Origin of the sequence: Mycobacterium sp., assembly GCF_052144515.1 — a bacterium.
In the GTDB taxonomy this organism is placed as follows: domain Bacteria; phylum Actinomycetota; class Actinomycetes; order Mycobacteriales; family Mycobacteriaceae; genus Mycobacterium.
In genome coordinates, this window is sequence record NZ_JBKQQD010000518.1 from 1 (window position 1) to 48,963 (window position 48,963).

A 48,963-nucleotide genomic window follows, 5' to 3' on the forward strand; every position below is an offset into this window, starting at 1 on the left:
CGACAACTCTCTGGGCGCGCCGACCCGACACCCTCGAGCCGTTCGCCGACACGGCGGCGAAGGTCGCCAAGTCCCCGGCCGAACTGGGCGCCGCCAGTGATCTGGTCTGCCTGTGCGTCGTCGGCGACGCCGACATCGATGAGATCACCGGCGGCGAGCACGGTCTGCTGGCGGGGCTCAAGCCCGGCAGCGTGATCGCGGTGCACAGCACGGTGCATCCCGACACCTGTAGAGAGCTCGCGAAGAACGCGGGCGCCCAAGGGGTTTCGGTCATCGACGCGCCGGTGAGCGGCGGTGGTCCGGCGGCGGCCGACGGTCGTCTGCTAGTGATGGTTGGCGGTGATGCCGATGTTGTCGAGCGCTGCCGTCCGGTCTTTGCCACCTATGCCGATCCGGTCGTCCATCTCGGCGAGCTGGGCTCCGGGCAAACCACCAAGCTGCTCAACAACCTGCTGTTCACCGCAAACCTGGGAACGGCGGCCGCGGCCCTTTCGCTGGGCAAATCCCTCGGCGTCGCGCCCGACCGTCTCAGCGAGGTCGTTTCCCGCAGCAGCGGAAACAGCTTCGCGCTCAACGTGATCGGCGGCGACGAAGGCCTGGGGCGAATGGCCGAGCTTGCGGGAACACTGCTGCGCAAGGATGTCCGGCTGGTCGCCGCCCTCGCCGCCCACGCCGAAACCCGCGGCGGTGCCGTACTCGATGCGGCCGACGCCGCGCTGGCACAGATGGGCTATCTCCGATGAAGGCCCTGCGAGTCGGGTTCATCGGACCTGGGCGGATGGGGTCGCCGATGGCGGCCTTCTTACGGCGGAGGGACTCGGCAGCGACCTGGAGGTGCTGGACGGAGCCATCGACGTCATCGGCGTGGCGGGGAAGGTCTGAAATGAGGCGCTTCCCCCCTATTCGGTGCGCCACGGAACCACTACCGTTAGCATTACAGTCCAGCCTTCCGCTGTAACGATTTCAGCCCGCAACTCGTCAGCCAGGAGTATGTAATGACCAAATCGAAGATCGTTTTCGATCCGTTCTCCCAAGAATTCTGGAACGGCGCCTGGGACACGTACCGGCGAATGCAGGAGGAAGCGCCGGTCTACTACAACGAGCAGTACGACTTCTATGCGCTGACTCGTCACGCCGATGTGGCCGCGGGGCTCAAGGATTTCGAAACGTATTCATCGGCCTACGGCATCGACCTGTCGATGGTGCGCTCCGGGCAACGGCCGCCGCAGTCAATCATCTTCATGGATCCCCCCGACCATCGCCACATGCGCAGCCTGCTCAACAAGGTCTTCACACCGCGCGCCATCCAGTCTCAGCGGGAGATGGTCATCGAGAAGATCGACAAGTACCTCGGCAAGGTCGACCCCGATGGATTCGACGCCGTGCAGGACTTCTCCGGCCCGTTCCCGGTCGAGGTGATCACGACGATGCTGGGGGTGCCGGAGGAGCACGCGCAGCAGGTCCGCCACTGGATCGACGTGTCGTTGACTCGCGAGCCCGGGCAGGTCGAAGTCGGCGAGGAGGGCATGCTGGCCAACATCAACACCGCGATGTTGTACTACGAGCTGGTCAAGCAACGCCGCGAGGAGCCGCGCGATGACCTGTTCAGTAAGATGATCGACGCCGAGATCGAACGCGAAGACGGCGAAATGACGAATCTGGACGACATCGAAATCTCAGGTTTTGCAACATTATTGGGCGGCGCCGGCGCCGAGACCGTCACCAAACTGGTCGGCAATGCGCCGGTGGTGTTCGGCCGCAATCCCGAGCAGTGGCAGAAGTTGCTCGACGACCGCAGCAAGATTCCGGCCGCGGTCGAAGAACTCCTGCGCTATGAGGCGCCGTCGCAATATCAGGTTCGCCGGTCGATGAAAGACGTCCACCTGCACGGCGTCACGATTCCGGCCGGAAAGCCGGTGTTCCTCATCAACGGAGCGGCCAACCGCGATCCCGAGGCCTGGACCGATCCCGACAAATTCGACGTCGATCGCGACCGGACCGAAGCGCAGAACATGGGATTCGGCTACGGAATTCACAGCTGCCTTGGTGCAGCGCTGGCCCGCATGGAAAGCGCGATCGCCCTGGAGAAGCTGCTGGACTTCATGCCTCGCTTCGAGGTGGATTGGGCGGGCTGCAAACGCGTGCAGATGCAAAACGTGATGGGCTGGCAGAACGTACCGGTGAAGGTGCTGCGATGAGAATCGAAGTCGATTGGGATCTCTGCGAAAGCAATGGGGTGTGCATGGGCATCATCCCGGAGGTCTTCCAGCTCGGGGATGACGACATGCTGACCGTCCTGCAGCCAGAAGTGACGCCGGAGAATGAATCCCTAGTGCGCGAGGCCGTGCGTCAATGCCCCCGGCAGGCGATCTCGATCGAGGAGTAACACCGCTTCAACCCGTATCAGCCGGGTGGGCCGTCCGGTCCCTGCTTCCCGTTGGTGCCCAATGGCCCGGCGAACCCTGGGTCACCCCCTTCCCACCGGGCCCGCCCTGCGTGGTCGCGGGTACGCCGGCCCCACCGGCGCCTCCGGCGCCACCGTTCCTGCCGTTACCGATGAAGCTGGCGGTGGCGCCGTCACCGCCCTCACCGACCGTCCCACCGGTGGCCGGGGGGCTGGAGGCCAAGTTGGCGCCACCGGCGCCGCCGTTTTATCGCCATCCAGCAGCCGTCAACTTTGGTGGATTAACGCTCGGCTATTGACCTCGGGAAGTCAGAAGCCGGAGAGGATGACCGCGTTGCAGTCGGCTGCCGCCTGCCGCAGTTTCGCCGCCTTTTGGTAGCCCTCGGACTCGTACCACGCGCGGGCCGCATCCACCGATTCGAATTCCAGCACAACGGTCTGATCGCCGTGCCAACTGCCTTCGAGTACTTTGGGGGCGGTATCCACGGCGAGGATGTTGGCACCGCTCATCGCTGATCCCGCCGCTTGGGCGTAGGCCTTCATGCTCTCCGGATCTTTGATGGCCTCGGTCAGGATGACATATCCTTTTGGCCCCTTGGTCATTCAAGACTCCTTGCTTTCCAGCTTATTTCATCAGGTCTCGCTGATGGCCTGCTCGGGACAGCATTGGATGGCCTCGTGGGTATCGGCCTCCAATTCCGTTGGCACATCGGAGTCTATGGCTACCGCGTATCCGTCGTCGGTCAGGCTGAACACATCGGCGCAGAGCGTGACGCAGACGCCATGACCGCGACAACGCGAATCATCAACCCAGACTTTCATGCCGGCGTGAACTCCAGGTGCAATTCGGTCAGGCCGCGCAGGATGTAGGTCGGAACATATTGGTAGCGACGGTCATTCGCCAGACCGTGGATGCGCTCGTTGACCCTGATGTCAGACGTCCGGTCGAGCAGCCGCTCGATCGCCACCCGCGTCTCGGCGCGCGCCAGCGGCGCGCCTGGGCAGCTGTGGATCCCGCGTCCGAACGAGATGTGCTGGCGCGCGTTTTTGCGGACCGGATCGAATGTGGTGGGGTCTTCGAACCGGCGCGGATCACGGTTGGCGGCCGCCTGCACGACCATCACGGTGGTGCCCGCGGGCAGGTCTACGCCACCGATATTGACGGGCACCCGGTTCATCCGGAAGTCGCCCTTGACCGGGCTCTCGATGCGCAGCGCCTCTTCGATGAAGTTGGGGATCAGGCTGCGGTCCTTACGCAATTGCGCCTGGATGTCCGGGCGCTCCCCGATGGTCTGCAGCGCCGCGCCCAGCAGCCGCACGGTGGTCTCCTGGCCCGCCGAGAAGACGTTGCTGGCGACGCGGGCCACGTCTTCGACCTCGGGAATCGAGCCGTCGGGGTAGGTGGCGGTCGCGAGGCCAGTCAGCACGTCGTCGCGGGGCTCGTTGCGACGGTCGGCGACATAGTCAGAGAACAGACCGTAGAGGAATTCCAGCGGGCTGTGCGCCAGCGCTTCCTTGCCGGTGCCCCCGATGCCGCCACCCGAGTGCTGGCGGATGCCCTTGACGAACTTGTCGCGATCTTCCATGGGCACACCCAGCAGGTCGGCGATGACCAGCAGCGTGAAGGGGCTGGCGAAGCCCTTGATGAACTCGCCCTCGCCGGACGCCAAGAAATCGTCGAGCACCCGGTCGGCGAGCACCCACATGGCGTCCTCGTTCTCCTTGAGGCGCTTGGGGGTGATCAGCCGCATCAGCAGGGCGCGGTGGTTCGTGTGTGTCGGCGGGTCGAGGGTGGGCAGCTGGTCGCTGAACGGCAGCTCGTCGCGATGCTGCTCGATCAGGTCGGTGATGTCAGAATTCCCCAGACCCTCGAGGGATACCGGAAAGCCGGGGAATGGACCCGTCACCGAAATGCACGACGACCATGTCTCAGCGTCGTTCAGCACGGCGCAGGCCTCGTCCCAGCCGGTCACCATGGTCACGCCGTGGTGGTCTTCCCGGGTGACGGGGCACTGCTGGCGCAGAGCCTCGTAATAGGGGTAGGGGTTCTCGACGAGACGGCTGTCGCGGAAGAAATCCATCTCGGCGAAGTCGTTCGTCATCGATTGCTCCGTTCGAATCTCGGTTAGTGAGAACGCGCCTCTCAGAAGCGAGTATTACATTTCCATAGGACGTGTGAGGCGTCAACGGCCCGCGCCTGGCGCAGATCGCGGACAGCGATTCAGCTGGCGGAAACGAGGTCGGCGGCCACCGAAGGGCAGGTGAGCAGCCCACTTCGGAAGGTTTCGGTGTGACCGATCGAGCTCGGCGGGGCCTCCGCGATATTCATCGCCGCGGCCAGCGCCTGCGCCTTGAAGGTCCGGGCGGCCATGCTCAGCCGATGGTGCACCCCACCAACGCTGTCATCGAGCTCGGCGGGCCAAGTCTCCCCCCACAGCGTGACCTCGGTGACGCCTTGATCCAAGGCTTGCAGCACGCCCTGCCGGATTCGCTCGTCGCAACCAAAGAGGTCCGCCGCCACCGCAACGGCCTGAGGATTCGGACGAGTTCCAACCGTAGCCAGCGCGTATTCGAGGTCGAGTGCCTGAGCACCCAGGATCTGCAGTGGGCGATCGTCAGACTGGTCACCCCCGTGGTCGGCGACCAGGACGGTGACATCCCAGCCGGCCATCGCTCGGTCGAAGAGCCAACCGCCGGCGAAGCGCACCACGTCGGCCACGCTGGCAGCGACGACGTCGAGCCGGTACCTCATGTCTTGCAGGTCTTTCACCTCGTCGTCGGCGGCGCGAAGTCCCGCGCCAGAGCCTCGGCGTACTCCTTGAACACCTCGGTCAGGGGTATCGACGGATCGAGCAACCATATTGTTTCCATTCCGTGGACGAACGCGAGAATTTCGACCGCTTTGACGGCGGGGTTCAGGTCCGTGCGGTACTGCCCAGCTGCCTGACCGCGGCGGATGGCCTCGGCGACGATGTCGATCGCATCCCGGTGCCTGGCCAACAGGCGATCGTGCAACGGAGCATCCGGAAGGATGTTCTCCGCCAGCAGCACGGTGAACGTGCCGATCAGTTCGGGAGATCGGGCGAAGCGGTCGGCGACTTGAGCGATCTCGCCGAAGAGATCGCCGCCCCGGTCGGCGTGGGTCTCGTCGTCGAAGTCACGCGCGTCGAGCACCGCGTGCAGTAACTGCTCCTTGGATTCGAAGTGATGCAGCAATCCCGCCGGAGTCACCCCGGCTTCGCCGGCGATCTGGGCCAGCGTGGTGTTGCGCCAGCCGTTTCGCGTCAGGAGCCGCTGCGCAACTTCGAGGATCCGCTGCTTGCGGTCCTCGCCCTTGGCGAGCAGCGCGTCATACGGCCGTGCGGCAGGCACCGGACTCCCTCGAAGCGGTCGGGCAAAACCAACTAACTGAACACACAGTAGGTTGGTTTGCCGGCCGTGGCAAGGGGTCCGGTCGCCACGCGGATTGATGCGCGGGTCAGGTGACGAGTTCGACCAAGGTGGCGTTGGCGGTGCCGCCGCCTTCGCACATGGTCTGCAGCCCGTAACGAATGCCGTTGTCGCGCATGTGATGGGCCATCCGCGTCATCAGCACCGCGCCGGAAGCACCCAGCGGGTGGCCCAGCGCGATTGCGCCGCCGAGCGGGTTGACCCGGTCCGGGTCGGCACCGGTCTCAGCAATCCAGGCCAGCGGCACCGGCGCGAAGGCTTCGTTCACCTCGAAGACGCCGATTTCGGATAACGGGACACCGGCCTTGGTGAGCACCTTCTCGGTCGCCGGGATCGGTCCGGTGAGCATGAGCACCGGATCCGCGCCGGTGACCGCGCCGGCCCGATAGCGCACCAGCGGCGTCAGCCCGAGCTGCAACGCCATCTCCGACGTGGTCACCAACATCGCGGCTGCCCCGTCGGAGATTTGCGAGGAGTTGCCCGCGTGGATCACCCCGTCCTCGGCGAACGCCGGCTTCAGCCCCGCCAGCTTCTCGACGCTGGTTCCGCGCCGTACACCCTCGTCGGCGACGACCACCTCTTCATCGGTGAACACCGGGACGATCTGGTCGGTGAAGGCGCCGCGGTCCTGGGCCGCGGCAGCCCGCTCGTGCGACAACGCGGAGAATTCGTCGAGCTGGGTCCGCGAGAAACCCCACTTCTTGGCGATCATCTCCGCCGACAGCCCCTGGTTGAAGGAGAAATCGTCATAGCGGGCAAGGACTTTCGGACCGTAGGGCATCCCCGTCGCCCGGGCCGCACCGAGCGGCACGCGACTCATGACTTCAACGCCGCCGGCCACGACGACATCTTGCTGGCCCGACATCACCGCCTGTACCGCGAAGTCGAGGGCTTGCTGACTGGAGCCGCACGCCCGGTTGACGGTGGTCCCCGGGATGCTTTCGGGCCAGCCGGCAGCCAGGACCGCGTAGCGGCCGATGTTGCTGGACTGGTCGCCGACCTGGGAGACGCAGCCCCAGATCACGTCGTCGACGACCTCCAGATCGACACCGGTGCGTTCCGCCAGTTCGTTCAGGACGACGGCGGACAGGTCGGCGGCGTGCATGCCGGACAGCCCGCCGTTTCGCTTCCCGACCGGCGTCCGCACCGCCTCGACGATGACTGTTTCTCGCATATGTCTACTCCGACTGCTCCGAATCGCTGGATTTTGATAACGCCCACCGACCAGTAAACGACGGCTCCCGCCGCTGCGCGAAGGCGGCATAGGCGGCTTGGGCATCTGCGGTCGCGAAATTGCCGACCTGTGCGCGGGCCTCGTTGGCCAGCGCGTCGCGCATAGTACGGTCGGCACCCTCGTTCAGCAGCGCCTTGCTCTGAGCGAGCGCGACGGGCGGACCCGCTGCCAACCGGTCGGTGAGGTTGTCGACGAAGGCGTCGATCTCCGCCGCCGACATCACCCACGTCACCAGATTCAGTGCGCGGGCTTCGGTGGCGTCGATCGTTTCGGCCAGCAGTGTGAGCCGCTTAGCCTGTTGCAAGCCAACGAGTTTCGGCAGCAGCCAGGAGCCGCCGAGGTCGATCGACAGCCCCCGTTTGGAAAAGATCTGGGAGAACGTGGATTCGGGCGTCGCGACCACCAAATCGCAACCCAGCGCCAAGTTCCAGCCGGCGCCGACGGCGACCCCGGTGACTTTGGCAACCGTCGGAATCGGAAGCTCGTGCAACGCCAGCGCCACGTCGGTCAGGCGCTGCAGCTTGTATTTCGGATGAATATCCTCGGGGACCGAGATGTCGGCACCCGAGCAAAAGCTCCCGCTGGCGCCGGTGATCACGAGTGCGCGCACGCCGCCGTCGCGACCGGCGGCGTTGAGCGCGTCGCGCAACGCGATCCACAGCTCCGGGTTGATCGCGTTCTTGCGGTGCGGACGGTTGAGGGTCAGCGTCCGCACTCCATCGCGGTCATCCGACAGCAGCACGGGCGCGTCGGTCACGGTCGGCGAAGGCCGAACAGCGGACCGGCCATCAATAGCTCCTCGGCAATTTCAGGACGTTGGCTCCCAGGAAATTCAGGATCATCTCCTGGCTGACCGGTGCGATCTTCATCAGCCGGGCCTCACGGAAATAGCGCGTGATGTGGTATTCCTCCGCGTAACCCATGCCGCCGTGTGTTTGCAATGCCCGATCGGCGGCAGTGAAGCCGGCGTCGGCGCACAGGTATTTTGCGGTATTCGCCTCGCGGCCACAGGATTTCCCGTTGTCGTACAGCCACGTGGCCTTGCGCAATATCAGCTCGGCGGCGTCCAGCCGGGCCAGCGAATCCGCCAGCGGAAACTGGATGCCCTGGTTCATCCCGATCGGCCGGCCGAACACCTCGCGCTCGTTTCCATACTTCACGGCTTTTTCCAGCGCCACCCGGCCGATGCCCAGCGCCTCGGCGGCGATCAGCATCCGCTCCGGGTTCAGGCCATCCAGGATGTACTGAAAACCCTTGCCCTCCTCGCCAACTCGATCTTCGGCGGGGATCTCCAGGTTGTCGATGAACAACTCGTTGGAGCTCACGGCGTTGCGGCCCATCTTGCGGATCGGGCGGATGTCGATGCGGCTGCGGTCGAGATCGGTGAGGAACAGCGTCATCCCGTCGGTCTTCTTGGTCACCTCGTCGTAGCTCCTGGTGCGGGTCAGCAACAGGATCTTGTCGGACTCCATCGCCTTGGAGATCCACACCTTGCGGCCGTTGACGACATAGCGATCACCGTCGCGTTTGGCAAACGTGGTGATCCGCGAGGTGTCAAGTCCGGCACCGGGTTCGGTGACTCCGAAGCAGATGTGCACCTCGCCGGTCGCGACGGAGGGCAACGTGCGGGCCTTGAGTTCGTCGGAGCCGTGCACGACCACCGGTTGCATGCCGAAGATCGACAGGTGAATCGAGCTGGCGGCGTTCATGGCGCCGCCGGATTTGGCGACTTCCTCGAGCAACAGCGTGGCTTCGGTGATGCCGAGGCCGTGGCCACCGTACTCGGTCGGGATCGTCATACCGAGCCAGCCGCCGTCGGCTATGGCCTTATAGAACTCGGCCGGAAACTCGTGCGCCAGGTCCTTTTCCATCCAGTACTGGTCGTCGAACTTCCGCGCCAATTCCGCGACCGACTTGCGGATCAGCTCCTGGTCGTCGGTCAGCTCGAAATTCATTCCACCCACAGGCGGAGCCTTCCTTTCAGCGCGAGCACACGCAAAATCGCATGATCGCCACCCTGAAAATGCGGTTTTGTGTCTGTTCGTCGGGCACCAGCGGCGCCTCAGTCTCTGTTGCCGGTGAGTTCTTTCGCGTTGGCGGCAAAGTCCGCGAACGACGAACCCGCCCTGGTGTCCTTGTGGTGGCTGAGTGCCCGGATGGACACGTCGTGCCCCTCGGCGGCCTTGCGCAGCGCGCCGACGGTTGCCTGCTCCGGCGTCATGTGGGTGAACGGGTCGAACGAGTACCAGCGCATCGCGTTCTGGTAGGTCATCTTCTTGATCTCGTCGTCCGGAACGTTGTTGACCGACAGCACGTCCCACAGCTCTTCGGGTGCGCCCGGCCACATCGAGTCGCTGTGCGGGTAGTCCGCCTCCCAGCAGATGTTGTCGACGCCGATCATGTTGCGCAGCGCCACGCCCACCTTGTCGCTGATGAAGCAGGTCAGGAAGTGGTCACGGAACACGTCGGACGGCAGCTTGTCGCCGAAGTTCTGATGCGTCCACGTGGAGTGCATCTCATAGGTCCGGTCCGCACGCTCGAGGAAGTAGGGGATCCACCCGGTACCACCCTCGGACAACGCGACCTTGAGGTCGGGGTACTCCTTGATCGGCCGCGACCACAGCAGGTCCGCGGCGGCTTGCACGATGTTCATCGGCTGCAGCGTGATCATCACGTCCATCGGCGCGTCGGGCGCGGTGATCGCCAGCCGGCCCGAGGACCCGATGTGGACGTTCATCACGGTGTCGGTGTCACACAACGCCTTCCACAACGGGTTCCAGTACTCGTTGTGGAAGCTTGGGTAGCCCATCGCGGCCGGGTTCTCGGTGAAGGTCAGCGCGTGCACACCCTTCTTCGCGACTCGGCGCACCTCCGCGGCGCACGCCTCGGCATCCCAGATCACCGGTATCGCCATCGGGATGAACCGAGCCGGGTACGCGCCACACCACTCGTCGATGTGCCAGTCGTTGTAGGCCTGCACCAGGGCGACCGAAAAGTCCTGGTCTTCGGTGGCGAACAGCCGGCCGGCAAAGCCCGGGAAAGACGGGAAGCAGATCGACGCCAGGATGCCGCCGGCGTTCATGTCCTTGATTCGCTCGTCGACGTTGTAGCAACCCGGCCGGATCTCATCCAAGCCCTGCGGCTCCAGGCCGTACTCCTCCTTTGGCCGGCCGGCGACCGCGTTGAGCGCCACGTTCGGGATAACCGTGTCGCGGAACTTCCACATGTCTGAGCCGTCGGCGTTGTGCACTAGCCGGGGTGCGTCGTCGATGTACTTCTTCGACAGGTGGTTCTGGAACATGTTCGGAGGCTCGACGGTGTGGTCGTCAACGCTGATCAGGATCATGTCTTCTTTGTTCATAACCGTTCCTTCTCGATCGAAGTCGTCGGGCGCGCTGCTCCCATACAGCCTCGGCGAAACCACCGCCTAGCGCAAAGATCACTATTTTGAAAACTATCTTCTCGCGAAGTGAGAATCAACATCCAGCGTAGCCGCGCGGTATGCGCCCGGTGTTCTCACGTCACGGGACAACCGGGCGAATTGCCCGCCTCCGAGCGGCAGATGTGGGCTAAGAATTCACCTTTTGACTGCCCGCGTCCGGGAGGACCCGGACGCTGTCGCGCGAACGTGGGCACAGCGCACACGAGAGCGGGCCGGAGCCCCGCCCCAGTGGCAGAGAGCTGCGGATCGGTAGGCGCCAGGATTGACCAAAAGACCGAATCATGCAAGTCTATTAGTTGGAAATGAGAATATGATTCTCTTAGACCGAGAGGAACCCAGCGCAATGCGCCTGCCGCCCCTGCCCGCCGAACAGTGGGACGAGGCTGTCCAGCGGTCACTCGCTCCGATGCTGCCCGCGGAGGGCCCGCAGGACGCCAACAACGCGCTTGCCACTTTCGCCCACCACCCGGCGCTGGCCAAGGCGTTTCTCCGATTCAACGTCCACCTCTTGTATTCGTCCACGCTGCCGGATCGCATCCGTGAATTGGCCATCCTGCGGGTCGCGCATCGTCGCGACTGTGAATACGAGTGGACACACCACGTCGAGCTGGCCAAGAACGAGGGGATCAGCGATGACGAGATAGCCGCGGTTCGGCGCTTCGGCGATGGTGTCGCCGAAGACTTCGGGGCGTTCGAGCGCGCGGTGCTCACCGGCGTCGACGAACTCGACGAGAAATCGCAGTTGTCCGACCAGACCTGGGCGGCACTCGGCGAGCGTCTCAACGACCAGCAACGCATGGATTTCGTCTTCACGGTCGGCTGCTACACCCTGCTGGCCATGGCCTTCAACACTTTTGGCGTGCAGCTCGAGAACGCCGCCTCAGCCGGTAACAAGGTCGAATAAGAGAGGTAAGAACGTTGCCCCACTTCCCTAAACCAGCCGCTGGCAGCTGGACGGAAAACTATCCCGAATTGGGCACCGCACCGGTCGATTACACCGACTCCATCGATCCGGCGTTCTTCGAAGCCGAACGCAACGCGATCTTCAAGAAGACGTGGCTCAACGTCGGTCGAGTCGAGCGGCTGCCGCGCACCGGCAGCTACTTCACCAAGGAGCTGCCATCGGCGGGCCCAGGCATGTCGGTAATCGTCGTCAAGACCAAGGACGGGGCGATCAAGGCGTACCACAACGTCTGCCGTCACCGCGGAAACAAGTTGGTGTGGAACGACTATCCCCACGAAGAGACCTCGGGCACCTGCCGGCAGTTCACCTGCAAATACCACGCGTGGCGCTACAGCCTCGACGGCGACCTGACCTTCATCCAGCAGGAGGATGAGTTCTTCGACGTCGACAAGAGCCAGTTCGGGCTGGTTCCGGTGCGCTGCGAGTTGTGGGAAGGGTTCATCTTCATCAACTTCGACGAACACGCCAAGCCGCTCACCGACTACCTCGGACCGCTGGCCAAGGGCATCGAGGGCTATCCCTTCCACGAGATGACCGAGACTTACTCCTACCGGGCCGAGGTCGGCAGCAACTGGAAGCTGTTCATCGATGCGTTCGCCGAGTTCTACCACGCGCCCGTGCTGCACCAGGGGCAGTACACCAAGGAAGAAGCCGCCAAGATCATCAAGTACGGCTTTGAGGCGCTGTACTACGAGCTGGCGAGCCCGCACGGGATGATTTCGACCTGGGGTGGTCAGGCTCCGCCCGCGGACATGTCCATGGTGAAGCCCATGGATCAGGTGCTGCGCAGCGGGCTGTTCGGCCCGTGGGACAAACCGGAGGTCATAGAGAAACTCGATCAGCTGCCGCCGGGCGTCAACCCGAAGAGGGTGCCGCAGTGGGGCATCGACTCGTGGCATTTCTACCCGAACTTCATGCTGTTGATCTGGGAACCCGGCTGGTTTCTGACCTATCACTACTGGCCGACGGCCGTCGACAAGCACATCTTCGAGTGCACGCTGTATTTCGTTCCGCCGCGCAATGCCCGGGAACGCTTGGCCCACGAATTGGCGGCGGTGACGTTCAAGGAGTACGCCCTTCAGGACGCCAACACCCTGGAGGCGACCCAGACCATGATCGGCACCAAGGTCGTCAAAGACTTCCCGCTGTGCGATCAGGAAATCCTGCTCCGCCATCTGCACAAGGTGACCGGCGACTACGTGAAGGAGTACCAGAACAATGGCGCTACCGTCTGAATTCGCTGACCTGGAGCCCTTTTTGGATTGGGACCTGGCCACCGAACCCGAGCGCTACGCCAAGCGGCTGGCCTCGACGATGACCGAGATGCAGGCGTTCTACGACGTCGCCTTCCCGCGCCTGAACGATGTGATCGCCTACTGCGACAAGTACCCCCTGGACGACCTGCCCGAGGACGCGCGAACCCTTATGCACCTGATGCAGTCACTGGTCATGGTGTCGTTTCCGATAGAAGCGTGGAAGCAGCCGCGTGTTCCCGACAGCGGCGCCGCCTGGGTCGAGCTGACCAGGGAGCCGGTGATCTAGAAGGTGTTGACGCTCAAGGCCTCCGGGCTCCTCGACGTCGACACCGGCGAGATCGTCTCGCCCGGCATCCTGCGCGTCGACGGCGACCGGATCGTCGGAGTGGGTGGCGACGTCGAGGGAGAGCTGATCGACCTCGGCGACCACATTCTGCTGCCCGGTCTGATGGACATGGAGGTCAACCTGCTGATGGGCGGGCGGGGCGAGAAGCCCGGGCTCTCCCAGGTCCAGGACGACCCCCCGACGCGGGTGTTGCGCGCGGTCGGCAACGCCCGCCGCACGCTGCGCGCCGGATTCACCACGGTGCGCAATCTCGGGCTGTTCGTCAAAACCGGCGGCTATCTGCTCGACGTGGCGCTGAGCAAGGCCATCGACGCGGGCTGGATCGACGGGCCGCGGGTGGTGCCGGCCGGGCATGCGATCACCCCGACCGGCGGGCATCTGGATCCGACGATGTTCGCGGCGTTCGCCCCGCACGCTTTAGAGCTGACGGTCGAAGAAGGCATCGCCAACGGGATCGACGAGATCCGCAAGGCGGTGCGCTACCAGATCAAGCACGGCGCCGAGCTGATCAAGGTCTGCTGCTCGGGCGGGGTGATGTCGTTGACGGGACCACCCGGTGCGCAACACTATTCGGACGAAGAGCTGTGCGCGATCGTCGACGAGGCACACCGGCGCGGGCTGCGCGTCGCCGCACACACGCATGGCGCCGAAGCGGTCAAGCACGCGGTCGCGGCCGGTATCGACTGCATCGAACACGGCTTCCTGATCGACGACGACGCGATCGCGATGATGGTCGAGCACGGCACATTCCTGGTGAGCACCCGCCGCCTGGCCGAGGGGATGGACGTCTCGCACGCTCCGCCCGAGCTGCAGGCCAAGGCCGCCGAGATGTTCCCGAAGTCACGCACCTCGATCCTGGCCGCCTACAAAGCCGGGGTGAAGATCGCGGTAGGCACCGACGCGCCGGCGATACCGCACGGCAAGAACGCCGACGAGCTTGTCACCCTTGTGGATTGGGGCCTGCCGCCGTTGGCGGTGCTGCAGGCCGCCACGTTGACGGCCGCCGAGCTGATCAACGCCGAAGATCGAGGCCGGCTCGCGCCGGGCTTGCTCGCCGATATCATCGCGGTGCCGGGAAACCCGTTGGAAGACATCACCGTCACGCAGAACGTCGGCTTCGTCATGAAAGGCGGCAAGGTTTATGCCAACAAGAACTGAGGACCTGGTCGAGATTCAGCAGCTGCTCGCCCGCTACGCCGTCACCATCACCCAAGAGGACATCGACGGGCTGGTCAAGGTCTTCACGCCCGACGGCACCTACAGTGCGTTCGGTGACACCTACACCCTGGACAGGTTCCCCGACCTGGTGGCTGCCGCGCCAAAGGGCTTGTTTCTCACCGGAACAGCAGTGGTGGAGTTGGACGGCGACTCGGCGAGCGGGACACAACCGCTGTGCTTCATCGACCACGCCACCCACGACATGCGGATCGGCTACTACCGCGACACCTACCTGCGCACCGCCGACGGCTGGCGGCTCAAGACCCGGGCCATGACGTTCATTCGCCGCAGCGGCGTGCACGACTCGGGGCGCCCGCACGCCATCGGCCGTCCCACCCCGTGAATGTCGAGGAGTTCCGGAGCGGTCTGCGCGCGTGGCTCGACGAGCACGACCTGACCCCCGGATCCGACCACTCGCTGCAGGGCCATATGCAGCAATTCGCCCGGGTCAGCCGGGCGCTCTACGACGCAGATTGGATGCGATACGGCTGGCCCGTCGAAGTCGGCGGATTAGGTGGTCCCGCACTGCTTCGCGCGATCGTCGGCGAGGAAGTGGTCGGCCGGCGCCTCGCCGAACCCGGGCCGTACTCGATGCTCGAAGTGCTCGCGCCCACCATGATCGATTACGCCCCAACCGAACTCGCCGCCGAGATGGTGCCGCGGCTGCTCAGCGGCCGCGAGCAGTGGTGTCAGGGCTTCTCCGAGCCGGGCTCGGGCAGCGACCTGGCTTCGTTGACCACCCGCGCCACCCAGCAGGGGGACAACTGGATCGTCAACGGGCAGAAGGTGTGGACCAGCTTCGCGCAGTTCTCCACGCGATGCGTGCTGCTAACCCGCACCGCACCCGGCTACGATGGGATCACCGCCTTCTTCGTCGACCTGGACACCCCGGGCATCACCATCCGGCCGCTGCGCACCATGCACGGCGTCGACGAATTCTGCGAGGTCTACTTCGACGACGTGGTCATCCCGGCGAGCCGGATGCTCGGCAAGCCGGGCGACGGCTGGCAGCTCGCGATGGACCTGCTGCCCTATGAGCGCTCCAGCTGCTTTTGGCAGCGGATCGCCTACCTCTACGCCCGATTCGACGAGCTGATCAAAGAGACTGCCGGCAATTCCACGTTCGACGGCCACGACGAATACGAGTTGGGCGCGGCCTATCTCGGCCTGCACACGTTGCGCTGCCGCTCGCGGATCACTCAGCACCGGTTGCGCGACGGTGCCCGGCTCGGACCCGACACTTCCATCGACAAGGTGCTACTCGCCAGCGCCGAGCAACGGCTCTACGACACCGTCCGCGACCTGCTGCCCGGAACCCTCGAACTTGAGGACACGCCGTGGCGCTCCGAGTACTTGTATTCGCGCGCGGCGACCATCTACGGCGGCACGGCCGAGATTCAGCGCAACATCATCGCCCGCCGGCTGCTTGACCTCGGGAAGGAGTGAGCCATGGATCCCGAGGCGCTGCAGATGCTGGCCGACTCGCTGCGCACGACGATGAGCGCGGCCTCAGGAGCCAAGCTCGACGCGGCGCTGTCCGACGTCGGCTGGCTGGACATGCTCGACGAAATCCCCGATGTGGCAGTTCCTCTGGTGTTCCGGCTGCTCGGCGAGACTGGCGCGCACGCACCCGTGCTCAACGACGTCGTACTGCGTGCGGGCGGGCGCGCGCCCGGCGGTACGGCGCCGCTGCCGTTCGCGGGCGGCTCCTGGGTGACCTGGGAACGAGGCGGTGTTGGCGAAGGCCCCACTTCGGCGATCGACAGCGAGCTGCCGATACACTCTGTGCGCGAAGGAGATCCGCTGCCGATGGCAGCGCTGGCCGCGGGCCGGCAAGCCGTCGGCTGGTGGCTGCTGGGCGCCAGCCGAGCCATGCTTGCATTGGCGCGCCAGCATGCCCTGGACCGCGTTCAATTCGGCCGGCACATCGGCTCGTTCCAGGCGATCCGGCACCGGTTGGCCGAAACGCTCGTCGCGATCGAGGGCGCCGAAGCAACGCTACATACCGCGAGCGCCGAACCGGACGAGCTGGCCAGTTTGCTGGCCAAGGCCGCGGCCGGCCAGGCGGCGCTGACCACCGCGCGGCATTGCCAGCAGGTGCTCGGCGGGATCGGATTCACCGCCGAACACCAGCTGCACCGCCACATCAAGCGGTCGTTGATCTTGGATGGATTGCTCGGCAGCGCGCGCGAGTTGACAAAGGAGGCCGGAGTGGCGTTGCGGGCCAAAGGTTTTGCGCCACGGCTGGCACAACTTTAACGTCTGCGCGCCGACGGCTCCCGCTGATACCGAAGTAGCGTCATCAACACGTGTCGCTCGCGACGGGTCTAACATGGGCACACATGAGCAGACCGGTTCTTCGTCGGCAGACCCCGGAAGCACCTCGAAACGAGTTCGGTGTCGCATCGCTGATCTTGGGCTTGGTCGCACTCATCACCTGCTGGTTGCTGATCGGGGTCCCCTTTGGCATCGCAGCTGTCATCACTGGCGATATCGGCCGGGGACGAGTCAAGCGCGGCGAAGCAGATAACCCCCGTACCGCGATGGCCGGCATCGTGTTAGGAGCGGTAGCCATCGTGGCAGGGCTCGTGGCCATCGGCTATTGGGCCTGGTTGGACTCCCACTAGACCATTCGCCGTCGCCAAATGACCACTCGCAGCGCCTAGTTGCGCGGCAGCCCAAGTATTCGCTCGGCGATGATGTTGCGCTGGATTTCCGACGTCCCGCCGGCGATGGTCGCCGCGAAGGTGCGCACATACCGGTCGAACCAGCTGCCGTAGTGACTGTCCAGGTTCAGTGGGGCGTATCGGGCGGTGACCGCGCGGAGCACGAGCCCGTCCGGCCCCTTGGCACTCAGCGCGTCCTCGCAGGCACGTTGCATTGCCTCCGAGCCCAGCAGTTTGAGCACCGACTGAGCCGGTACATCCTCTTCACCGCGAGCGGCCTTGGCCAAAGTCGCCGACCCCAGTAGTTGCAGCGCGTGGCGATCCATGACCAGGGTCGCGTAGCGGTCGCGCTGCAGCGCCCCGGATGGACCGAATTCGACTGTCAGCGCGTGCAACATGTCGGCATAGTCCATCCACAACATGGCGCGTTCGTGGCCCAGCGAACCGGTCGCCACCCGCCATCCGGCATTCAGCTCCCCCACCAGATTCTCGGCCGGCACCCACGCGTCAGTGAAAAATACTTCGTTGAAGTCCACGTCCTCATGGTCTGACACCGAACCGAACGGACGGCGCACCACACCGGGGGTGTCGGTCGGAATGAGTAATGCGCTGATGCCCTTGTGCTTTGGCGCCTCGGGGTCCGTACGCACGAACGTTAGAAGCACATCCGCGTGGTGGGCGCCGGACGTCCACACCTTCTGCCCGTTGACCACAAAGTGGTCGCCGTCAAGTACCGCCCGCGTTTTCAGCGACGCCAGGTCCGATCCCGCGCCGGGTTCGCTCATGCCGAGCGATGCGGTCATCTCGGCCCGCAGAATCGGCACTGCCCAGCGCTGCTTTTGGGCCGGCGTTCCAAACGACAACAACGAGGCGGCGATGATGCCCAAGCCCTGCGGATTGAAGCTTTGATACATCCGCCGCCGGGCCAGCTCTTCCATGTACACGTATTGCTGCAACAAGGTGGCGTTGCGTCCACCGAACTCCGGTGGGTTGCCGGGCAGCAGCCAGCCGTTGTCGAACAGCAGTCGTTGCCAGCGGCGGGCCCACTCCGGGATGTGCGAACTCGACCGCGGCCGCTCCAGCGTGTCCGCTTCGGCGGGCAGGTGCGTATCCAAGAAGGCCACGAATTCGGCCCGGAACGCCTCGACCTCGGCGTCAAAGGTCAGCTGCACAGCAATTCTCCGGTCGGTTTCGGCTGGACAACCATTGGCAGATCAAGATTTCCACGTTCTCTGCAACGGCGCGTTCTATTCTTGCGATTCCGCTTCCATACACACCTGCAAGAGAATAGTATTCTCGTCGTGAGAAAGTTACACTCTCCAACACGTCGTCCGTGAGGGGGTCGAGCGCAGCGATGGCACGGCGTTCTCCGGTAGAGTCCAATCATGTTCTCCAATCGCGGCAATCCTCCGAGCCGCCGGTGACCAGCCCTAGCGAGGAGCCTGCCTGGAAGCAGCGCGCAGTCGAGCGGTCCATCAAGACCGCGAAATTGCGGGCGGCACAGCGCGTTCAGCGCTTCCTCGATGCTGCGCAGGCCATCATCATCGAAAAGGGCAGCACGGACTTTACCGTCCAGGAGGTCGTGGACCGTTCCCGCCAGTCGCTGCGGAGCTTCTACCTGCAGTTCGACGGCAAGCATGAGCTGCTGCTCGCACTGTTCGAAGACGCCCTGAGCCGCTCCGCCGACCAGATCCGCGCCGCGAGCGAAAGCCAGTCCGATCCGCTCGAGCGGCTCAAGGTCGCCGTCGAGCTGCTCTACGAGGCCTCACGTCCGGATCCAACGGCGAAGCGGCCCCTGTTCACCGACTTTGCGCCGCGGTTGCTGGTCACGCACCCAACTGAGGTCAAGGTGGCTCACGCACCGCTGCTGGCGTTGCTGACCGAACTCATGGAGGCCGCCCACGACGCCGGCGAATTGCGCGCGGAGGTCAACCCCAAGCGGATGGCTGCCATGACGATGCAGACCGTCATGTTCATCGCCCAGTCCAGCGGCGGCTCCGACGACGCGACGGTCCATCCCATCTCCGCCGACGAGGTGTGGGACTTCTGCTCACGCGGATTCGTCGGCACGTCCGCCTGAGACCGCTCGGCCGCCGAGCCGAGCAACTATCGCACCGCATTTGCCTGTGAGAATCGGGTTCTCTAATATTCAGAATCACAAATCCCTGGCACGACGCGGTTCCGGCGAGAGGCGATAATCGGTGACAGTCAGCGCGGCCAACGATGTCTACTTCGACCCCTACGACGTCGAGCTGAACGCCGACCCCTACCCGATGTCTCGGCGGCTGCGCGAGGAAGCCCCGCTGTACTACAACGAGCAGCACGACTTCTACGCCCTGAGCCGGTTCGATGACGTAGACCACGCGCTGGTCGATTACCAGACCTTCAGCTCGGCCAGAGGCGCGATCCTGGAAATCATCAAGGCCAATATCGACATCCCGCCCGGGACGGTCATTTTCGAGGATCCCCCGATCCACGACATCCACCGCAAGTTGCTGTCCCGCATGTTCACTCCACGCAAGATCAACGAGCTGGAGCCCAAGATCCGCGAATTCTGCGCTCGCAGTTTGGATCCGCTCATCGGCGCGAGCGGCTTCGACTTCGTCGCCGACCTTGGCGCGCAGATGCCCATGCGGGTGATCGGCATGCTGCTGGGCGTTCCCGAGGAAGATCAAGAAGCCGCACGCGATTTCGCGAACGCTCAGCTGCGCACCGAGGCCGGTAAGCCGATGGAGACCTCGATGGCTAATGTCGCGAGCCCCGACTTCTTCGGCCAGTACATCGACTGGCGCGCCGAGCATCCCTCCGACGACATCATGACCGAACTGCTCAACGTCGAGTTCGAGGACGAGACGGGGGCCGTCCGCCGGCTGACGCGTGATGAGCTCCTCACCTATATCGGCGTGGTGTCCGGCGCCGGTAACGAGACCACGACGCGGCTGATCGGATGGGCCGGCAAGGTGCTGGCCGAACATCCGGACCAGCGGCGAGCGCTGGCCGAGGACCCGTCGTTGATTCCGGCTGCCGTCGAGGAGTTACTGCGCTACGAGCCGCCGGCTCCGCACGTTTCGCGCTACGTCACCCGTGACATCGAGTACCACGGCCAGCGGGTGCCCGAAGGCAGCGTCATGATGATGCTGATCGGAGCGGCCAACCGCGACCACCGCCAATTCCAGCCGGACGGAGACGTTTTCGACATCCGACGCGAGATGCACCAACATCTGACGTTCAGTGTCGGCACCCATTACTGCCTCGGCTCGGCGCTGGCGCGCCTGGAGGGCCGGATCGCGCTCGAGGAGATCTTGAAGCGCTTCCCCGAATGGGATGTCGACATTGCCGAATGCAAGCTTTCCCCCACGTCCACCGTGCGGGGTTGGGAGACAATGCCGGCCGTTCTCCGCTGAGACGTGCCGGTCGGATCGAGTCAGGAATTGAGGTATGTCATGACTGAAGACCGTGAAGGGCGAGTGGCAGGCAAAGTCGCTTTCGTCACCGGGGCGGCGCGCGGTCAGGGCCGTAGCCACGCGGTGCGGTTGGCGCAGGAGGGCGCCGACATCATCGCCGTCGACATCTGCAAGCCCATCCGCGAGGGACTCACGGACACCGCGATTCCGGCATCCACCCCCGAGGATCTGGCGGAGACCGCTGACCTCGTCAAGGGCCACAATCGCAGGATCTACACGGCCGAAGTCGACGTGCGTGACTACGCCGCCTTGAAGGCCGCCGTGGACAGCGGCGTCGAGCAACTCGGCCGGCTGGACATCATCGTGGCCAACGCGGGCATCGGCAACGGCGGCGCAACTCTGGACCAAACCAGCGAAGAAGACTGGACCGAGATGATCGACGTCAACCTGGCGGGAGTGTGGAAAACCGTGAAAGCCGGTGTCCCGCACATCCTGGCCGGCGAACGGGGTGGGTCGATCATCCTGACCAGCTCGGTCGGCGGCCTCAAGGCCTACCCGCACACCGGTCATTACGTCGCCGCCAAGCACGGCGTCGTGGGGCTCATGCGAGCCTTCGCAGTCGAGTTGGGGCAGAAGATGATTCGCGTCAACTCGGTGCACCCCACGCACGTCGCCACCCCAATGCTGCACAACAACGGAACGTTCAAGATGTTCCGGCCAGATCTGGAGAACCCGGGCCCCGACGACATGGCCCCGATCTGCCAGCTGTTTCACACGCTGCCGATTCCGTGGGTGGAGCCGCTCGACGTCAGCAACGCGGTACTGTTCTTCGCTTCCGACGAATCCCGCTACGTCACCGGCGTGACCCTGCCCATCGATGCGGGTAGCTGCTTGAAATAGAGTTCCGTCATATGGACGGATTCGTTTCTGGTTTTGGGGGCCGCGGAACGGTAATCACAGGCGGTGCGAGTGGCATCGGTTTGGCCACAGCCACCGAGTTCGCTCGGCGCGGCGCCAAAGTCGTGCTCGCTGATGTCGATAAGCCCGGCCTGGAACAGGCCGTCGCGCACCTGAACACCGAGGGCTTCGAAGCGCATGGCGTGTTGTGCGATGTACGGCATCTCGACGAAGTCACTCATCTCGCGGACGAGGCTTTCCGCCTGCTCGGGCAGGTCGACGTGGTATTCAGCAACGCCGGCATCGTCGTTGCGGGTCCGCTCGCGCAGATGACGCACGACGACTGGCGCTGGGTGATCGACATCGACTTGTGGGGCTCGATCCATGCCGTCGAGGCGTTTTTGCCGAGGTTGCTCGAGCAGGGCACGGGCGGCCACATCGCCTTCACAGCGTCCTTCGCAGGCCTGGTGCCCAATGCCGGCCTCGGAACGTACTGCGTTGCCAAATATGGCGTCGTCGGCTTGGCGGAGACGCTGGCTCGCGAGGTCAAAGACGACGGCATCGGTGTCTCGGTGCTCTGCCCGATGGTCGTCGAAACCAAGTTGCTCTCCAACTCCGAACGAATCCGCGGCGCTGATTACGGACTGGCGTCCGCGCCCGATATGACGGGTGGGCTCGGGCCACTCGCGGCGCAGGACGACACCCTCGACGTCGACGACGTCGCCCGGCTCACAGCCGACGCGATTGAAGCCAACCGGCTCTACGTCCTGCCGCACGAGGCAGCCCGTGCCTCGGTCCGGCGCAGGTTCGAACGCATTGACCGCGCCTTCGACGACCAGGCCGCCGAGGGCTGGCGCCACTAGCACCGACAACGACTTAACCTGGTGCCCGGCCGATGATGCCGTTGGCTTCCAGGTCGGCGATTTCTGCTGCGGTCAAGCCGAGCTCGGCGAGCACCTCGTGGTTGTGCTGCCCAAGCAGCGGCGCGGGTCGAGTGTGAAACGTGTCGGGGCCGCCGGACGACCTCATCGCCACGGTGCTGAAGTTGGCCCTGCCGTGCACCGGGTGGTCGACGACCTCGAAGAAGCCGCGGAACGACAGCTGATCCAACTCCGGCTGGCGATGTGGCTGCATCACCTTCGCCACCGGCACCCCGGCATCCCACAGCGTCGTTACGATGTCATCGCCGCTGCGGTGCTCACACCAGGCGGCCAGCTGGCCGTCGATCACATCGTGGCGAGCTCGACGCCCGGCCGTATCCGCCAACACGGGATCCGTTGCCCAGGAGGGCGATCCGAGTGCCTCGCACAGGCCGTTCCATTGCGAATCCGTTTCCACTGCGATAGCGACCCAGCTGTCGAGTCGGCCGAACTCGTCGACGTCGGCGGTGCGGTAGAGGTTCTGCGGCGCCGCTGTTGGCCCGCGGTTGCCCGCGCGTTCCAGCAGTGCCCCGTAAGCGGAGTACTCGACGATCTGCTCGGCGGAGATGCTGAGCGCGGCATCGACCATCGCCGCCTCGACAAGCACACCCTGTCCGGTGCGGCGGCGGTGCTCCAGCGCCAGCAATAGTGCGTTAATCGCATGCACGCCTGCGTTGGGATCACCGATCGAGTACGGCTCGAAGGGCGGTCGGTCGGGATAGCCGGTCAGCCAACTCAGGCCGGCCGCGGATTCGATGACATAGGCGAACGCCGGGTTGTCGCGCCACGGTCCATCGAGGCCGAACCCGGGCATTCGCATCATCACCACGCTGGGCTGAAGTGTTTGCACTGCAGCGAAATCCAGCCCGATCTGGTCCAGCACCCGCGGCGTGAAATTTTCCACGACCACATCGCATGTCGCTATGAGCCGGCGCAGCAGCTCCCGCCCGCGCGGGTGCTGCAGGTCCAGCGTCACACCCTTCTTGTTGGTGTTCAGCGCCGTGAAAATCGGTGACTTCTCCCACCACTGGTCCTCGGTGACGGGCACGCCGGCGATTAGTCGGGTGCCGTCGGGGCGACGGGTGGATTCGACGTGGATGACCTCGGCGCCGAGCATGGCCAGAAAGTGGGTGCAGCATGGACCGGCCCAGAACGTCGTCATGTCCACCACCCGAAGCCCGGTGAACGGCAACCGTTCTGCAACAGAATTCGGCGCCGGCCGCGGGATCAGGCTCGCGGCACGATACTGCTCGGTGTGCTCTCCCAGCCGCGGCGCTGGCTGCGGCGATCGCAGCTGTGCCGGCTGCATCCGGTATGGATGGCCCGGCTGCTGAAATCCATCGCGCGGGTTGCGGATGAACGAACCACGCTCGACGAAGTGATCCAGCGTCGTGACGTTGGCGCCGTTGCCCACTGGCGCGTTGGGGATCCGGAAAGCCGTTGCAAGCTCGCGGATCTCGTCGACCGAATTGTCGGCCACCCAGGCATACAATTTGTCGGCATAGACGTTGGCCTGCTCGGTGATCGTCAGCGGCGATTCCTCGTCGATCCACTCGGGGTGACCGACCATCGCACACAGGTCAAACCACTGCTGTGCGGTGCCACATCCGATGTCCACCAGGCCGTCTTTGGCCTCTGCCACCCCCGGCACCGTCAGCCGCCGGGCGTCTCGCCATGGCCGTCCGAGCACCTCGAAGTAACTGACGGGGTAGTAAGTCAGGCCCAAGATTTGTGTTTCCAGCATCGACAGGTCCAGCAGTTCTCCTGTCCCACCACTGATCCGGCGGTGGCGCGACGTCAGCGTGGCTGCACTGGCATAGGCTCCGGCAAAGTAGCCGCCGACCTGGCCGCCGACAAATACCGGCGCGCGCTCTGGATCGCCGCGTCCGAGCCCGACGATTCCTCCCGACCACGCCTGCAGCGTGAATTCCGTTGCGGCGCGGTCCCGCCATGGACCCTCAAGCCCGAACGGTGTGATCGAGGTGACGGTGAGGTGTGGGTTGCTGCGGTGGATTGCTTCAGGTGTAAAGCTTACGTGCTCAGCCACTTTCGAACCGGCAGACCACACCACGGCGTCCGCCGACGCCAGCAGCCGGACGACGAACGCGACGTCTTCGTCGTTCGCAGGGTCGGCGACAACACTCTGTTTCGAGCTCGCCAGAAAGCTGAATAATGCACCGTCGCTGCCGGCCTCGATGGCGGCATCCGAAGCCGACCACGAACGCAGCGGATCACCTTCTGGTGGCTCGACTTTGATGACATTTGCGCCACCGTCGGCCAGTAACTTGGTGCAGTAGGCGCCCGCTATTCCGGTGGACAGGTCGACCACCGTGTAGCCGGCCAGCGGCGGTTCGGCCGAGGGCTGGACTGCTAGGACCACTAGTTCTTTCTCTTCCCCTTGGAGTCCTTCTTGCGCGCCTTCTTGCTCAGGCGCCATTCCGGGGGGAACTTGCCGTCGTTGTCTTTGACCGCGTCGCCCAGACCACGTTCGATCGCGTCAGCAAGCGTCAGCTCGTCGCCGGCATCCGGACGGACGGTGCTCCCCAACGACTCGAAAACACCGCTGAGCATGCTGCCCAGATATTCGCCCTGGAACTGCTTCATGATTTCGAAGAAGACCTTCTGCATGAACACGGTGTCGGTGGGGCGATTGCGCGCGCAGGCCAGCGCGTACTTCTCCACCTCTGCTTCGAGTTGGTCTCTGGGGACCACGCTATTGAGAAAGTTGCAGTCGTACATCTCGGCGGCGGTGAAAGCCCTTCCGGTGAATACCATTTCCTGAAACTTCCGAATGCCCATGGTCTGCGCCCACCACCACATTCGCGGTCCCCAGCCGTAATAGCGAAACGACGGATGCCCGAACAGTGCGTCGTCGCTGGAGATCACCAGGTCGGCGTCGGCCGCCTGGTAGAAGTGCCAGCCATAGCAGTAGCCCTTGGCCTCGAGAATGCTGATCTTCTTGAAATCCTGCAGCCCGCGGATGCCGGAGTTCGGGTTGGCATACCACTGTCCGAGGGTGGCGCCGCTCCGGAACGAGCCTTCAGGCGGATATCTGACCTCGCCGACGCCGACTCGGTACTCGGCGAGCCGCGCAGCTTGGTCCGCCGAATCCCGCACCCGCATGGCCTCGGTGAGATCCGCGCCCGACCCCAGATCGTCGCCGGCGCCGCGGACCACCAGCACCTTGACGTCGTCGTCGATGCCGGCCCGGTGCAACAGATCGGCGTAGCGCAGGCGCGCGGCGATAGTCGGTGCATTGAGGTAGTCCGGCCGCTCGAACGTGATGGTGGCGATGCGGGTCTTGACGTCCTTGTCGTAGCGGATGATCTCCTCCGCCGGTGGCTCCGACTTTTCGGCCATCGCTAGACATGCCAGAACGGGCTCGAGGTCAGTACCTCGGGACCGTCTTCTGTAATCAGGACCGCCTCTCGCCCGAATACCGCTCCGACTCCCTGTTCCCAAACGTAGCCCGTCACGGCGAGCACCATCCCTGGCTCCAGCCGTTCGTGGGCCGCGGTCGCGGGTAGATGCTTGGAGACGACAGGCGGGTCGAAGCCCATGCCCAGCCCCCGCGCCACCGGCATCGGCGGCGCCGGCTCGCCCGCTGCTTGGTAGGCGGCAATCAATTCCCCCGCCCCGGCACCGGGTCGACATGCGGCGATCAGTTTGGCCCACAGGCCTTCCCAGCGCTTGTACAGTGCGGCAGCGCCAGTGACGCCGTGTTTCTTGTCTGCGGGCCAGGTTCGCCCCACCTCGCCGACGTAACCACCGGCCAGAACTCCGGCAGAGAACGCCACCAGATCGCCGTCCTGGATGCGGCCTTGAACTCGACCAGTCCCGTTTGCCCGTCGCCACGGATGCTCTCGTGAAGTCACCCATGCGACATCCTGATTCGACGGGGTACTCACGCCGCCGGCCGCCGCGGCCTCCAACAACGCGCCCGCCAGAGCTTGTTCGGTTACCCCTGGCCGCAACTCGGACACCGCGGCGGCTAGCGCGGATTCGGCCACCGCGACCGATTCGCGCAGCGCGGCGACTTCCTCGGCCGTCTTGATACGCCGGGCGGCACGCATCGCCAGCTCCCCGTCGACCAGCTCGGCATTGGGAAACGCCGTCGGCAGCAGCTGCGCGAAAACCGGTGACAGCGCGTCGGTTCCGACGCGGCGAGCGGTGGCAGTGCCATCGATGCGTTGCAGAGCCGCCATGGTGTTCATTGGATTCCACGAGATGCCGTAGAGATGCTCGTGCGGGATGTCCTCGGGAACACCTTCGTCCCAGGTGCTGAGCAGATGAATTGCACCGGTCTCGCGTACCAGCACGCAGGTCGGGCCGAACGGCCGGGTCCCGGCGACCCACAACTGCGGCGCACCTGTGACGTACCGGACGTTGGCTTGCCGCCCCAGGACCAGGACATCGAGGTCATGGGCCGCCATCTGCTCCAGCGCCCGTTGGCGGCGGCCCGAACGGAGCGTGCGCTCGTCGGGCAGGACTTCAGTTGCCATACGGGTCATAGGGGTAGTCGGTCAAACGGATCCAGCCTTCCTCGGTGATCACCAGGACCTCTTCGCTGCGGTAGCCGCCGGTGCCGTCTTCCCACACCACCGGTTCCAGAACCAGCACCATCCCGGCTTGCAGAACGAAATTCTCGTCGAACTCCTGCCCGAGATCAGTTCCGATCATGGGCATTTCGGCGGCATTGACACCGATACCGTGTCCCAGGTAAAAGTGCGGCAGCCACGGCTTGGTTCCGCCATTGGCCTTGATTGCCGCCCTGCCCAGGTCCGCGGCGGTGGCGCCGGCCTTGGCGACATCCAGGACTGCGGTCATGATCGTGAACCATTTGTCGAACTGCGCCTGCTGACGTGCCGACGGGCCCCGGCCGACGATCCAGGTGCGTCCGAAGTCAGAGCAGTAGCCCTGGTACGTGATGCTGACGTCGGTCCACAACACATCACCTTCAGCCAACTCACGCTCGGTGCTCAGCAGCGGCAGCGCCAAGTCGCCGTGCGTGGTCCACACGCCCTCGGCCTTGCTCGGCGGCATCACTTGCCAGATTGGTTCGAGCATGCTGGCGGTGGCCCCCAACTCGAAGGCGCGGCGCAAAAAGCTTGCCGACAAGTCGATCTGGCGTATTCCGGGGGCCAGACGCTTGTGCACCTCGACCATTGCCTCGTCGGTGATCCGGATCGCGGTGCGCATGCACGACAATTCGTCCGGAGTCTTGATCGACTTGGCGGCGCTGACGATGGCCGCGGCGTCGACCGGAGCACCGTTGGGGAACAACAGCTTGGCAGCACTAGACATGGCGCCCGTGCACTCATCGATCCCGACCACCGCCCCGGCCGGAATCAGGTCAGCCAGCAGCCGCGCGAAATCGGCTACCCCTTCCTCGAATTCGAGATAGACCGGCCCGTGCAGGTGATCGGCGGGCAAGTCCGACTCCTGCGAGGCACCTTCGCGAAACGGCAGGAACAGGTGCGGCCACTCGTCATTGGCGAGCACCACCGCCACCGGGCGCTCTACGTAGGACAGCCCGGCATCGCCGAGCGGCCAGCTCGCTCCGGTCGCGTAGACCACGGCGCTGTTGCCCAGCAGGATCATCGCGTCGACGCCGCGGTCGGCCATCGCCGCGCGCAGCCGCGCCCCCGTCTCGCGCCGCATCCGGGTCAGATCCGGGTTCTCGGGAATCACCAAGGCTTCAACGGCAGCGCTGCCGGCCTGAGCAAAAGTGGTCACAGGCCAAGGAATTCCGTGATATTGCCGCTGACGATGCGGGCCGCATTCTCCGGCCCGACCGCTTCGACGACGGCCGCCAGCGACTTCTCGGAATATCCGTACGTGCTTTCGTTGTGCGGATAATCGCTGGACCACATCACCCTGTCCATACCAATCTTGTCGATCAGCTGCAGGCCCAGTGGGTCGACCATGAACGACGCGCGCATGTGATTGTCCCAGTAGTACCGCACGTCGTGCTCCAGCGGCCGGTTGAACATGTGCTGATAGGACGCCACCAGGTGCTCGGCATCCTGCAGGGCCCACGGCACCCAGGCGATCCCGCCCTCGAACCAGCCGATCCGCAGCCCGGGGTGCTGATCCAGGATTCCGCCGAAGATGTACTTAGAGAACGTCTCCCGGAATCCGTCGATGTTGATCATCATCCCGACGACAACGCTGTTGAACTCGCACGGGCTTTTCGGCGGGGTCTCGCCGATGTGGTGCGTGACCGGAACACCGGAGGCCTCGATCTCGTCCCAGACCGCGCTCATGGTGGTGCTCGCGTAGTCGATAGGGTTGCCCTCGTCGTCCTTGCCTGGGTTCAGCGGCATTAAAAACGTCTTGAGCCCCAACGATTTCAGCTCGGCCAGTGTCCGGCGCGTGCCCTCCGGATCCCACCAGTTGATCAGGCCGGCACCGTAGAAGTGGCCGTCGGAGCGCTCCTGGATCTCCGCGATGTACTCGTTGTAGATGCGAAAGGCGAGCTCGCGAAGTTTCTTGTCCGGGTAGTGGAAGAGCGCCAGAACCGCGTTGGGGAACGCCAACTCCTTATCGACGCCGTCCTCGCGCAGCTCCTGGATGCGGGCTTCGATGTTGGTACTCGCCGCCCCCGGCAGATCGTCGTACTGCATCAGCACCGCGCTGAAGTCACCCGGCAGGAACGACTGGCCCTTGCGCCCCACCTGATAGGCGCCGTCCTCGTACCAGATGCGTGGCGCCTTGTCCTTGAGGTCGTCCGGGAAGCGTTCGTAGAAGATGTCGGCGGCCAGGGAGATGTGGTTGTCCGCCGAGAAGACCACCGTTCCTTCCGGCAGGCCTACGTCGCTGCCCGCGGCATGCCCATGGCGATTCTTCGGCGCACCATAGCCTTCGGGCGGGTAGAGCGAGACTGTGCTGGTCTGAGTCATGATTGACCCTCCATTCGGATCGACAGTTTTTAGAGTAGCTACCAGGTCACGGGCAGTTCGTAGACGCCATAGGCGAGCCGGTCGTGCTTGAACGGGATGTCCTCGATCGGGACGGCCAGCGCCAAGGTGGGGACTCGCTGGAACAGCGTGCGGAAGACGATCTGCAACTCCGCCCGGGCGAGCTGCTGGCCCACGCACTGATGCCTGCCGTAACCGAACGCGACGTTGCGGTCAGCGCCCGAGCGGTGCAGGTACAGCCGGTCCGGTTCGGGGAACGCACTCGGATCCCAATTGGCCGGGGCGAGGTCGATGATGATGCCCTCGCCGGCGCGAATGACCTCACCGGCGATGTGGATGTCTTCGACGGCGACGCGGCGCTGGCCGTTCTGGATGATGCTGAGGTAGCGCAGCAACTCCTCGACGGCGTTGGCGACAATCTTCGGGTCGTCGGTGTCGCGGATGACGGCAATCTGGTCGGGGTTTGCCAGCAGGGCGAGCACACCCAGCCCGAGCATGTTCGCGGTGGTCTCGTGTCCGGCGATCAGCAGCCCGGTGCCCAATTGGGCGGCCTCTTTCACGCTGAGTTCACCGGCGTTCACTCGCTCAGCCAGATCCGAAACCGCGTCTGGCGCAGAATCCGAGGCAGGGTTTTCCATCTTGGTCTCGACCAGCTGGCACAGGTATTTGTGCAGGCTCATCGCACCTTTGGCGGTGTCCTCGCCGGTCGCGTAGCGCGCCAGCCCGACATTGGCGTGGTGCTGGAACATCTCGGCGTCCTCATAGGGCACCCCCAGCAGCTGGCTGATGACTAGCGAGGGAACCGGCAGCGCCAACGCGGCAACGATGTCGGCCGGCTTCGGGCCGGCCAGCATGGCGTCGATGTGGTCGTCGGTGATCTGCTGGATGGTCGGCCGCAGTCCCTCAACCCTTTTGAACGTGAACGGCTTCGACAGCATCCGCCGGAATCGGGTGTGCTCTTCGCCGTCGGAGGTGAAGACGGATCGGGGGCGCTTGTGCACGGTCGACAACATGCCCGCGTTCCAGTGCGGAAAGCCGGGCACCCGGTCGTCGACGCTGACCCGCGAGTCGGAGAACAGCTCCCGGCACTGCTCGTAGCCGGTGATGAGCCACGGTGTGCTGCCGTCCCAGATCCGCACCCGCGACAACGGCCGCTCTTCGGCCAGTGCCATGACGTCCGGTGGCGGGGCGAACGGGCAGCCCGCCGCTCTGGCCATCGGGTACTCCGGGATTTCCGAGCCCGTTTCGGCGGCGGTACTCGTCAAAGTGTCCGACATCTCTACTCGGGTCCCCTCATTCCTCGATATGGATGGCCAGTGCGGGACACGCCGCAGCGGCCCGGCGGGCGCCCTCGGCTTGCTCGGCGGGCGGGTTCTCGTTGAGCAAGACGACGACGCCGTCGTCGTCCCGCTGGTCGAAAACTTCGGGCGCATTCATGACGCAGTTGCCCGACGATGCGCAGATGTTCTGGTCGACAGTCACTTTCATTACACACTCTTCACTCGTGCGGCGTCACGGGCGCCAACCACAGGCCCACGATCGCGTCAATGAGGCCGGTCGCGGCTGCCCGCCAGGACGGACGCGCCAGCGATGCACCCGCCGCGAGCGAGCGTTCGAGGTCCGCACAGGTGTGGATCAACAGGTTGCGGGCCATGATGTTTCGTTCGTAGCGGACGTCAGCCGGCAGGTTGGGAAGGCAACGGTTGATGCCGTCGATGACCTGAACCAGCGACGGCGAGCTGAGAGCATCCTTGACGACGATGTTGTAGTAGGCCGGATCGGTCATCGCTTGCGCCGCGAAACGCGCGTACCACGTGGGATTACCGAGCGCAGCCAAGTGTTCGGTGAGTGGGCGCACCAGACATCCCACCCAGTTGCGCATCTCGGCGCCTTGACCCAATTCCGCGCCCAGCTCGGCCACCATCTCCTCACGTAGCTGTTCGATGGGCTCGCGATGTTTCTGCTCGATGGCAAGTACCAGGTCGGCTTTGGCGCCGAAGTGGTAACCCACCGCTGCGTTGTTGCCCTGGCCGGCGGCCTCGCTGACCTGCCGGTTGGATACCGCGAACATGCCATGCTCGGCATACAGCCGCTCGGCGGCCGCCAGGATCGCCTCCTGGGTCGAGGTGGCCCGCTCACTGCGAACGGTCCTGCCGGCTGCGGTCATCCTGCTAGTCAACCCCGCGGGTTGCCATTAAGTCAAGCGATTGATTTAATTCGCGGTCGCCTGAACGTGACGATGCAGTCACGCTGGAGCCCGAATGCGACTGCAACGTCACACGCGAGGCCGTGCAGCCTGTCATCCCTCGCGCTTCGTGGACCGGATCGGCTTGCCCGCAACCGTCCCGCCGTCCACTGGCAGCACGGTTCCGGTGACATAGCGCGACCGGTCGGTGGCAAAGTACAGCGCCGCTTCGGCTACGTCCTCGGGCGTGCCATCGCGCTTCAACGGCCGGTCGGCCCGCATTGTCTCGCGAATCGCCGCCTCGAACCGCTCGAGCTGTTCTGCATCCATATTCGCCGCCGACTTCGCCACCAACGGGGTGGGGATATTGCCTGGCGCGATGGCATTGACCCGAATCTCGTGGTACGCCAACTCGATTGCCGCGCACTTGGTGAATTGGATGACCGCTGCCTTCGACGCGCGGTAGGTCATCACACCGCCACCGGCCTGGATCCCACCGATCGAGCTCACGTTGACGATCGATCCTCCGCCGTTGTCGGCCATGTGCCGAGCGGCATCTCGGGTACCCGCCATCACACCGAGGACATTGACCGTCATGATGCGGTGAAAGTCGGCCAGATCGTCATCGAAGAATCGACGGTGCATGGTTCCCGAGACGCCGGCGTTGTTCACCATGACGTGCAGGGCGCCGAACTTCTCGACGGCGGTGGCCACCAGTGCCCCGACCTGTTCGGGATCGGAGACGTCCGTGCGCCGAAAGAAAGCGTCCGGCCCCAGCGCTGCCGCCAAGGCCTCCCCTTTGTCGGTTTCGACGTCGGCGATGACAACCCGCGCGCCCTCGGCCGCAAACCGCTCCACCATGCCGCGGCCGATACCTGAGGCACCGCCGGTGACGATGGCGACCTTGCCGGCTAGTTCGTTGACCACACGACGAGTTAATCGGCGTCGCCGGTGTTAAGTCAACCAGTTGATTTAAGAACGCGGGAGTCCCGCACCTTTTCGAAGACCGTACGTAAAGACGAGAATCGAGCCACAAGCTCATCGGGCAAAGGTGAAAGGTTATCGAGGTCATGAAGATCGTAGTCATCGGCGGCACTGGACTCATCGGCTCGCAGGTCATCGCCCAGCTCGTCGAGCTGGGCCACGAGGCGGTCGCGGCCTCGCCGCGCTCGGGTGTCAACGCTGTCACCGGTGAAGGTCTCGCCGAAGCCGTCGCCGGTGCGCAGACGGTGGTGGACGTGGCCAACTCGCCGTCGTGGGCCGACGACGACGTGCTGCAGTTCTTCACCACTTCTACGCGCAACCTCCTCGCGGCAGAACGGGACGCCGGCGTGCAGCACCACGTGGCGCTCTCAATCGTGGGTTGCGACCGTGTACCGGACAGTGGGTACATGCGGGCCAAAATCGCCCAGGAGAAGGTGATCGAAGAGTCGGGAGCCCCGTATTCGGTCGTGCGGGCAACTCAGTTCTTCGAATTCGTTGGCGGCATCGCCGATTCGATGACCGACGGTGACACGGTCCGCGCGCCGCATGCGGCGTTCCAGCCTATCGCCGCCGCGGATGTCGCCACAGGCGTCACCCGCGCGGCGACTGGCGACGCGGTCAACGGGATAGTCAACATCGCCGGCCCGGAAAAGCGCGGCATGGACGACTTCATCCGAACCCAGTTCGTGGAGACTGGCGTTGCGCGCCCGGTGGTGACCGACGCTCAAGCCCGTTATTACGGTGCGGTGCTCGACGATCGCAGCATCGTTCCCGTCGACGGAGAGAACACGAGCATCTTCCCCACGCGCTTCACCGACTGGCTGTCCTCTCGCGCCGGCGCCGTCTGAGGTCAGGCAAGCGCGGCGGGGCACGAACTTCAATACGGCGGCGAGTGTGGGGAATAAGGTCGTCAACACATCGAAATTCGTCCATAGGCCCCACGCTGGACGGCACGCTGTCGCGGCGAGGTAGCCCGGTTGCGATATGCGCTATTCCCGAGCAGGGTTAAGGCGCCCGGGAGAACTAGACACAGGCAAGGAGCTGTCAATGCCTACGCTGCCCACCAGCGAAGTCCCCTTCGACAGGGCGCGGCTCACCAGGCGCGGTTTCATAGCCGCCGGCATCGCGAGTGGATTCGCGGTGGCTGCCTGCAGTCAAAATCCGCAGCCGGCGAGCAGCGAAGCCAAAATGGACGCCGCGATCAAGGCCGCCGAGGCGGCCCGGCTGCACAGTGGACGCACCGTGACGGCCACCTTGACCGCCCAGCAGACCGATATCGACCTCGGTGGGGTCACCGCACGTACGTGGGCCTTCGGCAGCACCATCCCGGGCCCGCTGATCCGGGCCAGCATCGGCGACGAGCTTGCAATCACGGTCCAAAATCGGCTCAGCGAGCCGACGTCGGTGCACTGGCACGGAATCGCGCTGCGCAATGACATGGACGGCGTCGAGCCCGCCACCCCGAACATCCCCGCCGGACAGGACTTCACCTATCGGTTCTCCGTTCCCAATGCCGGCACCTATTGGGCCCATCCGCACGTCGGCCTCGAAGAGGACATGGGCCTTTATCTGCCGGTCATCGTCGACGATCCGACCGAGCCGGGCAACTACGACGCCGAATGGATTGTCGTCATGGATGATTGGACCGATGGCGTCGGCAAAAGCCCGCAACAGCTATACGACGCCCTGACCTCGCCGAACAAGCCCACGATGCAAAACACGCCCCCGCCGGCTTCCGCAACGCCGACAACGACACGAACGCCGACCACCACGACAACGCCGACCACCACAACCAGCAAAGCGACGACAACGACCGGGACGACCGGGACGACCGGGACGACCGGAACGTCCGGGACGTCCGGGACGACCTCGACAAGCGTGGCGGCCGGCGCGCCGGGTGAAGTCGGCACAAGCGACCTGCTCGGCGGCGACGCGGGAGACATCGCCTACCCCTACTATCTGATCAACGGCCGTGTCCCCGCGGCCGCCACCACACTCAATGCGAAGCCGGGCCAACGAATCCGGATCCGCTTCATCAATACCGGCTCGGACACCGCATTTCGCGTTGCGCTGGCAGGGCATTCGATGACGGTCACCCACACCGACGGTTTCCCGGTGGTGCCCACCCAGGTCGACGCCCTGCTGATCGGAATGGCCGAACGCTACGACGTCATCGTGACCGCCGCCGACGGCGTCTTCCCACTGGTCGCAGCCGCGGAAGGGAAAAACGCCGTTGCACGTGCGCTGCTCGTCACCGGCTCAGGCAGCCAACCCGATCCGCAATTTCGGCCGACTGAACTCACGAAGCGGGTGGGAACGATCGATATGTTCACCGCGACCACCTCTGTCAACTTGGGTGCGGCCCAACCCAACCTCAAACTCCAGGTCGTCTTGGGAGGCGACATGGCGAAATACGTATGGACGATCAACAGCGAGCCCTACAGCAAGACCAACCCACTGCACATGCGACAGGGCCAGCGGCCGATTATCACATTCGACAACCAAACGATGATGTACCACCCGATTCACTTGCACGGCCATACTTTCCAGCTGATCAAGGCCGACGGCGCGCCCGGCGCCCGCAAGGACACCGTGATCGTCCTGCCCAAGCAGAAAATCGACGCCGTCCTGGTCGCCGACAACCCGGGCTTGTGGATGTTGCACTGCCACAACACCTACCACGCATATGCCGGGATGCAAACCCGTTTGGACTATGTTTTCTGACCAGCCTTCTGACCCTGTTGACCGGGGCCGAATGTCGCGAGAAAGTCCAGCACCAACTCGTTGACCGCCGACGACTGCTCGATCTGCGGACAGTGGCCCGCCTCGTCGACGACCGCTGAGCGTCCGTGTCGGATCTGCTTGGCGATCTCAGCGGCCCAGCCGCTGGGCAGGAGCTTGTCGTCTGCCCCTTCAATGACAAGCATCGGCACGTCGATGCGCTCGTACGCCCGCGCACTTGACGGAGTCGAGGGCCGCGAAGAACCGGGACGGCGGAAACGGGCGGCGGCCACCGCCTCCCACGCCCCGGGCGCCACGCTCGACTCGTAGCGCCGGCGCACGTAGTCGTTGTCGGCCGGATAACCGGCACCGTAAAACAGCGCCTCGACAATCCGCTGCATGGCCGGGAGGGTCGCGTCGTACTCCTGCAGGGCCTCAAAGTGCTTGTTTTGCTGGATCTCTCCGCCTCCGCAGATGATGACCAGGCTGCGGACCGGCAGTAGCGGCGCGTCCGACGTGGCGTCGTTGAGCAAGTTGATGGCGCCCATCGAGTTGCCGACGAAATGCGCCGACCGTACGCCGAGCGTCTCGCAGAAGCGCGCCACATGCCGAATCCGCATCCCGCGGCCATCGACGAAGTCGATCACCTTCGCCGACTGCCCGAACCCCAGCATGTCAGGGGCCAGCACTCGATACCGCGCGGCGAGCGCGGCGATGTTGCGCTCCCATCCAAGTTCGGCGCTGGCGCCGAATTCGCCACCGTGCAGCAGGACCACCGGATCACCCTCGCCGGCCTCCAGATAGCTGGTTGCCAGACCGTCGACCACCGTGGTCTTGCGCTGGAAATCCATCATTTGATCGCTATCGGGTTCACCGGCGAGCCCACGGCGCCAACGAATCTCAATGGCGGAGCCACAAGCTGAAATTCGTAGACACCGTCGGCTGCACAGTCTTCCGCCAGTGCGGTGAGGTCCCAGTACTCGCCGAGCATCAGCCCCATGTCGCGCAGGGTCAGTAGGTGGAACGGCAGAAACACCCCCTCGACTCCAGAGACCGGGTCTTCGACCTGGAGGTTGTCGGACGCGACGGCGGCGATCTCGTGATCGTGCAGCCACTGCGCGCACCGCCAGTCCAGTCCGGAGTACGGCTCGGTTTTGTTTCCGGTCATGAGAAACCTTGCCCACCAACCTGTTCGGACCAGTACGATGTCACCGCGCTCGATCGTCACCCCCTGCGACCGAACCACGTCGTCCAGCTCTTCGGGAGTGATCGGATTCCCGTGCTCGAGGAAGACCTCGGCGTCGCGGTGGCGCACCAAGTCCAGCAGCAGACCGCGCGACGTGATGCCCTTGCCGTCGACCTTCTCGATGCCGCAGTGAAAGGCTCCCATGCTGGTCACCGAACCCGCCGAAAAGCCGTTGTAAAGCTGGTCGTCGTAGTAGACGTGCGACAACGCGTCCCACTGGGTGGCCGCCTGCAGCGGCATGATGATCATGTCATCGTTGAAGCGGAACGGATTGTCGACGAAGTAGCCGCCCATCTGGTGAGCTGTCGGGTTTCGGTCCCACTGAGGTCCGTACTGGGCCAGCGTGTTCGCATCGCCGCCGTCGACGGTCATGACATGCACGGGGTTGTGCCGGAACCCGAAGGCACCCTGCGGGCCGGACGACCCGAAATCCACTCCGAGCGGAAACACCTTGCCGTGCCGGACCAGACTCGCGGCCTGCCGCACCTTCTCGGCGGTGATGAAGTTCAGCGTGCCGAGCTCGTCGTCGTCCCCCCAGCGGCCCCAGTTGCTGACATCGCGAGCGGCGCGCCGAAAGTCAGTCATGGTGGCCATGGGGCCCGTCCTTCCTGAAGTTCACTGGCGACTGCGGCGCCGACGTTCCCGCCGTCAACCCAGATAACCTGGCCCGAAATATAGCTGGCCGCGCGGCTATTCAGGAAGACCAGCACCGCAGCCTGTTCGGCGGGCTCGGAAACCCGGCCCAGCGGCTTGGGTATGTCGTCAAGGAAGCCCTGCCCGTAAGCCGTTCGCAACTGATCGAGGATCGGGGTTTCGGTGACACCGGGCCCGGTGCAGTTGATGCGGATGCCCCGCGCGCCGAGCGGGGTGGCGCTGGCCATCGTGTAGAGGATCAGCGCTTCCTTGGACAACTGGTAGCCGGTACCCACCACATTGGGGTGCTCCCGGCACCAGTCGATACCCTCCCGCATCGTCGCGGTGCGCAGCAGCGGCGCCACATCCCGCAGATGTTCGCGATACGCGGCCGCCGCCAGCGAGGACACGCTCACGACGGAGGATCCATCTGTCATCTTCGGGGTCAGCGCCTCGGTGAGGTGGCGCAGGCCGAGGAAATTGACGGTCACGACGAGCAACGGGTCACCGATTCCCGAGGAGACCCCGGCGACATTGAACAGCGCATCGATGTTGTCGCCGACCGACGTGACGGCCCGATCGATGGATGCCGGATCGGCCAGGTCAACCTCGTGAAAGTCGTTGATCTCGAACGCAGGACGACGTTTGTCGAGCCCGACGACGTTCGCTCCGAGTTCGGTGAGCTGGCGCACCACGTGTTCGCCGATACCCGACGCGCATCCGGTCACCACAACGCGGCGGCCGTCGTAGCGCCACAGCCGGTCGATCTCTCCCAACGATCAGCCCTTCGCTTCGCGCTGCTCCTTCAGTCGCTGCGCCGCCTGGACGCGACCTTCGTTGATCTCCGCCATTGCTTCGGGGATTTCGCTGGCGGTGAATTTACCGCCACGGCCGGTCGGCAGCCCACCGAATGAATAATTCTCGTCGAATTGCGGTGCAGTCGACTCCGGTCGCCGCGCCTCGATCTTCTCGATCACCGGCGCCAGCCGCGCAGCCTTGTCGGCCACCGCCTTTTGGTCACGCTCGATGAATTCGGGCAGAACCTCCTTGCCCATCAGCTCGATGGATTCCATGGTGCCCTCGTGGCTGCGCGGATTGAGCAGCAGGATGATCTCGTCGACGCCGCTTTCCTCGTAACCGCGCAGGAACTCGCGCACGGTGGCAGGTGAGCCGATCGCGCCGCGTCCGGGACCGTAGGCCAGCGTCGGGTCCTTCTCGACTTCTTCGAGATAGCGCTTCCACACTCCGGTCCGCCCGGGTGTGTGCACGCCGGTCATGTAGTAGTGCATGATTCCGAACGAGAAGAATCCACCGCCCTGCCCAAGGAGTTCGAGGGCCTGCTCGTCCGTCTTGGCGACCATCATCGACAGGTCACCGCCGATGGCCAGGATGTTCGGGTTGATCGCCGGAGTGACCGGGACGCCGTTCTCCTCGAGTTCCTTGTAGTAGCCGTTGACCCGCTCGGTCAGCGGCCCGGGACCGGTGTAAGCGAAACTCAAGGCCCCGATGGCCTTTTGGGCGGCCATCTGCACGCTGGCCGGGCGCGTGCACGCGACCCAGACCGGCGGATGCGGCTTTTGCATCGGCTTCGGAACCACGTTGCGGGCCGGCATCTGGATGTGCTCGCCTTTGAAACCCGAGAAGGGCTCCTCGATCATGCAACGGATCGCGACCTCGAGAGCCTCCTCCCATTGGGCGCGCTTGTCGGCGGGATCGATATTGAAACCTCCGAGCTCACCGACGGAGGAGGATTCCCCGGTACCGAACTCGACGCGGCCGTTGGAAAGCAGGTCCAGGGTGGCGATGCGTTCGGCTACCCGCGCCGGATGATTGACCGCCGGCGGCATGTGCATGATGCCGAACCCCAGCCGGATGTTCTTGGTGCGCTGGCTGGCCGCGGCCAGGAAGATCTCCGGCGCCGTGGAGTGACAGTACTCCTCGAGAAAATGGTGCTCGGTGAGCCAGACGGTGGAGAAGCCGGCCTTGTCGGCGGCCTCCACCTCATCCAGACAGTCCTGCAGCATGATTCGCTCGTCATCCTCCACCCAGGGACGCGGGAGGGCGAACTCGTAGAACAGCGAAATTTTCATTGTTACCTCCTGTGAGAACTGATGGTCTGTTTGGCGGCGTGTTTTGCCGCAACAAAGCCAAAGGTCATGGCCGGGCCGATGGTCGCCCCGGCACCTGCGTAACTGCGGCCCATCACCGCCGCAGAGGTGTTGCCCACCGCGTACAGGCCCGGCACGACGGAACCGTCGGCCCGCAGCACTCGCGCGTATTCGTCGGTCAGCAGACCGCCCGATGTCCCGAGATCGCCGAGGACGATTCGAAACGCGTAGTACGGCGGATCCCCGAACGGGTACAGGTTGGGGTTGGGCAAGGTCGTATCCCCGTAGTAGTTGTCGTAGACGCTGTCACCGCGATTGAAATCGTCGTCGTGACCCTTGCGCGCCAGCTCGTCGAAACGCGCTGCGGTTGCCCGAAGTTGGTCCGCCGGGACATCGATCTTGGCCGCCATCTCGTCCCAGCTCATCGCGGCCTTGACGACTCCCGATTCCAGCCAGGCGGCCGGTACCTTGCGACCGGTGGGCACCGGAGCAAACGCAATCTTGGGTATCGGCAGGTGCCCGCCGACGACATAGCGGTTGAAGGAGCGGTGATCGGTGATGAGCCAGCATGGGATGTGGGTAACCCCGGACTTCTGGCCGTCGATCATCGCATGACCGAAGTCCATGTAGGGCGCGGCCTCGTTGATGAACCGCTTTCCCTCGCCGTTGACGATGAACTGCGCGGGCATCATTCGCTCGTTGAGCATGAATTGCATGCGGCCGTCCGGCCATTGGATGGCCGGAAACCACCAAGCCTCGTCGAGCAGCTCGGTCGCGGCGCCCACCCGTTCACCCGCGCGGATTCCGTCGCCCATCGAGGCGGGGTTGCCGAAGCTCCAGTCCTGATCCACGACGGGCTGATGCTCCTTGCGCCAGACCATGTCGTGCTCGAAACCTCCGGAGGCCAGGATCACCCCGCGGCGCGCCCCGACCCGTAGTGGCGTACCGTCTCGCTCCACCAGCGCGCCGGTCACGGATCCGTCTGCGTCGGTGAGCAGTTCGACCATCGGCGCGTTCAGCCAAAGCGGGACGGCGCGCTCCCTCATCGCCAGCCTCAGCCGCGCAGCCAGGGACTGACCGATCGCCGCGATGCGCTCGCCGAACACCCTAGCCCTGACCATCCGCGCGATCAGCTTGAGCAGCACGCCCTTGCCGGCCCACGACTGCCTGACCCGGTAGAAGGAGCGAAGTTCCTTGGGCCCCAGCCAGATTCCCTTGGGGGCAAGCGCCAACGGCTTGAGCAGCGTCTCCTCGTCTTCGCCCAGCTTGCGCAGGTCGATGGGCGGCACGTTGATGGTGCTGCCGAGTTCGGAGCCGCCGGGCAGTTCCGGGTAGTAGTCGGCGTAGCCCGGCTTCCAGACGAACTCAAGCCACGGCGAGAGCCGTTCCAGGAACTCCAGCATCTGCGGCGATGACTCGACGTACTGCCGTAGGCGCGCTTCGCTGACGAGGCCGTCGGTGATCAACTTCAGGTATCCGACAACGCTATCCGGATCGGGGACGTAGCCCTCCCTGTGCTGAGCGGGCGCCCCGGGCACCCACATGCCGCCGCCCGACAGGGCGGTAGAACCGCCGAAATTGGCGGACTTTTCCACCACCAACGCGTCCAGCCCGGACGCGTCGGCGGTCAGCGCGGCGGTCATCCCGCCACCGCCGGAGCCGACGATGAGCACGTCGACGACGTGATCGAAGCCCTCCGGGGCACCAAACGAATCGGCAGGCGCGGCGGTCATTTCGGCGTCGCCGTCCTGATAGCGAAACCGGCGATCAGTTGTGCGGCCGGCTTGTAGTAGCGCACCGTGGTCTGGTACGGCCCCGCCACCGCGAGTGCCGAGAAAGCCGCGAGCCATGTCCTGATCTCATGAGCGGAGCCGCCGCCTTCGTAAAGCACGAACGAGTTGGACCAGGAGTCGAACTCTGAAAGCCGGCCCCCGTCGATGATCTCCAGGAGTTGGTGATCCCACGCCGGGTTGAGCGGTTGCAGGTCGCTCTCGCCCCCGGCGAAGCTCCTGGCCGCGTCCATCACGACCGCCTGCCGAGCTTGCCGCTGTTCGGACGTCATCGGTTCGCCGTGCACGATCCTTTGCAGGACAGCAGGACCGGCGGTCGCCAGGGTCGGTACCGGGGGACTGTGGGAGAGTCCACCGGATCCGATCACTAGGACTCGCTTGTCCAGGGTCGCCAGGTAATTGCCCACCGCCGCGCCCAACGCCCGGCAGCGGTGCAACGGCCCCAACGGCACCGCGATGGCGTTGATGAAGATCGGGATCACCGGACGCGAAGTGGCGTCGCCGAAAAGCTTCTCCAGCGGCTGCACCGTGCCATGGTCCACGTCCATGCTGGCCGATACCGCGACGTCGACGCCCGCGCCGAGCACGGCTTCCGCGCAGTCGGCCGCAATCTCTTCGGGAACATCGAGCGGGCCGACGTGGGTGCCGTAGTCGCCAACTCCCCTGGCATCCAGTCCGATACAGAACGGCGGCATCACCTTGTAGAAGAAACCATTGTAGTGATCGGGGGCAAAGATGACGACTAGCTCGGGGTCAAACTCCTGCACGAACCCTCGCGCATGCGCGATTGCGGCATTTACGTCGTCAAGCAGATCCTGCGACGGCCCCGGTAGATTCAGTAGCGGGCTGTGGGACATGCAGCACAGAGCCAGTGGCACTTGGGGATTCACCCCCTCCCGGCGTCAGTGTGAGGGTGTCAAGGAGCGAGGCGGACAGGTCGGGCGCGAGCTGAGCGATACAGGCACCGGCGATACAGCGATCGGGGCGCAGGAACAACACCGATTCCTTGTGGGCATCGAACCAGGTTTTGAGACCACCGGTGCGATCGCCGACGATCACCACATCGGGGTCTTCGGGAGTCTCAGCGCCCGTCCAGTGCAGCTGAGTGAGCGGGCGCAGCGCAATAAAGCTTGCTCCCAGGGCTTTCCAACTCGCGAAGGCGTCATCGCCGAGGATCTTGCGCGGGTTGTTGTTCCAGCACAGCACGGCGAACCAAGGGCCCAACACGTCGTCCAAAAGAACATCCTGCTGCGTCCGGGTGTCCACCCGCGGCTGGATGAACAAAGTGCCGACCGGCGAACCAGGGTCGCGCGGTTCTTGAGGGATCGAATGAACCACGGCTCCCTGCTCGTAGCGCGGCATCGGCTTGAAGCGCATTTCCAGCACATACCGCTTGAGCGACGGCACAATCGACGCGGATCGCACGATAAGGTCACGGGCGGCGGCCACCCTGCGGTCGGTTGGCGAGATGACCCGGCCCACCATGGTGGAGAGGTCGATCATCGCTCGCGCGTGCTTGCGCCGCTCGACGTCGTAGGTGTCGAGCAACCGGTCGTCGGCCCTGCCGCTGACCACCGCAGCGAGCTTCCATCCCAGGTTCGCCGCATCCCGGATGCCGCTGTTGTAGCCCTGGCCCTGCCACACCGGCATTAGGTGCGCGGCGTCTCCGGCGAGCAGCATCCGGCCGCTGCGGAACGCGCCGGCGATGCGCGAATGGTGCGTGTAGACGCGCCGGCGGATCACATCAACCCGGTCCGGGTGCGGCACCATCCGAGCCAGCATCCGCGTCAGAAAGGCAGGATCCTCCGCCTGCTCGTCCGTCTCGTCGGCGTGAATCATGAACTCGAACCGGCGAATTCCGTGCGCGATCGAGATCGAGGCGTACGGGCGTTCTGGGTCCGCCCCGACCTCGCTGTTCGGGTGACCCAGCGGATCGTTTGCGACGTCGACGACCAGCCATCGGGTGGACGACGTCGTTCCGTCGAACGAAACTCCCATCATCCGGCGGGTTATGCTGCGCCCGCCGTCGCAGCCGACGACGTAACGCGCGCGGAGACTGGAAGCGTTGCCGTCAGTGCCGCACTCGACGGTCACCGCGTCGGCGGCTTGCACGCACGAGCTCATCGGATGGTCCCACCACACCTCGACGTGCTCGAATCTGTCCAGTCCGCACAGTAATTCAGCGTCGACCAGCGGCTGCACGAACCCATTGCGCTTCGGCCACCCGAAACGCGCATCGGGCGGCGCCATTTCGGCGAGCACGCGGCGTTTGGCATCGAAGAAGCGCAGAATCTGGTTGGGCACGGTGTGCGGCAGGATGCGGTCCACCAGACCGATCGACTGGAACGTGCGCAACGACTCGTCGTCGAGTCCAACCCCACGCGGGTAATCGATCAGGTTTTCCCGTTCCTCGACCACCAACGTGCGAACACCTTGCAGTCCAAGGATATTGGCCAAGGTCAACCCGACCGGGCCAGCACCGACGACGAGAACATCGACGTCGACACCATGGACACCGTGCTCGCTTGCGTCCATCAACGCCCCAGCAAGAAGTCGAGATGCAGGCGGTTGAACGTCTTGGCGTCCTCGTACTGCGGCCAGTGACCGCAGCCCGGCATCACCTCGAAGCGCGCACCCGGGATCATCGACGCGATTCGACGGCCCTCGGTCACGTCGGCGGTCGGGTCGTCACTGGTCCACAGCACCAGCGTCGGAGCGGTGATGGCCCCGTATTCGTCGGGGCCGAGGAGATTGCGGGCACGGATTTCCGGGTCCTGCAACGCCATGATGTCGCGCATGGCCGCAACAAATCCCGGTTGCCGGTAGACCCGTTGGCGGCTGGCAACCAGATCGTCGTAATCCTTGGACTTGTCCGCCATCAACCACTTGATGCGCGCCTGAACCGTTTCCCACGTCGGGTCCTCGGCGGCCGCCATGGACAGTGTGATGATCCGCTGCATCACCGCGGGATCGGCCTGGGAGCCTCCGGCCGTGTTGAGCACCAGCCGGTCGATCACGTCCGGATGGTCGACCGCGGCGCGGGCGGCCACCCAGCCCCCGAGAGACTCACCGCTCACGCTGGCCCGGTCGACGCCGATGGTGCGCAGCACCGCCATCAGGTGCTCGACATAGTGACGGACTTCCAGCGGATGACCCGGCTTGTCGGTGTAACCGTGGCCCAGCATGTCGATCGACCAGGTCCAGAAGTGCTCCCCGTGCGCCGCCAGATTGCGCACGTAGGCCTCGGCGTGGCCACCGGAGCCGTGCAACAGCACCAGCGCCGGCCTGCCCGGGTCGCCGGTACGCAGAAAGCGGGTCCGGACTCCCCCGGCTTCAAGGTAACCCTGCTCAAATGCGACGCCCTGGAGATCGCTCCATATGCTCTCGAACTCCGTCACGATTCCTCTCTGGCCGGTCATCATCGGGGTGGAAATCTGGTTCTCGTTTTCGACTTAGGCGGTGTGCTAATATCGCACAGCTACGTGCGTTATATATAGAGCTTCGCTCTCGCAGGAGGGTCTGTCAAGGCTGTGACGGGTTCAGGGACCGGTTCGCAAACGCTGGCCAGGGGGCTCACCGGGCTGCATATGGTGGCGGCCTCCCCGAGCGGGCTTACCGTGCAACAGCTCGCCGACCAGGTCGGGGTGCATCGGACCATCGCATACCGCTTGCTCCTGACATTGGCCGAATTCCGGCTGGTAGCCAAAGGGGAGGACGGGCGCTATCGACCGGCCGCCGGGCTGGCCGTCCTCGGCGCGTCATTCGACCGAAACGTGCGTCAGCTGAGTCTTCCGACGCTGCGCGCGTTGGCCGACGAACTCGGCAGCACCGTATCGTTGCTCGTCGCCGAGGGTGACCAACAGGTGGCAGTCGCCGTGATCGTGCCCAGCCAGGTCGCCTACCAGCTCGCCTTCCACGAGGGCAGTCGATATCCGCTGGATCGCGGCGCCGCTGGGATCGCGCTGCTCGCCAGCATGCCGCCGCGCCCCGGCGAACGGGAGCTCGTCGCCCGCGCCCGCGAGCGCGGCTGGGCGATGACCTACGGGGAGATCGAGCCCAATACCTACGGCCTGGCTGTGGCAGTCCACCGCCCGGCTCCGTCTCCACCAACCTGCATCAACCTCATTTCGCATCGGGAAGACGTCGTGCTGCGCGGGAGGGACGCGGTCCTCAAAGCCGCAAAGCAGTTGGCCGAAGTATTGAGCTAGCCATTGAGCTAGCTAGCGAGCTGAAGGGATACCGTCCATGTCTTGGGACCATGAAGTCGATGTCGTCGTGCTCGGCAGCGGCGCCGCCGCGTTCACGGCCGCACTGACGGCGGTGGTTGCCGGCGCCTCCGTCGACGTGTACGAAAAGGCTCCGACCGTAGGCGGGACCACCGCGGTGTCGGGTGGCATCGTGTGGATCCCGGCCCATAGCCGTTGTCCGGAAAGGGAATTGACGGTTGACGACGCGCTGCAGTATCTTCGCGCGCAGTCGTTTGGTTCGATGGACGACGCGCTGGTGGAGACGTTCGTGCAGACGGGTCCGGCGATGCTGGACTTCGTCGAGGCACACAGCGGTCTGCGTTTCGAGGTCGCCGACGGCTTCCCCGATTACCGGCCGGAGTTGCCGGGCGGACAGCCCACCGGCGGCCGATCGCTCAGCGCCGACGCATTCGACCTCACCCAAATCGGCGAATGGGCAAGCCGCATCACAACATTCCCCGCTGACTGGTCCAACGTCGGTTTCGATGCCGAGACCCGGGCACGTCTGCACGCGGCGGTGGACCAAGTATCCGCCGAGCTGTGCGTGGCCGGAGCCGCGCTGATCGCCGGACTACTCAAGGGGCTGCTCGATGCCGGGGTTTCGATCCACACGAATGCCCGGGCCACCGGGCTCATCGTGGACTCGGGCGAGGTCACCGGCGTACGGATCGGGCCGAACACCAACGTGCGCGCACGGCACGGCGTCATTCTGGGAACCGGCGGCTTCGAATGGGATCCCGTTCTGACGCAGGCATTTCTGCGTGGGCCGATGCACGGTCCGGTCTCGCCGCCGAACAACACCGGCGACGGACTGCGGATGGCGATGGCGCACGGCGCGGATCTGGCCAACATGGGCGAAGCCTGGTGGGTGCCGATCGTGCGGATTCCGGGCGACACCATCGACGGCAAGCAACGCAGCCGCAGCGTACGGCTGGAACGGACCCGCCCTCGGAGCATCATGGTCAACCAGGCCGGGCGGCGGTTCGTCAACGAGGCCTGCGACTACAACTCGATGGCTGGTGCATTCCACTACCTCGATCCCCGCGGCGGCTACGTCAACGACCGCGCGTGGATCGTGTTCGACTCAGTTCACTTGCAGCGCTATGGCTTTCTCGGCTTCATCCCTTCCCAAGCCCCCGGGGAGCCGGTGCCGGACTGGTTCTGCGAGTCGGCGGACCTGGCCGAGTTGGGCGGCAAGACCGGCATCGACGCCGACGGCTTGATCCGGACCATCGAGGCGTGGAACCGCCACGTAGCCGCCGGCGCCGATCCTGACTTCGGTCGCGGCTCAAGCGCATACGACGGCTACTGGGGTGACGACACTGCCACCACGCAGGCCGGCAAGACTCTCGGCCCCATCGACACCGCTCCCTTCTACGCGGTACCGGTGTCGATAGGTGCGATGGGCACCAAGGGCGGACCGCGCACCGACCGCGACGGCCGTGTGCTCCATGTCAGCGGAGAGCCCATCCCGGGGCTGTTCGCCGCAGGCAACGCGATGGGCGGAGTGACCGGCCGGGCGTACGGCGGTGCTGGCGGAACCATCGGTCCGGCAATGGTTTTCGGTTACCGCGCGGGTCACGCGGCCGCCACCGGCAAATCCGTCGATCTGCAGTAGAGGTCCAAGCAGGCCCGGGCATAGCGGGCGTTACTGCGGCGGGAGTCCAGCGGGCCGCCGTGACAGGAGCCGCTCGGCGGCGGTGTAGGGGTCGTCGTGGCCGTCGACCACCGACTCGGCGAGCCGGTCGAGGTCAGGCTGGGTCCGCAACCGGGTTTGCGCCATTGACAGGATCTGCGCCCGGGCACGGGCCACGCGGCGATCACGGCTATCAGTGCGGTGATGCTCATCGATCGCGGCCACCAGGTCCGCTACACCCTCACCCCGGGCGGCAATCAGACTGACGATCGGCGCCTTGGTCTCGGCCCGCAGATCCCGCACGGTCTGCTCGGCGCCGTCTCGGTCGGCCTTGTTGACCGCCACGATGTCGGCGACCTCCAGCACACCCGCCTTGGCGGCCTGGACCGCATCGCCCGCCCCCGGATTGAGGACAACGACGGTCGGGTCGGCGACGGCAGCAATTTCGATCTCGGACTGCCCTACCCCCACGGTCTCCAGCAGGATCACCTCATAGCCGATCGCGCCCAGCAGGCGGATGGCCGCCGGGACCGCGGCGGCCAGACCCCCGAGATGACCACGGGTCGCCACCGAACGAATCAGGACGTCGGAGTCGTTGATGTGGGCGGCCATTCGGATGCGATCACCCAGCAGCGCGCCGCCACTGAACGGTGACGACGGGTCCACGGCCAGCACGGCCACCCGGCACCCGCGTTCCCGGTAGGCACTTACCAGAGCGGCGATTGTCGTCGACTTACCCGCGCCCGGCGGCCCGGTGATTCCAACGACAAGACCCGTGTGAACCGATGAGGTACCGATACTCGCCAGCACCTCGCCGCGCTGTTCACCCTCGACGAGGCTGAGTAGCCGACCCGCTGCGCGTTGAGATCCGTTGCGCGCTCCGGTGATCAGGTCGGCAATGGTCATTTGCGTGTTACGGCGCGGGGACCTCGATGACCGTCGCGGAGCCCATGCCGCCGCCCGCGCACATGGCCGCGACGCCGATACCGCCACCGCGACGGCGCAATTCGTGAACCAGAGTGACCAGCATCCTGGCGCCGGTGGCCGCCACCGGATGGCCCAGTGAGCAGCCGCTGCCGCTGACGTTCACGGTGTCCGGGTCCAGCTCCAGCAGCTTGATGGTGGCCACGCACATCGCCGCGAAAGCTTCGTTGATCTCAAAAAGGTCCACATCGGAGACCGAAAGACCAGCGCGGGCAAGAGCTTTCGGAATCGCATCCACCGGCGCCAGGCCGGTGATCGCGGGATCGACACCGACGGACGCCCAGGACCGCACGGTGGCCAGCGCGGGCAGCCCGAGCGCGTCGCTCGCGATGGTCAACGCCGCGGCACCGTCGTTGGCGCCACAGGCATTGCCGGCGGTGATGGAAAAGCCCTCGATTTCCGGATGCAGCGGCTTGAGTGCGGCGAGCTTCTCAATACTGGTGTCACGGCGCGGGTGCTCGTCGACCGAGAACAGCCCGTGCGGCGTCTCGATGGGAACGATCTCCTCTTTGAAGCGTCCTTCGTCGATCGCTGCGATCGCATTGCGGTGTGACCGCAGCGCCCACTCGTCCATCTCCTCACGACTCACGCCCGCTTTTACCGCAGCGTTCCAGCCCACCGTGATCGACATGTCGAGGTTCGGCGCGTCGGGACGGTCCGGGTGTGTCGGTGGGAACCAGTCGACCCACTCGCCGTCGACCTGTAACCGTGACCGCGGCGAAGTCGATGCCGAGTTCACACCGCCGGCGATGATCAGCTGATCCATCCCCGCCCGCACACTGGCCGCAGCACTCTGCACCGCCGCCTGACCAGCCGCGCAGTGCCGGTTGTTGGCCAAACCGGGCACATGGGACAGTCCCGCCGTAATGGCCGCATGGCGGGCGATCACGCCGCCCCCGTAGAGGCCCTCGCCCAGGATCACGTCGTCGACCTGCGCGGGGTCCAGATCCGCGGCCGCCTCGGAGACCACGTGGTGCGCGAGGTCGAACGCGGTGGTGTCGCGCAGCGTCCCCTTGCGGGCAGTGCCAATGGGGGTGCGCAGGGCGGATACGATGACAGCTTCAGGCACAGGTCTTCTCCTGTTCGGCGAGCACTTCAACAAACTCGGGCGGGGGCTCGAGAGCCGACCGCACACACATGAGAACACTATTCTCTCAGGCTGAGAGCGCGGGTTGCAAGGAGGCGGCTTGACTCATGGAAACTGCCCGCGAAACGCCTTCGGTGCCTCACGTAAGAATGCCCGCGAAATGGTGACTGTCGTGAGGCATGGGAAGTGGGTTGTCGATGACGTCTCGCGCGGAGATCACC

At 64.9% G+C, this 48,963-nt stretch carries 48 protein-coding genes; 19 read left to right on the top strand and 29 right to left on the bottom strand.

What is annotated here, in order from left to right; translation table 11 throughout:
- The 3 genes from ACLP9N_RS35055 to ACLP9N_RS35065 all read left to right on the top strand — a co-directional run.
- Positions 1 to 743: NAD(P)-dependent oxidoreductase (locus ACLP9N_RS35055; RefSeq protein ID WP_442411702.1), on the top strand; the 743-nt coding region annotated here is incomplete at its 5' end.
- 252 nt (positions 744 to 995) lie between these two features.
- Positions 996 to 2,198 carry a cytochrome P450 gene (locus ACLP9N_RS35060; RefSeq protein ID WP_442411703.1) on the top strand — a complete coding sequence of 401 codons (1,203 nt, stop codon included), beginning with the start codon at positions 996 to 998 and terminating at the stop codon, positions 2,196 to 2,198.
- Positions 2,195 to 2,386: a ferredoxin gene (locus ACLP9N_RS35065; protein WP_442411704.1), complete on the top strand. Its 192-nt coding sequence runs from the start codon at positions 2,195 to 2,197 to the stop codon at positions 2,384 to 2,386. Before ACLP9N_RS35060 ends, ACLP9N_RS35065 begins: the two co-directional genes overlap by 4 nt.
- A gap of 327 nt (positions 2,387 to 2,713) precedes the next feature.
- Here ACLP9N_RS35065 and ACLP9N_RS35070 read toward each other — a convergent pair whose 3' ends face one another.
- The 9 genes from ACLP9N_RS35070 to ACLP9N_RS35110 all read right to left on the bottom strand — a co-directional run bounded on the left by ACLP9N_RS35070 (position 2,714) and on the right by ACLP9N_RS35110 (position 10,449).
- Positions 2,714 to 3,007 carry a DUF1330 domain-containing protein gene (locus ACLP9N_RS35070; protein WP_442411705.1) on the bottom strand — a complete coding sequence of 98 codons (294 nt, stop codon included), beginning with the start codon at positions 3,005 to 3,007 and terminating at the stop codon, positions 2,714 to 2,716.
- Positions 3,008 to 3,037: 30 nt separating this feature from the next.
- On the bottom strand, positions 3,038 to 3,226 hold the full coding sequence (locus ACLP9N_RS35075; RefSeq protein ID WP_442411706.1) for a ferredoxin: 189 nt from the start codon (positions 3,224 to 3,226) through the stop codon (positions 3,038 to 3,040).
- Positions 3,223 to 4,506, bottom strand: a complete 1,284-nt coding sequence (locus tag ACLP9N_RS35080) for a cytochrome P450 (protein ID WP_442411707.1) — start codon at positions 4,504 to 4,506, stop codon at positions 3,223 to 3,225. Before ACLP9N_RS35080 ends, ACLP9N_RS35075 begins: the two co-directional genes overlap by 4 nt.
- Before the next feature lie 119 nt (positions 4,507 to 4,625).
- On the bottom strand, positions 4,626 to 5,156 hold the full coding sequence (locus tag ACLP9N_RS35085) for a hypothetical protein (protein WP_442411746.1): 531 nt from the start codon (positions 5,154 to 5,156) through the stop codon (positions 4,626 to 4,628).
- A gap of 14 nt (positions 5,157 to 5,170) precedes the next feature.
- Positions 5,171 to 5,776, bottom strand: coding sequence for a TetR/AcrR family transcriptional regulator (locus ACLP9N_RS35090; protein ID WP_442411708.1), 606 nt, complete (start codon positions 5,774 to 5,776; stop codon positions 5,171 to 5,173).
- 106 nt (positions 5,777 to 5,882) lie between these two features.
- Complete coding sequence (locus ACLP9N_RS35095; RefSeq protein WP_442411709.1) at positions 5,883 to 7,028, bottom strand: thiolase family protein; 1,146 nt, start codon at positions 7,026 to 7,028, stop codon at positions 5,883 to 5,885.
- 4 nt (positions 7,029 to 7,032) lie between these two features.
- Positions 7,033 to 7,845, bottom strand: coding sequence for an enoyl-CoA hydratase/isomerase family protein (locus ACLP9N_RS35100; protein WP_442411710.1), 813 nt, complete (start codon positions 7,843 to 7,845; stop codon positions 7,033 to 7,035).
- 31 nt (positions 7,846 to 7,876) lie between these two features.
- Positions 7,877 to 9,043 (bottom strand): acyl-CoA dehydrogenase family protein, encoded by a 1,167-nt coding sequence (locus ACLP9N_RS35105; protein WP_442411747.1) that lies wholly within the window; start codon positions 9,041 to 9,043, stop codon positions 7,877 to 7,879.
- Between the two features lie 107 nt (positions 9,044 to 9,150).
- Complete coding sequence (locus tag ACLP9N_RS35110) at positions 9,151 to 10,449, bottom strand: amidohydrolase family protein (RefSeq protein WP_442411711.1); 1,299 nt, start codon at positions 10,447 to 10,449, stop codon at positions 9,151 to 9,153.
- 424 nt (positions 10,450 to 10,873) lie between these two features.
- Between ACLP9N_RS35110 and ACLP9N_RS35115 the strand changes: the two genes are divergently transcribed.
- The 8 genes from ACLP9N_RS35115 to ACLP9N_RS35150 all read left to right on the top strand — a co-directional run bounded on the left by ACLP9N_RS35115 (position 10,874) and on the right by ACLP9N_RS35150 (position 16,941).
- Positions 10,874 to 11,434: a carboxymuconolactone decarboxylase family protein gene (locus ACLP9N_RS35115; protein ID WP_442411712.1), complete on the top strand. Its 561-nt coding sequence runs from the start codon at positions 10,874 to 10,876 to the stop codon at positions 11,432 to 11,434.
- 14 nt (positions 11,435 to 11,448) lie between these two features.
- Complete coding sequence (locus tag ACLP9N_RS35120; RefSeq protein WP_442411713.1) at positions 11,449 to 12,729, top strand: aromatic ring-hydroxylating oxygenase subunit alpha; 1,281 nt, start codon at positions 11,449 to 11,451, stop codon at positions 12,727 to 12,729.
- Entirely contained in the window at positions 12,713 to 13,036 is a 324-nt protein-coding gene (locus ACLP9N_RS35125) for a hypothetical protein (protein ID WP_442411714.1), read from the top strand. Before ACLP9N_RS35120 ends, ACLP9N_RS35125 begins: the two co-directional genes overlap by 17 nt.
- A gap of 3 nt (positions 13,037 to 13,039) precedes the next feature.
- Complete coding sequence (locus tag ACLP9N_RS35130) at positions 13,040 to 14,254, top strand: metal-dependent hydrolase family protein (protein WP_442411715.1); 1,215 nt, start codon at positions 13,040 to 13,042, stop codon at positions 14,252 to 14,254.
- Positions 14,238 to 14,657: a nuclear transport factor 2 family protein gene (locus ACLP9N_RS35135; protein WP_442411716.1), complete on the top strand. Its 420-nt coding sequence runs from the start codon at positions 14,238 to 14,240 to the stop codon at positions 14,655 to 14,657. Before ACLP9N_RS35130 ends, ACLP9N_RS35135 begins: the two co-directional genes overlap by 17 nt.
- Positions 14,654 to 15,760: an acyl-CoA dehydrogenase family protein gene (locus ACLP9N_RS35140; protein WP_442411717.1), complete on the top strand. Its 1,107-nt coding sequence runs from the start codon at positions 14,654 to 14,656 to the stop codon at positions 15,758 to 15,760. The genes ACLP9N_RS35135 and ACLP9N_RS35140 overlap by 4 nt, the downstream gene beginning before the upstream one ends.
- A gap of 3 nt (positions 15,761 to 15,763) precedes the next feature.
- Positions 15,764 to 16,573 (top strand): acyl-CoA dehydrogenase family protein, encoded by an 810-nt coding sequence (locus ACLP9N_RS35145; protein ID WP_442411718.1) that lies wholly within the window; start codon positions 15,764 to 15,766, stop codon positions 16,571 to 16,573.
- Between the two features lie 83 nt (positions 16,574 to 16,656).
- Positions 16,657 to 16,941 carry a DUF4190 domain-containing protein gene (locus ACLP9N_RS35150; RefSeq protein WP_442411719.1) on the top strand — a complete coding sequence of 95 codons (285 nt, stop codon included), beginning with the start codon at positions 16,657 to 16,659 and terminating at the stop codon, positions 16,939 to 16,941.
- A gap of 35 nt (positions 16,942 to 16,976) precedes the next feature.
- Here the strand turns inward: ACLP9N_RS35150 and ACLP9N_RS35155 are convergent, their stop codons facing one another.
- Positions 16,977 to 18,152, bottom strand: a complete 1,176-nt coding sequence (locus tag ACLP9N_RS35155; RefSeq protein WP_442411720.1) for an acyl-CoA dehydrogenase family protein — start codon at positions 18,150 to 18,152, stop codon at positions 16,977 to 16,979.
- Between the two features lie 248 nt (positions 18,153 to 18,400).
- Here ACLP9N_RS35155 and ACLP9N_RS35160 point away from each other — a divergent pair, with 248 nt between their 5' ends.
- From ACLP9N_RS35160 to ACLP9N_RS35175, 4 genes are all read left to right on the top strand, one after another.
- The gene (locus ACLP9N_RS35160) at positions 18,401 to 19,060 is read left to right on the top strand and encodes a TetR/AcrR family transcriptional regulator (RefSeq protein WP_442411721.1); all 660 of its coding nucleotides are present in this window, start codon (positions 18,401 to 18,403) and stop codon (positions 19,058 to 19,060) included.
- Between the two features lie 121 nt (positions 19,061 to 19,181).
- A complete protein-coding gene (locus tag ACLP9N_RS35165) occupies positions 19,182 to 20,384 on the top strand; it encodes a cytochrome P450 (protein ID WP_442411722.1) in 1,203 nt (400 codons plus the stop codon).
- A gap of 39 nt (positions 20,385 to 20,423) precedes the next feature.
- Positions 20,424 to 21,284, top strand: a complete 861-nt coding sequence (locus tag ACLP9N_RS35170) for a mycofactocin-coupled SDR family oxidoreductase (RefSeq protein ID WP_442411723.1) — start codon at positions 20,424 to 20,426, stop codon at positions 21,282 to 21,284.
- Between the two features lie 11 nt (positions 21,285 to 21,295).
- The gene (locus ACLP9N_RS35175; protein ID WP_442411724.1) at positions 21,296 to 22,144 is read left to right on the top strand and encodes an SDR family NAD(P)-dependent oxidoreductase; all 849 of its coding nucleotides are present in this window, start codon (positions 21,296 to 21,298) and stop codon (positions 22,142 to 22,144) included.
- A 13-nt stretch (positions 22,145 to 22,157) separates the two neighbouring features.
- On the opposite strand, the gene ACLP9N_RS35180 is transcribed toward ACLP9N_RS35175, so the two are convergent.
- The 9 genes from ACLP9N_RS35180 to ACLP9N_RS35220 form a co-directional block, all read right to left on the bottom strand.
- Complete coding sequence (locus tag ACLP9N_RS35180) at positions 22,158 to 24,581, bottom strand: CaiB/BaiF CoA transferase family protein (RefSeq protein ID WP_442411725.1); 2,424 nt, start codon at positions 24,579 to 24,581, stop codon at positions 22,158 to 22,160.
- On the bottom strand, positions 24,581 to 25,561 hold the full coding sequence (locus tag ACLP9N_RS35185) for an enoyl-CoA hydratase/isomerase family protein (protein ID WP_442411726.1): 981 nt from the start codon (positions 25,559 to 25,561) through the stop codon (positions 24,581 to 24,583). Before ACLP9N_RS35185 ends, ACLP9N_RS35180 begins: the two co-directional genes overlap by 1 nt.
- 2 nt (positions 25,562 to 25,563) lie before the next feature.
- Entirely contained in the window at positions 25,564 to 26,703 is a 1,140-nt protein-coding gene (locus ACLP9N_RS35190; protein WP_442411727.1) for a M24 family metallopeptidase, read from the bottom strand.
- A complete protein-coding gene (locus ACLP9N_RS35195) occupies positions 26,693 to 27,862 on the bottom strand; it encodes a M24 family metallopeptidase (protein WP_442411748.1) in 1,170 nt (389 codons plus the stop codon). The genes ACLP9N_RS35190 and ACLP9N_RS35195 overlap by 11 nt, the downstream gene beginning before the upstream one ends.
- A 71-nt stretch (positions 27,863 to 27,933) precedes the next feature.
- Complete coding sequence (locus tag ACLP9N_RS35200) at positions 27,934 to 28,995, bottom strand: amidohydrolase family protein (RefSeq protein WP_442411749.1); 1,062 nt, start codon at positions 28,993 to 28,995, stop codon at positions 27,934 to 27,936.
- Positions 28,996 to 29,141: 146 nt separating this feature from the next.
- Complete coding sequence (locus ACLP9N_RS35205) at positions 29,142 to 30,398, bottom strand: cytochrome P450 (RefSeq protein ID WP_442411728.1); 1,257 nt, start codon at positions 30,396 to 30,398, stop codon at positions 29,142 to 29,144.
- 16 nt (positions 30,399 to 30,414) lie between these two features.
- Positions 30,415 to 30,609 carry a ferredoxin gene (locus ACLP9N_RS35210; RefSeq protein WP_442411729.1) on the bottom strand — a complete coding sequence of 65 codons (195 nt, stop codon included), beginning with the start codon at positions 30,607 to 30,609 and terminating at the stop codon, positions 30,415 to 30,417.
- 10 nt (positions 30,610 to 30,619) lie between these two features.
- A complete protein-coding gene (locus ACLP9N_RS35215) occupies positions 30,620 to 31,288 on the bottom strand; it encodes a TetR family transcriptional regulator (RefSeq protein ID WP_442411730.1) in 669 nt (222 codons plus the stop codon).
- Positions 31,289 to 31,420: 132 nt separating this feature from the next.
- Positions 31,421 to 32,233 carry an SDR family NAD(P)-dependent oxidoreductase gene (locus tag ACLP9N_RS35220; RefSeq protein WP_442411731.1) on the bottom strand — a complete coding sequence of 271 codons (813 nt, stop codon included), beginning with the start codon at positions 32,231 to 32,233 and terminating at the stop codon, positions 31,421 to 31,423.
- Between the two features lie 143 nt (positions 32,234 to 32,376).
- Here ACLP9N_RS35220 and ACLP9N_RS35225 point away from each other — a divergent pair, with 143 nt between their 5' ends.
- On the top strand, positions 32,377 to 33,138 hold the full coding sequence (locus tag ACLP9N_RS35225) for an SDR family oxidoreductase (RefSeq protein WP_442411732.1): 762 nt from the start codon (positions 32,377 to 32,379) through the stop codon (positions 33,136 to 33,138).
- Between the two features lie 199 nt (positions 33,139 to 33,337).
- Positions 33,338 to 35,014, top strand: a complete 1,677-nt coding sequence (locus ACLP9N_RS35230; RefSeq protein ID WP_442411733.1) for a multicopper oxidase family protein — start codon at positions 33,338 to 33,340, stop codon at positions 35,012 to 35,014.
- On the opposite strand, the gene ACLP9N_RS35235 is transcribed toward ACLP9N_RS35230, so the two are convergent.
- Genes ACLP9N_RS35235 through ACLP9N_RS35270 form a run of 8 tightly spaced genes read right to left on the bottom strand, consistent with a single transcriptional unit; the run spans position 35,002 to position 44,186 of the window.
- Complete coding sequence (locus tag ACLP9N_RS35235) at positions 35,002 to 35,862, bottom strand: alpha/beta fold hydrolase (protein ID WP_442411734.1); 861 nt, start codon at positions 35,860 to 35,862, stop codon at positions 35,002 to 35,004. The genes ACLP9N_RS35230 and ACLP9N_RS35235 overlap by 13 nt on opposite strands.
- The gene (locus tag ACLP9N_RS35240; RefSeq protein ID WP_442411735.1) at positions 35,862 to 36,851 is read right to left on the bottom strand and encodes a cyclase family protein; all 990 of its coding nucleotides are present in this window, start codon (positions 36,849 to 36,851) and stop codon (positions 35,862 to 35,864) included. Before ACLP9N_RS35240 ends, ACLP9N_RS35235 begins: the two co-directional genes overlap by 1 nt.
- Entirely contained in the window at positions 36,839 to 37,666 is an 828-nt protein-coding gene (locus tag ACLP9N_RS35245; RefSeq protein WP_442411736.1) for a coniferyl-alcohol dehydrogenase, read from the bottom strand. Before ACLP9N_RS35245 ends, ACLP9N_RS35240 begins: the two co-directional genes overlap by 13 nt.
- A 3-nt stretch (positions 37,667 to 37,669) precedes the next feature.
- Entirely contained in the window at positions 37,670 to 38,980 is a 1,311-nt protein-coding gene (locus tag ACLP9N_RS35250) for an LLM class flavin-dependent oxidoreductase (protein ID WP_442411737.1), read from the bottom strand.
- 2 nt (positions 38,981 to 38,982) lie between these two features.
- The gene (locus ACLP9N_RS35255; RefSeq protein ID WP_442411738.1) at positions 38,983 to 40,731 is read right to left on the bottom strand and encodes an FAD-binding protein; all 1,749 of its coding nucleotides are present in this window, start codon (positions 40,729 to 40,731) and stop codon (positions 38,983 to 38,985) included.
- Positions 40,728 to 41,645 (bottom strand): 3-carboxyethylcatechol 2,3-dioxygenase, encoded by a 918-nt coding sequence (locus ACLP9N_RS35260; RefSeq protein ID WP_442411739.1) that lies wholly within the window; start codon positions 41,643 to 41,645, stop codon positions 40,728 to 40,730. The genes ACLP9N_RS35255 and ACLP9N_RS35260 overlap by 4 nt, the downstream gene beginning before the upstream one ends.
- Positions 41,593 to 43,323: a bifunctional 3-(3-hydroxy-phenyl)propionate/3-hydroxycinnamic acid hydroxylase gene (locus ACLP9N_RS35265; protein ID WP_442411740.1), complete on the bottom strand. Its 1,731-nt coding sequence runs from the start codon at positions 43,321 to 43,323 to the stop codon at positions 41,593 to 41,595. Before ACLP9N_RS35265 ends, ACLP9N_RS35260 begins: the two co-directional genes overlap by 53 nt.
- The gene (locus ACLP9N_RS35270) at positions 43,323 to 44,186 is read right to left on the bottom strand and encodes an alpha/beta fold hydrolase (protein WP_442411741.1); all 864 of its coding nucleotides are present in this window, start codon (positions 44,184 to 44,186) and stop codon (positions 43,323 to 43,325) included. Before ACLP9N_RS35270 ends, ACLP9N_RS35265 begins: the two co-directional genes overlap by 1 nt.
- A gap of 132 nt (positions 44,187 to 44,318) precedes the next feature.
- Between ACLP9N_RS35270 and ACLP9N_RS35275 the strand changes: the two genes are divergently transcribed.
- Both ACLP9N_RS35275 and ACLP9N_RS35280 read left to right on the top strand, forming a co-directional pair.
- Complete coding sequence (locus tag ACLP9N_RS35275) at positions 44,319 to 44,996, top strand: IclR family transcriptional regulator (RefSeq protein ID WP_442411742.1); 678 nt, start codon at positions 44,319 to 44,321, stop codon at positions 44,994 to 44,996.
- 37 nt (positions 44,997 to 45,033) lie between these two features.
- Positions 45,034 to 46,653 (top strand): FAD-dependent oxidoreductase, encoded by a 1,620-nt coding sequence (locus ACLP9N_RS35280; RefSeq protein WP_442411743.1) that lies wholly within the window; start codon positions 45,034 to 45,036, stop codon positions 46,651 to 46,653.
- Between the two features lie 30 nt (positions 46,654 to 46,683).
- Here ACLP9N_RS35280 and meaB read toward each other — a convergent pair whose 3' ends face one another.
- Together meaB and ACLP9N_RS35290 are read right to left on the bottom strand one after the other, a co-directional pair.
- Positions 46,684 to 47,577: a methylmalonyl Co-A mutase-associated GTPase MeaB gene (meaB, locus tag ACLP9N_RS35285; protein WP_442411744.1), complete on the bottom strand. Its 894-nt coding sequence runs from the start codon at positions 47,575 to 47,577 to the stop codon at positions 46,684 to 46,686.
- A gap of 7 nt (positions 47,578 to 47,584) precedes the next feature.
- Positions 47,585 to 48,724 carry a thiolase family protein gene (locus tag ACLP9N_RS35290; protein ID WP_442411745.1) on the bottom strand — a complete coding sequence of 380 codons (1,140 nt, stop codon included), beginning with the start codon at positions 48,722 to 48,724 and terminating at the stop codon, positions 47,585 to 47,587.
- Between the last annotated feature and the right edge of the window lie 239 nt (positions 48,725 to 48,963).

Coding starts and splice junctions, on each gene's coding strand:
- ACLP9N_RS35070 (WP_442411705.1), bottom strand. CDS start 3,007: ATGACCAAGGGGCCAAAAGGATATGTCATCCTGACCGAGGCCATCAAA.
- ACLP9N_RS35250 (WP_442411737.1), bottom strand. CDS start 38,980: ATGAAAATTTCGCTGTTCTACGAGTTCGCCCTCCCGCGTCCCTGGGTG.
- ACLP9N_RS35095 (WP_442411709.1), bottom strand. CDS start 7,028: ATGCGAGAAACAGTCATCGTCGAGGCGGTGCGGACGCCGGTCGGGAAG.
- ACLP9N_RS35255 (WP_442411738.1), bottom strand. CDS start 40,731: ATGACCGCCGCGCCTGCCGATTCGTTTGGTGCCCCGGAGGGCTTCGAT.
- ACLP9N_RS35225 (WP_442411732.1), top strand. CDS start 32,377: ATGAAGATCGTAGTCATCGGCGGCACTGGACTCATCGGCTCGCAGGTC.
- ACLP9N_RS35240 (WP_442411735.1), bottom strand. CDS start 36,851: ATGGCCACCATGACTGACTTTCGGCGCGCCGCTCGCGATGTCAGCAAC.
- ACLP9N_RS35195 (WP_442411748.1), bottom strand. CDS start 27,862: ATGCGGCGCGAGACGGGGGCGCGGCTGCGCGCGGCGATGGCCGACCGC.
- ACLP9N_RS35075 (WP_442411706.1), bottom strand. CDS start 3,226: ATGAAAGTCTGGGTTGATGATTCGCGTTGTCGCGGTCATGGCGTCTGC.
- ACLP9N_RS35280 (WP_442411743.1), top strand. CDS start 45,034: ATGTCTTGGGACCATGAAGTCGATGTCGTCGTGCTCGGCAGCGGCGCC.
- meaB (WP_442411744.1), bottom strand. CDS start 47,577: ATGACCATTGCCGACCTGATCACCGGAGCGCGCAACGGATCTCAACGC.
- ACLP9N_RS35210 (WP_442411729.1), bottom strand. CDS start 30,609: ATGAAAGTGACTGTCGACCAGAACATCTGCGCATCGTCGGGCAACTGC.
- ACLP9N_RS35205 (WP_442411728.1), bottom strand. CDS start 30,398: ATGTCGGACACTTTGACGAGTACCGCCGCCGAAACGGGCTCGGAAATC.
- ACLP9N_RS35260 (WP_442411739.1), bottom strand. CDS start 41,645: ATGTCCCACAGCCCGCTACTGAATCTACCGGGGCCGTCGCAGGATCTG.
- ACLP9N_RS35235 (WP_442411734.1), bottom strand. CDS start 35,862: ATGGATTTCCAGCGCAAGACCACGGTGGTCGACGGTCTGGCAACCAGC.
- ACLP9N_RS35145 (WP_442411718.1), top strand. CDS start 15,764: ATGGATCCCGAGGCGCTGCAGATGCTGGCCGACTCGCTGCGCACGACG.
- ACLP9N_RS35060 (WP_442411703.1), top strand. CDS start 996: ATGACCAAATCGAAGATCGTTTTCGATCCGTTCTCCCAAGAATTCTGG.
- ACLP9N_RS35185 (WP_442411726.1), bottom strand. CDS start 25,561: ATGGCCGAAAAGTCGGAGCCACCGGCGGAGGAGATCATCCGCTACGAC.
- ACLP9N_RS35150 (WP_442411719.1), top strand. CDS start 16,657: ATGAGCAGACCGGTTCTTCGTCGGCAGACCCCGGAAGCACCTCGAAAC.
- ACLP9N_RS35215 (WP_442411730.1), bottom strand. CDS start 31,288: ATGACCGCAGCCGGCAGGACCGTTCGCAGTGAGCGGGCCACCTCGACC.
- ACLP9N_RS35230 (WP_442411733.1), top strand. CDS start 33,338: ATGCCTACGCTGCCCACCAGCGAAGTCCCCTTCGACAGGGCGCGGCTC.
- ACLP9N_RS35190 (WP_442411727.1), bottom strand. CDS start 26,703: ATGGCAACTGAAGTCCTGCCCGACGAGCGCACGCTCCGTTCGGGCCGC.
- ACLP9N_RS35125 (WP_442411714.1), top strand. CDS start 12,713: ATGGCGCTACCGTCTGAATTCGCTGACCTGGAGCCCTTTTTGGATTGG.
- ACLP9N_RS35115 (WP_442411712.1), top strand. CDS start 10,874: ATGCGCCTGCCGCCCCTGCCCGCCGAACAGTGGGACGAGGCTGTCCAG.
- ACLP9N_RS35085 (WP_442411746.1), bottom strand. CDS start 5,156: ATGAGGTACCGGCTCGACGTCGTCGCTGCCAGCGTGGCCGACGTGGTG.
- ACLP9N_RS35265 (WP_442411740.1), bottom strand. CDS start 43,323: ATGGACGCAAGCGAGCACGGTGTCCATGGTGTCGACGTCGATGTTCTC.
- ACLP9N_RS35175 (WP_442411724.1), top strand. CDS start 21,296: ATGGACGGATTCGTTTCTGGTTTTGGGGGCCGCGGAACGGTAATCACA.
- ACLP9N_RS35065 (WP_442411704.1), top strand. CDS start 2,195: ATGAGAATCGAAGTCGATTGGGATCTCTGCGAAAGCAATGGGGTGTGC.
- ACLP9N_RS35080 (WP_442411707.1), bottom strand. CDS start 4,506: ATGACGAACGACTTCGCCGAGATGGATTTCTTCCGCGACAGCCGTCTC.
- ACLP9N_RS35110 (WP_442411711.1), bottom strand. CDS start 10,449: ATGAACAAAGAAGACATGATCCTGATCAGCGTTGACGACCACACCGTC.
- ACLP9N_RS35170 (WP_442411723.1), top strand. CDS start 20,424: ATGACTGAAGACCGTGAAGGGCGAGTGGCAGGCAAAGTCGCTTTCGTC.
- ACLP9N_RS35135 (WP_442411716.1), top strand. CDS start 14,238: ATGCCAACAAGAACTGAGGACCTGGTCGAGATTCAGCAGCTGCTCGCC.
- ACLP9N_RS35105 (WP_442411747.1), bottom strand. CDS start 9,043: ATGAATTTCGAGCTGACCGACGACCAGGAGCTGATCCGCAAGTCGGTC.